General features: G+C 60.7%; 51 protein-coding genes, 1 other RNA gene and 2 pseudogenes (1 of these 54 only partly in view). 30 read left to right on the top strand and 24 right to left on the bottom strand.

The genetic code is table 11. The features are described from left to right. Both AC4PS7_RS10445 and AC4PS7_RS10440 read right to left on the bottom strand, forming a co-directional pair. A protein-coding gene (locus AC4PS7_RS10445; RefSeq protein WP_010208578.1) for a sulfotransferase family protein crosses the window boundary here: on the bottom strand, positions 1–34 show its 5' end (the start). It extends 1,670 nt beyond the left edge of the window; only the first 34 of its 1,704 coding nucleotides appear in the window; its start codon is at positions 32–34; the stop codon falls past the left edge of the window. 185 nt (positions 35–219) lie between these two features. Beyond that, positions 220–1,191, bottom strand: coding sequence for a glycosyltransferase family 2 protein (locus tag AC4PS7_RS10440; protein WP_029529069.1), 972 nt, complete (start codon positions 1,189–1,191; stop codon positions 220–222). A 595-nt stretch (positions 1,192–1,786) separates the two neighbouring features. Between AC4PS7_RS10440 and AC4PS7_RS10435 the strand changes: the two genes are divergently transcribed. Beyond that, on the top strand, positions 1,787–3,175 hold the full coding sequence (locus AC4PS7_RS10435) for an FAD/NAD(P)-binding protein (RefSeq protein ID WP_021490910.1): 1,389 nt from the start codon (positions 1,787–1,789) through the stop codon (positions 3,173–3,175). 53 nt (positions 3,176–3,228) lie between these two features. Here AC4PS7_RS10435 and AC4PS7_RS10430 read toward each other — a convergent pair whose 3' ends face one another. Continuing rightward, on the bottom strand, positions 3,229–4,089 hold the full coding sequence (locus tag AC4PS7_RS10430; protein WP_042571897.1) for a DMT family transporter: 861 nt from the start codon (positions 4,087–4,089) through the stop codon (positions 3,229–3,231). 406 nt (positions 4,090–4,495) lie between these two features. Here AC4PS7_RS10430 and AC4PS7_RS10425 point away from each other — a divergent pair, with 406 nt between their 5' ends. Both AC4PS7_RS10425 and AC4PS7_RS10420 read left to right on the top strand, forming a co-directional pair. Continuing rightward, positions 4,496–5,287, top strand: a complete 792-nt coding sequence (locus AC4PS7_RS10425) for a CPBP family intramembrane glutamic endopeptidase (protein ID WP_021490912.1) — start codon at positions 4,496–4,498, stop codon at positions 5,285–5,287. Positions 5,288–5,360: 73 nt separating this feature from the next. After that, positions 5,361–6,926 (top strand): methyl-accepting chemotaxis protein, encoded by a 1,566-nt coding sequence (locus AC4PS7_RS10420; RefSeq protein WP_010208570.1) that lies wholly within the window; start codon positions 5,361–5,363, stop codon positions 6,924–6,926. A gap of 84 nt (positions 6,927–7,010) precedes the next feature. On the opposite strand, the gene AC4PS7_RS10415 is transcribed toward AC4PS7_RS10420, so the two are convergent. Next, positions 7,011–7,703: an alpha/beta family hydrolase gene (locus tag AC4PS7_RS10415; protein ID WP_137205622.1), complete on the bottom strand. Its 693-nt coding sequence runs from the start codon at positions 7,701–7,703 to the stop codon at positions 7,011–7,013. Between the two features lie 79 nt (positions 7,704–7,782). Here AC4PS7_RS10415 and ccoN (AC4PS7_RS10410) point away from each other — a divergent pair, with 79 nt between their 5' ends. The 16 genes from ccoN (AC4PS7_RS10410) (at position 7,783) to hemN (ending at position 22,532) form a co-directional block, all read left to right on the top strand. Beyond that, entirely contained in the window at positions 7,783–9,207 is a 1,425-nt protein-coding gene (ccoN, locus tag AC4PS7_RS10410) for a cytochrome-c oxidase, cbb3-type subunit I (RefSeq protein ID WP_021490914.1), read from the top strand. A gap of 10 nt (positions 9,208–9,217) precedes the next feature. After that, positions 9,218–9,826, top strand: coding sequence for a cytochrome-c oxidase, cbb3-type subunit II (gene ccoO / locus AC4PS7_RS10405; RefSeq protein ID WP_010208565.1), 609 nt, complete (start codon positions 9,218–9,220; stop codon positions 9,824–9,826). A gap of 3 nt (positions 9,827–9,829) precedes the next feature. Further along, positions 9,830–10,030, top strand: coding sequence for a cbb3-type cytochrome oxidase subunit 3 (locus AC4PS7_RS10400; RefSeq protein WP_010208563.1), 201 nt, complete (start codon positions 9,830–9,832; stop codon positions 10,028–10,030). Next, entirely contained in the window at positions 10,027–10,974 is a 948-nt protein-coding gene (gene ccoP, locus AC4PS7_RS10395; RefSeq protein ID WP_042571900.1) for a cytochrome-c oxidase, cbb3-type subunit III, read from the top strand. The genes AC4PS7_RS10400 and ccoP (AC4PS7_RS10395) overlap by 4 nt, the downstream gene beginning before the upstream one ends. 350 nt (positions 10,975–11,324) lie before the next feature. Beyond that, positions 11,325–12,767: a cytochrome-c oxidase, cbb3-type subunit I gene (ccoN, locus tag AC4PS7_RS10390; RefSeq protein ID WP_021490916.1), complete on the top strand. Its 1,443-nt coding sequence runs from the start codon at positions 11,325–11,327 to the stop codon at positions 12,765–12,767. After that, a complete protein-coding gene (ccoO, locus tag AC4PS7_RS10385; RefSeq protein WP_003193167.1) occupies positions 12,767–13,375 on the top strand; it encodes a cytochrome-c oxidase, cbb3-type subunit II in 609 nt (202 codons plus the stop codon). The genes ccoN (AC4PS7_RS10390) and ccoO (AC4PS7_RS10385) overlap by 1 nt, the downstream gene beginning before the upstream one ends. A gap of 6 nt (positions 13,376–13,381) precedes the next feature. After that, positions 13,382–13,567, top strand: a complete 186-nt coding sequence (locus AC4PS7_RS10380) for a CcoQ/FixQ family Cbb3-type cytochrome c oxidase assembly chaperone (protein WP_003175465.1) — start codon at positions 13,382–13,384, stop codon at positions 13,565–13,567. Next, a complete protein-coding gene (ccoP, locus tag AC4PS7_RS10375) occupies positions 13,564–14,541 on the top strand; it encodes a cytochrome-c oxidase, cbb3-type subunit III (RefSeq protein WP_010208556.1) in 978 nt (325 codons plus the stop codon). The genes AC4PS7_RS10380 and ccoP (AC4PS7_RS10375) overlap by 4 nt, the downstream gene beginning before the upstream one ends. 172 nt (positions 14,542–14,713) lie before the next feature. After that, positions 14,714–14,968 (top strand): type II toxin-antitoxin system Phd/YefM family antitoxin, encoded by a 255-nt coding sequence (locus AC4PS7_RS10370; protein ID WP_010208555.1) that lies wholly within the window; start codon positions 14,714–14,716, stop codon positions 14,966–14,968. Continuing rightward, entirely contained in the window at positions 14,968–15,378 is a 411-nt protein-coding gene (locus AC4PS7_RS10365) for a type II toxin-antitoxin system VapC family toxin (RefSeq protein WP_042571902.1), read from the top strand. The genes AC4PS7_RS10370 and AC4PS7_RS10365 overlap by 1 nt, the downstream gene beginning before the upstream one ends. Before the next feature lie 207 nt (positions 15,379–15,585). Beyond that, on the top strand, positions 15,586–17,013 hold the full coding sequence (ccoG, locus tag AC4PS7_RS10360) for a cytochrome c oxidase accessory protein CcoG (protein ID WP_010208552.1): 1,428 nt from the start codon (positions 15,586–15,588) through the stop codon (positions 17,011–17,013). 16 nt (positions 17,014–17,029) lie between these two features. Then, on the top strand, positions 17,030–17,569 hold the full coding sequence (locus AC4PS7_RS10355) for a FixH family protein (RefSeq protein WP_010208551.1): 540 nt from the start codon (positions 17,030–17,032) through the stop codon (positions 17,567–17,569). Between the two features lie 115 nt (positions 17,570–17,684). Next, positions 17,685–20,135, top strand: a complete 2,451-nt coding sequence (locus tag AC4PS7_RS10350; RefSeq protein WP_044287662.1) for a heavy metal translocating P-type ATPase — start codon at positions 17,685–17,687, stop codon at positions 20,133–20,135. A gap of 22 nt (positions 20,136–20,157) precedes the next feature. Further along, positions 20,158–20,370: a cbb3-type cytochrome oxidase assembly protein CcoS gene (ccoS, locus tag AC4PS7_RS10345; protein WP_010208549.1), complete on the top strand. Its 213-nt coding sequence runs from the start codon at positions 20,158–20,160 to the stop codon at positions 20,368–20,370. After that, entirely contained in the window at positions 20,363–21,046 is a 684-nt protein-coding gene (locus AC4PS7_RS10340) for a sulfite exporter TauE/SafE family protein (RefSeq protein ID WP_010208548.1), read from the top strand. The genes ccoS and AC4PS7_RS10340 overlap by 8 nt, the downstream gene beginning before the upstream one ends. Positions 21,047–21,149: 103 nt before the next feature. Beyond that, a complete protein-coding gene (gene hemN, locus AC4PS7_RS10335) occupies positions 21,150–22,532 on the top strand; it encodes an oxygen-independent coproporphyrinogen III oxidase (RefSeq protein WP_010208547.1) in 1,383 nt (460 codons plus the stop codon). A 1-nt stretch (position 22,533) separates the two neighbouring features. Here the strand turns inward: hemN and AC4PS7_RS10330 are convergent, their stop codons facing one another. Continuing rightward, the gene (locus tag AC4PS7_RS10330; RefSeq protein ID WP_010208545.1) at positions 22,534–23,001 is read right to left on the bottom strand and encodes a FlxA-like family protein; all 468 of its coding nucleotides are present in this window, start codon (positions 22,999–23,001) and stop codon (positions 22,534–22,536) included. A 152-nt stretch (positions 23,002–23,153) separates the two neighbouring features. Here AC4PS7_RS10330 and fnr point away from each other — a divergent pair, with 152 nt between their 5' ends. Next, positions 23,154–23,888 (top strand): fumarate/nitrate reduction transcriptional regulator Fnr, encoded by a 735-nt coding sequence (gene fnr / locus AC4PS7_RS10325; RefSeq protein WP_010208544.1) that lies wholly within the window; start codon positions 23,154–23,156, stop codon positions 23,886–23,888. Positions 23,889–23,968: 80 nt separating this feature from the next. After that, positions 23,969–24,517: an adenine phosphoribosyltransferase gene (locus AC4PS7_RS10320; protein WP_010208542.1), complete on the top strand. Its 549-nt coding sequence runs from the start codon at positions 23,969–23,971 to the stop codon at positions 24,515–24,517. A 134-nt stretch (positions 24,518–24,651) separates the two neighbouring features. Here the strand turns inward: AC4PS7_RS10320 and AC4PS7_RS10315 are convergent, their stop codons facing one another. The 5 genes from AC4PS7_RS10315 to dnaX all read right to left on the bottom strand — a co-directional run bounded on the left by AC4PS7_RS10315 (position 24,652) and on the right by dnaX (position 30,183). Next, positions 24,652–25,800, bottom strand: a complete 1,149-nt coding sequence (locus tag AC4PS7_RS10315) for an acyl-CoA dehydrogenase family protein (protein WP_021490921.1) — start codon at positions 25,798–25,800, stop codon at positions 24,652–24,654. Positions 25,801–25,931: 131 nt separating this feature from the next. After that, the gene (gene recR, locus AC4PS7_RS10310; protein ID WP_010208540.1) at positions 25,932–26,534 is read right to left on the bottom strand and encodes a recombination mediator RecR; all 603 of its coding nucleotides are present in this window, start codon (positions 26,532–26,534) and stop codon (positions 25,932–25,934) included. A gap of 58 nt (positions 26,535–26,592) precedes the next feature. Next, on the bottom strand, positions 26,593–27,618 hold the full coding sequence (gene curA / locus AC4PS7_RS10305; RefSeq protein ID WP_492179395.1) for an NADPH-dependent curcumin/dihydrocurcumin reductase: 1,026 nt from the start codon (positions 27,616–27,618) through the stop codon (positions 26,593–26,595). 134 nt (positions 27,619–27,752) lie between these two features. After that, positions 27,753–28,091 carry a YbaB/EbfC family nucleoid-associated protein gene (locus AC4PS7_RS10300; protein WP_003175481.1) on the bottom strand — a complete coding sequence of 113 codons (339 nt, stop codon included), beginning with the start codon at positions 28,089–28,091 and terminating at the stop codon, positions 27,753–27,755. Positions 28,092–28,134: 43 nt separating this feature from the next. Next, positions 28,135–30,183: a DNA polymerase III subunit gamma/tau gene (dnaX, locus tag AC4PS7_RS10295; protein ID WP_492179394.1), complete on the bottom strand. Its 2,049-nt coding sequence runs from the start codon at positions 30,181–30,183 to the stop codon at positions 28,135–28,137. 196 nt (positions 30,184–30,379) lie between these two features. On the opposite strand from dnaX, the pseudogene AC4PS7_RS10290 reads away from it, so the two are divergent. Then, positions 30,380–30,466 (top strand): annotated as a pseudogene (locus AC4PS7_RS10290) (amino acid ABC transporter substrate-binding protein); the annotation flags it as partial. A gap of 54 nt (positions 30,467–30,520) precedes the next feature. Beyond that, positions 30,521–30,892 carry a VOC family protein gene (locus AC4PS7_RS10285; RefSeq protein ID WP_021490924.1) on the top strand — a complete coding sequence of 124 codons (372 nt, stop codon included), beginning with the start codon at positions 30,521–30,523 and terminating at the stop codon, positions 30,890–30,892. Here AC4PS7_RS10285 and AC4PS7_RS10280 read toward each other — a convergent pair. Next, positions 30,806–31,765, bottom strand: coding sequence for a DMT family transporter (locus tag AC4PS7_RS10280; RefSeq protein WP_069673232.1), 960 nt, complete (start codon positions 31,763–31,765; stop codon positions 30,806–30,808). The genes AC4PS7_RS10285 and AC4PS7_RS10280 overlap by 87 nt on opposite strands. Before the next feature lie 102 nt (positions 31,766–31,867). Between AC4PS7_RS10280 and AC4PS7_RS10275 the strand changes: the two genes are divergently transcribed. Next, the gene (locus AC4PS7_RS10275; protein WP_069673233.1) at positions 31,868–32,731 is read left to right on the top strand and encodes a LysR family transcriptional regulator; all 864 of its coding nucleotides are present in this window, start codon (positions 31,868–31,870) and stop codon (positions 32,729–32,731) included. Between the two features lie 56 nt (positions 32,732–32,787). Here AC4PS7_RS10275 and AC4PS7_RS10270 read toward each other — a convergent pair whose 3' ends face one another. The 11 genes and pseudogenes from AC4PS7_RS10270 to AC4PS7_RS10220 form a co-directional block, all read right to left on the bottom strand. Further along, positions 32,788–33,378 (bottom strand): hypothetical protein, encoded by a 591-nt coding sequence (locus AC4PS7_RS10270; RefSeq protein WP_045791745.1) that lies wholly within the window; start codon positions 33,376–33,378, stop codon positions 32,788–32,790. Between the two features lies 1 nt (position 33,379). Continuing rightward, positions 33,380–34,426: an N-acetylmuramidase family protein gene (locus AC4PS7_RS10265; RefSeq protein WP_010208531.1), complete on the bottom strand. Its 1,047-nt coding sequence runs from the start codon at positions 34,424–34,426 to the stop codon at positions 33,380–33,382. 157 nt (positions 34,427–34,583) lie between these two features. After that, a complete protein-coding gene (locus tag AC4PS7_RS10260; RefSeq protein WP_069673234.1) occupies positions 34,584–36,545 on the bottom strand; it encodes a DEAD/DEAH box helicase in 1,962 nt (653 codons plus the stop codon). Positions 36,546–36,565: 20 nt separating this feature from the next. After that, a complete protein-coding gene (locus AC4PS7_RS10255) occupies positions 36,566–36,997 on the bottom strand; it encodes a hypothetical protein (protein WP_069673235.1) in 432 nt (143 codons plus the stop codon). A gap of 127 nt (positions 36,998–37,124) precedes the next feature. Continuing rightward, an RNA gene (gene ffs, locus AC4PS7_RS10250) (signal recognition particle sRNA small type) lies at positions 37,125–37,221 on the bottom strand. Between the two features lie 134 nt (positions 37,222–37,355). After that, positions 37,356–37,442, bottom strand: a pseudogene (locus AC4PS7_RS10245) (outer membrane lipoprotein carrier protein LolA); the annotation flags it as partial. A gap of 8 nt (positions 37,443–37,450) precedes the next feature. Beyond that, entirely contained in the window at positions 37,451–38,614 is a 1,164-nt protein-coding gene (locus AC4PS7_RS10240) for a zinc-binding metallopeptidase family protein (RefSeq protein WP_010208528.1), read from the bottom strand. Between the two features lie 176 nt (positions 38,615–38,790). Continuing rightward, positions 38,791–41,148, bottom strand: coding sequence for an NAD-dependent DNA ligase LigA (gene ligA / locus AC4PS7_RS10235; protein ID WP_305469380.1), 2,358 nt, complete (start codon positions 41,146–41,148; stop codon positions 38,791–38,793). Positions 41,149–41,235: 87 nt separating this feature from the next. After that, entirely contained in the window at positions 41,236–42,099 is an 864-nt protein-coding gene (gene zipA / locus AC4PS7_RS10230; RefSeq protein ID WP_010208526.1) for a cell division protein ZipA, read from the bottom strand. Positions 42,100–42,358: 259 nt separating this feature from the next. Next, complete coding sequence (gene smc / locus AC4PS7_RS10225) at positions 42,359–45,847, bottom strand: chromosome segregation protein SMC (protein ID WP_010208525.1); 3,489 nt, start codon at positions 45,845–45,847, stop codon at positions 42,359–42,361. 2 nt (positions 45,848–45,849) lie between these two features. Beyond that, positions 45,850–46,509, bottom strand: a complete 660-nt coding sequence (locus AC4PS7_RS10220; protein WP_010208523.1) for a GntR family transcriptional regulator — start codon at positions 46,507–46,509, stop codon at positions 45,850–45,852. A gap of 280 nt (positions 46,510–46,789) precedes the next feature. Here AC4PS7_RS10220 and xdhA point away from each other — a divergent pair, with 280 nt between their 5' ends. From xdhA to guaD, 4 genes are all read left to right on the top strand, one after another. Next, on the top strand, positions 46,790–48,238 hold the full coding sequence (gene xdhA, locus AC4PS7_RS10215) for a xanthine dehydrogenase small subunit (RefSeq protein WP_010208521.1): 1,449 nt from the start codon (positions 46,790–46,792) through the stop codon (positions 48,236–48,238). Then, positions 48,231–50,630, top strand: a complete 2,400-nt coding sequence (xdhB, locus tag AC4PS7_RS10210) for a xanthine dehydrogenase molybdopterin binding subunit (protein ID WP_010208520.1) — start codon at positions 48,231–48,233, stop codon at positions 50,628–50,630. The genes xdhA and xdhB overlap by 8 nt, the downstream gene beginning before the upstream one ends. 123 nt (positions 50,631–50,753) lie before the next feature. After that, positions 50,754–51,593 carry a xanthine dehydrogenase accessory protein XdhC gene (gene xdhC, locus AC4PS7_RS10205; protein WP_010208519.1) on the top strand — a complete coding sequence of 280 codons (840 nt, stop codon included), beginning with the start codon at positions 50,754–50,756 and terminating at the stop codon, positions 51,591–51,593. Between the two features lie 12 nt (positions 51,594–51,605). Then, entirely contained in the window at positions 51,606–52,910 is a 1,305-nt protein-coding gene (guaD, locus tag AC4PS7_RS10200) for a guanine deaminase (RefSeq protein ID WP_010208518.1), read from the top strand. A 139-nt stretch (positions 52,911–53,049) separates the two neighbouring features. Here the strand turns inward: guaD and AC4PS7_RS10195 are convergent, their stop codons facing one another. After that, positions 53,050–53,814: a GntR family transcriptional regulator gene (locus AC4PS7_RS10195; protein ID WP_042571911.1), complete on the bottom strand. Its 765-nt coding sequence runs from the start codon at positions 53,812–53,814 to the stop codon at positions 53,050–53,052. A 226-nt stretch (positions 53,815–54,040) separates the two neighbouring features. On the opposite strand from AC4PS7_RS10195, the gene AC4PS7_RS10190 reads away from it, so the two are divergent. Next, complete coding sequence (locus AC4PS7_RS10190; protein ID WP_042571912.1) at positions 54,041–55,231, top strand: benzoate/H(+) symporter BenE family transporter; 1,191 nt, start codon at positions 54,041–54,043, stop codon at positions 55,229–55,231. Positions 55,232–55,268: 37 nt separating this feature from the next. Here the strand turns inward: AC4PS7_RS10190 and AC4PS7_RS10185 are convergent, their stop codons facing one another. Next, positions 55,269–55,613, bottom strand: a complete 345-nt coding sequence (locus AC4PS7_RS10185) for a YggL family protein (RefSeq protein WP_492179393.1) — start codon at positions 55,611–55,613, stop codon at positions 55,269–55,271. Between the two features lie 238 nt (positions 55,614–55,851). On the opposite strand from AC4PS7_RS10185, the gene dacB reads away from it, so the two are divergent. Then, the coding region (gene dacB / locus AC4PS7_RS10180) for a D-alanyl-D-alanine carboxypeptidase/D-alanyl-D-alanine endopeptidase (protein WP_492179392.1) at positions 55,852–57,303 on the top strand (1,452 nt) is incomplete at its 3' end.

The following is a 57,303-nucleotide window of genomic DNA, read 5'->3' as shown; positions in this document are numbered from 1 at the left end:
TCACTACATTTTTATTCGCGTCAACTGGATGCATTATCGAACACTCTAATATTGGCTAACTTGAAAACAGGGACCGGGACAGTTCTAGCACTCAAGTGCCTATCTATGATCGCAAAAGCAGAGCGTAGCGCCCTCGAAAATCACCGAAAATTGGCCGTCGCCAACGACGTGCTGACCAAAGCTCATCCGCTGAATGTGCGGATTTACGCTCGAGAGAATTCAGAGCTTCTTCATTATAGTTGCCAGCAGAAGCCCCAAATTCCCCAGCAGGGTTTGCCGGTAAAGTCCCGCCAACCAGACACCAGAGATTCTGCGAAAGACGGTCTGCGTCCGTGCTTGCTTGAAGCACTCAAGCGTCCCTTGATTTTGCTTGCACAAACGGTGTTGCATGGCATCGAGGGCCCGGATGTTCTGGTCATTCCATTCATGGAAACGCCCTTGAAAAACCATCCGCAATCGAACTAATCGTGCCGCCCAACCAGCATTACTACCAATCACATTCTCAGCATGCTGACGATATTTCATCTTAGGCTGCGGATCATAGTGAACACGTCCGCCTGCCCCCGAGATCAACTGATAAAGCCACCAGTCGTGAGCAGGCACACTCAGGTCGTAGCCCGCCTCGCACAACAGCGCACGAGCGGCTTTGTTGAAAACCATCGTGTTCCCCCCCGCAATACTCTGAACCAGTGCATTGCCAAAACCGGGAGCGAGTCGAAAACGCGGCGAATAGCCGAGATGCACGCCCGTTTCGCTGATCAACTGAGTACGACCGCAATAAAGCGCAGGCACATGGGTTGGCACGGTTCGCAACCACGCCAGCGCCACCTCCAGCTTGTCCTCGCTCCAGATGTCGTCTTGATCGGACCAGGCAAAGAAATCTGCATCATCCACTCGATAGGTCAACGAGAGGAAATTGGCAGCGTATCCTCTCTTAGGCCCCATCATTATTCCCAGGCGAGCATGACCCCAGCGGCGACCGTAGTCTTCCAACAGCGAAAGGGTTCCATCCTGAGAACCGTCGTCCGACACCATCAACGTCCAGTTGGAATGGGTCTGCCGTTCAAACGAGTCAAGCTGCTCTGCAAGGAATGCCTGGCCGTTGTACGTACACATCAATACGACAACTTTTGCTTCGCAAACATCGCTTGGTTGAAGACGAGAAGGACTATGCAATGTAGTAATAGACACAAATATCCCGCTGCAACGCACTTACTCGCCTGTAGGAATCTGCGGTATGTGCCCTAAGAAAGCTGGAATTATTGCAGTTATATTCAGAACGTACAATCTTGTATCACAACCAATGGTCGGGCGTAATAGTCAGGCCTGGCACGGCCCGGAAGGCTGCATGGCACACACCTTGAAGCTAGAGCGCCTGAAAGGTGAAAATCGCCGGCTTAACCCACCCAGAAATATCCATCGGGTTATTACTAAGACGTTACTCGTGAAAGAATTTTTGTGCTATGGGCTATATGACTAACTTGGCGCCAAGGAACAGTGACAGCATGGCCTGTAAGAAAGTTCACTAATTATAGCCAAGCACGTACTTAACTTTTGATCGATATGGCTCATTAACATCATTCGAGCTTCTGAGTTTTAATTCCCTATATAGCCGCACGCCCATTGACCCCTATCAATAAACGCTCGAGCCTACCCGTTGAGCACTGGAATGGTGCCGCCATCCGCGTCACTATGCGCTCATCGCTTGCAGGACCACCCGCCCTCAAAAAAAATTGGACGTCTCACGTTGTCAGGTGAGCCCCCCCCCATCCACACTGGAGCAAGGATGAAGACCCAGACCATCGCAATTATTGGTGCAGGCTTTTGCGGCTCGACGCTAGCAGTGCGTTTACTGCGTAATCCAACCGGCGCGCGACAGAAAATCCTGTTGATTAGCCGGCCTGGCGCAATTGCGCGTGGCATTGCCTATGGAACCCGCTCTTACGCGCATCTACTCAACGTCCCCGCGGGCAGAATGAACGCCCTGAGTGACGATGAAGACAGTTTCTATGCGTTCGCCAAGAACCATGATTCCAACATCACGTCCGGATCCTTTGTGCAAAGACGCCTTTACGGTGACTATTTGGAGTCATTGTTGAGCAACGCCTCGCAAAACGCAGCTAAAGGTTGCGAACTGCACAATGTCATCGGCGAGGTTGTTGAGGTGATACCCAACGCAGAGCGTGATGGGGCGCGCTTAATCATGAACAACGGCGATCATTTGGAGGTCGACAAGGTCGTCTTGAGTATCGGCAGCTGCGCCCGCCAAAAACCGTCCAGCGCAGCAGGGCACCAACTGTTTTACGCAAACCCGCGCTACATACATGACCCCTGGAAAGCCGACGCACTCAGCAATGTCGGCTCGGACGCCCCCATTTTTCTCATCGGTAGCGGACTGACGATGCTGGACGTCGTGCTTGACCTGCGTGACCGTGGGCATCAGGGAATGATTTATGCCGTATCTCGTCGAGGCCTCGCCCCACAACCTCATCGGGTGCTGAACGCACGCCCTTCTTATGATGAACACCTGTCCCGACGAATGTTAGACAACTGCACGATCCGTCACTATCTGCGCACAGTCCGTGACGCAATCATGCACCAAGCGCGTACCGGGGGGGACTGGAGGGACGTCATCGGCGGGCTCAGGTCAACCACGGCTCAACTATGGCATGCACTGCCCATTATCGAGCGACAGCGCTTTTTGCGTCATGTGCGCCCGTACTGGGATACTCATCGCCACCGTTGCGCCCCACAGCCAGGAGCACGCCTGCAGGCCGAGATCGCCAGAGGCAAACTCAAACTTTTTGCGGGACGGGTAACCGGCTACACCCCCAATGAAGATCATGTCAGTGTAAGTTTTCAACGCCGGGGCACCTGCATCCAGGAAAGCATTGAAGTCGGCGCAGTGATCAACTGTACGACACCGGCATTTGACCTGCGAGAATTGGACGACCCCTTACTGGAATCACTGCGAATCGGCGGCCTGCTGATTCCGGACGCACTTGGAACAAGCATGGCCATCGCCCCTTCCGGCGCTCTGGTAGGGTGTGACGGGACAGAATCAAGCTGGCTGTATTATGTCGGCCCCTTCCTCCAGGCACGTGACTGGGAAGCGACGGCCGTACCGGAATTACGCGAATACGTGAAATCCCTGTCCGAGACACTGAGCCAGTAGCCCCTCCGGCCCGGCCCTCCTGCGCCCACAACGACACAGGAGGGCACGCGTCCCTAACCTTTGCGAAACACAAACACCAACCCAACAATGATCAACCCCATCCCCAACACGCTCAGCATCGCGAGCCTGTTGCCAAAGATCAGGTAGTCCATCACCGCCGTCACCGCCGGTACCAGGTAAAACAGACTGGTGACGTTCACCAGGTTGCCCCGGGCGATCAGGCGGTACAGCAGTAGCGTTGCCAGCAACGATACCACCAGCCCCATCCACAGCACCGGCAGGTAAAAGCTGCTGCTGTATTCAAAGTGGAACGGCTGAAAGGGCACGAATACCGAACACAGCAGCAGCCCCGCCAGGTACTGCACCGGCAGCGTGCCCAAGGGGTTGTCGGTGATGCGCTTCTGCATGATCGAGCCGAAGGTCATGCTGGCCAGGGCCAACAGCCCGAACAGCATGCCTGCCAGGGACATGCCGGACAGACCGATGCCTTGATACACCACCATGATCAGCCCCGCCAACCCGAGGCCCAGCCCGAACACGCGGCGCAGCGAACGCTGGCGTTCCATCAGCACCACGGTGAGGATCGGCTGTACGCCCATGATGGTTGCCATCACGCCGGGGGTGACGCTCAGGTCCAGGGCCAACAGATAGAAAATCTGGTAGGCCCCCAATAACACCAACCCCGTCGCCGCTGCGTACAACAGCGGCTTGCCGGGGCGCGGCAGTTTCAGCTTGAGGATCGGTATCAGCACCACCAGGCCCGCGAGAGCGATGGCAAAGCGGATGAGCAGAAACGCGAAGGGGGACGCGTGGGCCAGGCCCCATTTGGAGAAGATCGCCCCGCTGCTCCACAGCAGGACAAACAGGCTCGTCGAGGCCGCCGCGGCCACGGATTGTTTCGAAAGAACAGACATGGTTACCACCTGTAATCAGGCAAAAAAGCCGACTCAGCAAAAGCTGAAGTTCAAGGTTTTTTCAGGCGGGCAGACGGGAACAGCAATCAGCTGATCAGCCCGAAATACCAACACCCGGCGGTGATACGACTGCGTACACCGGCGTGCTGCTGACAGGTGGGGGGTAGTGACTGATCTGCACAGGCTGCTTTTCTCCGCACGGCTCGACTGCAGCGTTGACCGCTGAATCGACTACTGCTGTGCGCTGGAGAGCTGACATGGGCTGATCTTGTGTGAAGGGATGAAGAGACTCGGACTATAACCAGCCGTTGATAGGTTTTGCAATCACCCTGAATGGCGGAGTTTTCATGTGGGCCCTGTGAGATGGCTCGCTATAATGCCGCCCAGATTTTTCCAAGGACTCCCCATGATCGCATTGCCCTGGCTGTACCTGGCGCTTCTTTCCATCGGCTATCTGCTGGCCTTGATCTACGGGCAGCTGGGGGCGCTGGCGGGCGTGTCCGTCGCCCTGCTGCTGATCGCCGCCTACGCCGTACGCCAGCAACGCACGCCGTGGGCGCGCTACCTGGGTCACGGGCTGTTTATCGTATTGGCCCTGGGCCTGGCGATGCACTGGTTGCCGGGTTTCTACAACGGACGTGGTATTGCTCCGCAACGCCTTACCGACGATGCCGTGCCCTTCTCGATGTACCTGAACCAGGACAAACCGCTGATTGGCTTCTGGCTGCTGCTGGCCTGCCCGTGGATTGTGGCGCGGCGTTCGCTGCGCTTATCGATCTGCGTGGCCGCCCTCGCCTTGACGCTCACCGCCATCGCAGCCTTGGGCGGCGCCGCCTTGCTGGGGATGATCACCTGGGCGCCGAAATGGCCGGAACAGGCCTGGTTATGGGTGCTGAATAATTTGCTGCTGGTGACTCTTGTCGAAGAAGCGCTGTTTCGTGGTTATGTCCAAGGCGGCTTGAGCAGGCGCTTCAAGCACCTGCCCTATGGAGAAAACCTCGCGTTGCTGCTGGCATCCCTGCTATTTGGCCTGGTGCACTTTGGGGCAGGCTGGCATTGGGTACTGCTGGCGAGCATTGCAGGCGTCGGTTATGGCCTCGCTTATCGCTTTGGCGGACTGGGTGCAGCCATTGCCACGCACTTTGGCCTGAATCTGCTTCACTTCGGGTTGTTTACCTACCCGATGCTGGCCAGCTGATTATTACAAAATTAAGCTAAATAAAAGCCCGCTGCGGCCGACAACCCTTGAAAGCCTTGCGGATTGAACAATCATGCGTAATAACCAACCCGTTACCCAGCGCGAACGTACCTTCCCCGCTCAGCAACGGTTGATCTCCACCACAGATGCCAAAGGCGTGATCACCTACTGCAACGACGCTTTCGTCGAGATCAGTGGGTTCTCCCGCGACGAACTGGTGCGTGCCCCGCACAACCTGGTGCGTCACCCGGATGTGCCGCCGGCGGTGTTCGCGCACATGTGGTCCACGCTCAAACAAGGCTTGCCATGGATGGGCATCGTCAAGAACCGCTGCAAGACCGGTGATCATTACTGGGTTAACGCCTACGTGACGCCCGTTTTCGAAGGCAATCAGGTGGTCGGCTACGAATCGGTGCGCATCAAGCCCACCGCCGAGCAGATCCGCCGTGCCGAAGCGCTCTACCACCGCATCAACCAGGGCAAGTCGGCGATCCCCCAACGGGACAAGTGGCTGCCGGTGTTGCAGGACTGGCTGCCGTTTATCCTGGTGAGCCAATTGAGCTTCATGATTGGTGCGTCGCTGAACTCCCACTGGGGCTTTGCCCTGGCGGCGGGGTTGTCGGTGCCGTTGGGCCTGCTGGGCCTGAGTTGGCAACAGCGCGGCCTCAAACGCTTGCTGCGCCTGGCTGAGCAGACCACGTCCGACCCGTTGATCGCGCAGATGTACACCGACAGCCGTGGCGCCCAGGCGCGTCTGGAAATGTCGATCCTCAGCCAGGAGGCACGTCTGAAGACTTGCCTGACGCGCTTGCAGGACACCGCCGAACACCTCAACGACCAAGCCGCGCAGTCCAACACCCTGGCGCATAACAGCTCCAGTGGCCTGGAACGCCAGCGCGTCGAGACCGAACAGGTGGCGACCGCAGTCAATCAGATGGCAGCCACCACGCAGGAAGTCGCCAGCCACGTGCAGCGTACCGCCGATGCGACCCAGGAGGCTAACCGCCTGACCGGTCGCGGCCGCGATATCGCCGGGGAAACCCGCGAGGCGATCCAGCGTCTGTCAGTGGCCGTGGGCGAGACCGGTGTGACCGTCACCCAACTGGCCAAGGACAGCGATGAAATCGGCGGCGTGGTCGATGTGATCAAAGGCATTGCCGACCAGACCAACCTGCTGGCACTCAACGCCGCCATCGAAGCGGCCCGTGCCGGCGAGATGGGCCGTGGTTTTGCGGTCGTCGCCGACGAAGTCCGTCAACTGGCACAGCGCACCGCTGAATCAACCGGGCAGATCCATGCCTTGATCGCCAAGCTGCAGCAGACCGCTGCCGCCGCCGTGCAAACCATGGACGCCGGGCATCGCCAGGCCGAAGAAGGCGTGGCGCGGGTGATGGAGGCCGATCAGGCGTTGGTGGGCATCAGTGAAGCGGTGGCGCATATCACCGACATGACTACCCAGATCGCGGCAGCGACCGAAGAGCAAAGCTCGGTGGCAGAAGAGATCAGCCGTAATATCAGTACGATTGCGCTGTTGGCGGACCAGACGTCGGAACAGGCGATGAACTCGGCGCAGTTGAGTGAAGAGCTGACCCATACGGCGAATACCCAGTATTCGCTGGTGGAGCGGTTTAACCGGTAGACCGCTTTCGCGAGCAAGGCCGCTCCCACATGTTGATGTGTGAATGCATTCAAATGTGGGAGCGGGCTTGCTCGCGAAGGGTCCCTAACAGGCGCCGAGAAACTCAGCGACCTTCGCCGCTGCAGCCGCCAAATGCTGCTCATGCGTAAACCCCGAGGCCTTCAACGGCTTCAAATCATGATCCCCCGCCACCAACCACATCACCTCGATGCTCGGCGATAACACATACCCCTCCACCGTCGCCCGATTCCCCAGGGCATCGCGCTCGCCCTGCACAATCAAGGTCGGCGTCTTCAACCCAGCCAGATGCTCAGTGCGTGGTTTCTCCGGTTTACCCGGCGCATAGAACGGATACCCGAGGCACACCAACCCATCGGCGCCCACTTCATCAGCCAACAAACTGGCCATGCGCCCGCCCATGGACTTGCCGCCAATGGCCAGTGTCCCAGCGACATGACGTCGCACCTCGGCCGCCACCTCGCGCCAGGCTTCCAGCAGTTTCGGTGCCGGGTTCGGCGGGCGCTTGCCGCCGTCGACACGGCGTTGAGCCATGTAGGGAAACTCGAAGCGCAACACGCTGACCCCATGCCCGGCAAGGCGTGCAGCCATGTCGTTCATGAAGGATGAGTCCATCGGTGCACCAGCGCCGTGGGCCAGGATCAGCGTCACAGGTTCACGTCCCGCAACCGTCGACGCGACATCCCACAACCAGCCGTGTTCCCGCACACACTGCGCCCATTGATCCCCGTCAATACTGGCCTTGTGCTCTTTGCCCATGCTTGCCTCGCTATTCAGTCTGCCTATAACTCCAGCCCAAGTGCCGCACTTGCTTGGGTTGAACCGTGGATGGGGAACCATGAACACTACTTTAAGTACCGCCTATAACTACAAGGTGGTCCGCCAATTCGCCATTATGACGGTGGTGTGGGGCATCGTCGGCATGGGGCTCGGGGTTTTTCTCGCCGCCCAATTGGTCTGGCCTGCACTCAACTTCGACTTGCCTTGGACCAGCTTCGGCCGCCTGCGCCCGTTGCACACCAACGCGGTGATCTTCGCCTTCGGCGGCTGCGCGCTATTCGCCAGCTCTTTCTACTCGGTGCAACGCACCTGCCAAACCCGGCTGTTCGCGCCGAAGATCGCCGCGTTCTGCTTCTGGGGCTGGCAGTTGGTCATCCTGTTGGCCGCGATCAGCTTGCCGCTGGGCTACACCAGTTCCAAGGAATACGCCGAGCTGGAATGGCCGATCGACATCCTCATCACCATCGTCTGGGTGGCCTACGCCATCGTGTTCTTCGGCACGGTGATGAAGCGCAACACCAAGCACATCTACGTCGGCAACTGGTTCTTCGGTGCGTTCATCATCACCGTGGCGATCCTGCATATCGTCAACAACCTGGAAATCCCGGTCAGCCTGACCAAGTCCTACTCCCTCTACGGCGGTGCGACGGATGCCATGGTGCAGTGGTGGTATGGGCATAACGCGGTAGGCTTTTTCCTCACCGCCGGCTTCCTCGGCATGATGTATTACTTCGTGCCCAAGCAGGCCGAGCGTCCGGTGTATTCCTATCGCTTGTCCATTGTGCACTTCTGGGCGCTGATCACCCTGTACATCTGGGCCGGCCCACACCACTTGCACTACACCGCGTTGCCTGACTGGGCACAGTCCCTGGGCATGGTGATGTCGCTGGTGCTGCTGGCACCGAGCTGGGGCGGCATGATCAACGGCATGATGACCTTGTCGGGTGCCTGGCATAAATTGCGCAGCGACCCGATCCTGCGCTTCCTTGTCGTCTCCCTGGCCTTCTACGGCATGTCGACGTTCGAAGGCCCGATGATGGCGATCAAGACCGTCAACGCCCTCTCCCACTACACCGACTGGACCATCGGCCACGTACACGCTGGCGCCCTCGGTTGGGTGGCGATGATCTCCATCGGCGCGCTGTACCACATGATCCCGAAAGTCTTCGGCCGCGAGCAGATGTACAGCCTAGGCCTGATCAACGCGCACTTCTGGCTGGCCACCATCGGCACCGTGCTCTACATCGCCTCGATGTGGGTCAACGGCATCGCCCAGGGCCTGATGTGGCGTGCAATCAACGAAGACGGCACCTTGACCTACTCCTTCGTCGAAACCCTGGTGGCCAGCCACCCTGGTTTCATCGTGCGGCTGGTGGGCGGTGCGGTGTTCCTCTGCGGCATGTTCCTGATGGCTTACAACACCTGGCGCACCGTGCGTTCGGCGCAGCCCGTCGAAGCCACCACCACTGCGCAGCTGGCCTGAGGAGTCTGTGATGAAACACGAAACGATTGAAAAGAACGTCGGCCTGCTGATGCTGCTCATGGTGCTGGCCGTGAGCATCGGCGGCCTGACCCAGATCGTCCCGCTGTTCTTCCAGGACGTCACCAATAAACCGGTGGAAGGCATGAAGCCCTACACCGCGCTGCAATTGGAAGGCCGTGACATCTACATCCGCGAAGGCTGCGTACAGTGCCACTCGCAGATGATCCGCCCGTTCCGCGCCGAGACCGAACGCTATGGCCACTACTCGGTGGCGGGCGAAAGCGTGTGGGACCACCCGTTCCTGTGGGGCTCCAAGCGCACCGGCCCGGACCTGGCACGCGTCGGCGCCCGCTACTCGGACGACTGGCACCGCGCGCACTTGTACAACCCGCGCAACGTGGTGCCCGAGTCGAAAATGCCGGCCTACCCGTGGCTGGTCACCGCCGCCGTCGACAGCAGCCACACCGAGACCAAGTTGAACGTGATGCGCACCCTCGGCGTGCCGTACACCGACGACGACATCAATGGTGCCGTGGCCAGCCTCAAGGGCAAGACTGAGATGGACGCACTGGTCTCGTACCTGCAAGTGCTCGGCACTGCCATCAAGAGCAAGAGGTGAGCCATGGGATTTGAATTCGATGCGGGCACCATCCGCGGCCTCGGCACGCTGGTGGTTGCTATCGCCTTTATCGGCCTGTCGTTGTGGGTGTTCAACAACCGGCGCAATGCGGAATTCGAGCAGGCGCGCCTGCTGCCCTTCGCCGATGAACCTTCTCCATCCGACGCTCAAGAAGAGCCTGCAATAAGGAGCACTCGGCCATGACCCTATTCTGGAGTACATGGATCTGCGTACTGACCCTCGGCAGCCTGATCGGCCTGACCTGGCTTTTGGTCGGCACCCGCAAGGGCGAGACCAAGGGCAGCGTCGACCAGACCATGGGCCACGCCTTCGACGGTATCGAGGAATACGACAACCCGCTGCCCCAGTGGTGGTTCATGCTGTTCGCCGGCACCCTGGTGTTTGCGGTCGGCTACCTGATCCTCTACCCGGGCCTGGGCAACTGGAAAGGCGTGTTGCCAGGCTATCAAGACGGCTGGACCCAGACCAAGGAATGGGACAAGGAAATGGCCAAGGCCGACGCCAAGTTCGGGCCGATCTTCGCCAAGTTCTCGGCCATGCCCGTGGAAGAAGTCGCCAAAGACCCGCAAGCGCTGAAAATGGGCGGTCGCCTGTTTGCCTCCAACTGCGCGGTGTGCCACGGCTCGGACGCCAAGGGCGCGTTTGGTTTCCCGAACCTGGCGGACAACATCTGGCGCTGGGGCGGTTCGGCCGAGGCGATCAAGACCACCATCCTGAACGGCCGTCATGCGGCGATGCCGGCCTGGGGTGACATGCTCGGCGATGAAGGTGTGAAAAACGTCGCTGCCTATGTGCGTCACGACGTGGCCAAGCTGCCCCTGCCGGCTGACAGCACTGCCGACCTGGCGGCTGGCCAAACGGCGTTCAACACCACCTGTGTTGCCTGCCACGGTCCGGAAGGCCACGGCATGGAAGCCATGGGTGCGCCCGACCTGACCAAACCGGCCGGCTACATCTATGGCACCAGCCTCGCGCAGTTGCAGCAGACCATCCGTCACGGCCGCCAAGGCCAGATGCCGGCGCAGGAAGTGCTGCAAGGCAATGACAAGGTGCACCTGTTGGCCGCCTACGTTTACAGCCTGTCCCACAACGCTGATGGCGCAACGCCAGAAAGCCAGACCGAGTAACCCCTGAACTGCCGCCCCACCATGGGGCGGCAGCTCGACTTCGCACGCGACCAAGTGTCACACCCTTCCAAAGCCCACCTTTCCCCCCCTCACTTTCGGGTCTACGCTTGTTCCCAAAGCGGACCAATCCTGGCGTACGCGACGGCATTCGTTGCGACCCCAAAATTTTCCTGTCCACTCGATCAGCTTTTGATTTCGAATTTTGTCCTTACGCCAAACATGGAAAGGGCGCAGAATCTGGCGTGGAACGCATTGATACAGGTCAGCCATTGCGTTGCAATGGCCCCTCGCTTTCTACATACTTGCGGCCGATTTTACCTATAAAAAAACCTAAACCGTGGAACCTTAGAATGAGCACAGCAATCAGTCCGACTGCTTATAACTATAAGGTAGTCCGCCAGTTCGCCATCATGACGGTGGTCTGGGGGATCCTTGGCATGGGGCTCGGGGTGTTCATCGCCTCGCAACTGGTTTGGCCGGAATTGAATTTCGGTTTGCCATGGACAACCTTTGGCCGCCTGCGCCCGCTGCACACCAACCTGGTGATCTTCGCCTTCGGCGGATGTGCATTGTTTGCCACCTCCTACTATGTCGTGCAGCGAACCTGCCAGACGCGACTGATCTCCGACAGCCTCGCGGCCTTCACCTTCTGGGGTTGGCAAGCGGTCATCGTCGGCGCCATCGTCACCCTGCCGCTGGGGTACACCACCACCAAGGAATACGCCGAGCTGGAATGGCCCATCGCCATTTTGCTCGCCATCGTGTGGGTGACCTATGCCGTGGTGTTCTTCGGCACCATCGTCAAGCGCAAGACCAAGCACATCTATGTGGGCAACTGGTTCTACGGCGCGTTCATCCTGGTGACGGCGATGCTGCACATCGTCAACCACGCCTCGTTGCCGGTCAGCCTGTTCAAGTCCTACTCGGCCTACGCTGGGGCCACGGATGCGATGATCCAGTGGTGGTACGGCCACAACGCCGTAGGTTTCTTCCTCACCACCGGTTTCCTGGGGATGATGTACTACTTCGTGCCGAAACAGGCCGAACGTCCTATTTACTCGTATCGCTTGTCCATCGTGCACTTCTGGGCGCTGATCACCCTGTACATCTGGGCCGGTCCGCACCACTTGCACTACACCGCACTGCCGGATTGGGCGCAGTCGCTGGGCATGGCGATGTCGATCATCCTGCTGGCGCCGAGCTGGGGCGGCATGATCAACGGCATGATGACCCTGTCGGGCGCGTGGCATAAATTGCGCACCGATCCGATCCTGCGCTTCCTCGTGGTATCGCTGGCCTTCTACGGCATGTCGACCTTCGAAGGGCCGATGATGGCGATCAAGACCGTCAACTCACTGTCCCACTACACCGACTGGACCATCGGCCACGTACACGCCGGCGCTCTCGGCTGGGTGGCGATGATCTCCATCGGTGCGATCTACCACATGATCCCCAGACTGTTCGGCCGCGTGCAGATGCACAGCGTCGCGCTGATCAACACCCACTTCTGGCTGGCCACCATCGGCACCGTGCTCTATATCGCCTCGATGTGGGTCAACGGCATCACCCAAGGCCTGATGTGGCGTGCGATCAACGATGACGGCACCCTCACCTACTCCTTCGTCGAAGCGCTGCAAGCCAGCCACCCGGGCTACATCGTCCGCGCCCTGGGCGGTGCGTTCTTTGCCGCCGGCATGCTGTTCATGGCCTACAACGTCTGGCGCACCGTGCGTGCCTCCGACCCTGCAGAAGCCGAAGCCGCCGCCAAGATCGCCGTTGTGGGAGCTCACTGATGAAGCATGAAGTAGTCGAGAAGAATATCGGCCTGCTGGCCTTCTTCATGGTCATCGCCGTGAGTATCGGCGGCCTGACCCAGATCGTTCCGCTGTTCTTCCAGGACGTGACCAACAAGCCGGTCGAAGGCATGAAGCCGCGCACCGCCCTTGAACTGGAAGGCCGCGACGTCTACATCGCCAACGGGTGTGTCGGCTGCCACTCGCAGATGATCCGCCCGTTCCGCGCCGAAACCGAACGCTACGGCCACTACTCGGTCGCCGGCGAAAGCGTGTGGGACCACCCGTTCCTGTGGGGTTCCAAGCGCACCGGCCCGGACCTGGCCCGTGTCGGTGGGCGTTACTCCGATGACTGGCAGCGCGCGCACTTGTACAACCCGCGCAACGTGGTGCCTGAATCGAAAATGCCGGCGTACCCGTTCCTCGTGGAAAACAAGCTCGACGGCAAGGACACCGCGAAGAAGATGGAAGTCTTGCGCACCCTGGGCGTGCCCTACACCGACGAAGACATCGCCGGTGCAGCCGCAGCCGTAAAGGGCAAGACCGAAATGGACGCACTGGTGGCCTACCTGCAAGGCCTGGGCACCATCATCAAAAGCAAACGGTGATTCTTCATGGATATCGGGATGATTCGTGGCCTGGGCACCGTTGTGGTGATGGTGGCCTTTATCGGCCTGGCGTTGTGGGTGTTCAGCCCCAAGCGCAAGTCGGAGTTTGAAGACGCGACCTTGCTGCCCTTTGCGGATGATCCCGAAGCCATCAAGCACGTCGAGCAAGCTTCTAGGAGTAACAAAGAATGACTACGTTCTGGAGTCTGTACGTCACAGTCCTCAGTCTGGGTACCATCTTCGCCCTGACCTGGCTGCTGCTGTCGACCCGCAAGGGCCAGCGCGCCGAGCAAACCGACGAGACCGTCGGCCACTCGTTCGACGGCATCGAGGAGTACGACAACCCCCTGCCCAAGTGGTGGTTCATGCTGTTCGTCGGCACCATCATCTTCGCCCTCGGCTACCTGGCGCTGTACCCCGGCCTGGGTAACTGGAAGGGCCTGCTGCCGGGCTACAGCTACCTCGACAACGACAAGCAAACCCCCTTCGCCAACGGCCAGACCGGCTGGACCGGCGTGCACGAATGGGAAAAGGAAATGGCCAAGTCGGACGCCAAGTTCGGCCCGATCTTCGCCAAATTCGCGTCGATGCCGATTGAAGAAGTCGCCAAGGACCCACAAGCCTTGAAGATGGGCGGCCGCCTGTTCGCCTCCAACTGCTCGGTGTGCCACGGTTCCGACGCCAAGGGTGCCTATGGCTTCCCCAACCTGACCGATGCCGACTGGCGCTGGGGGGGCGAGCCGGCCACCATCAAGGAAACCATCATGAAAGGCCGCCATGCGGTGATGCCGGCCTGGCTGGATATCCTCAAGGAGCAAGGCGTCAGTGATGTGGCGGCATTCGTCGTCACCAACCTCGACGGCCGCAAGCTGCCCGAAGGCGTGAAAGCCGATGTGGCCAACGGCGAGAAACTCTTCGCCGCCAACTGCGTGGCCTGCCACGGTCCTGCCGGCAAAGGCACCCCTGCCATGGGCGCGCCCGACCTGACCCATCCGGGCGCGTTCATCTACGGTTCGAGCTTTGCTCAACTGCAACAAACCATCCGCTGGGGCCGCCAGGGCCAGATGCCTGCTCAGGAGCAACTGCAAGGCAACGACAAAGTGCACTTGCTGGCAGCGTATGTGTACAGCTTGTCCCATGGGGATAAGAAGGCTGAAGAGCAGTAACCACTCGAAAAGACCAAAGCCCCGTGCAGCGCAAGCTGGCGGGGCTTTGGTCTTTCTGGCTCCCAGAAGCTGTCCAAATTGGAGCACATGACCGTTTGTAGCCTCCGACTTGCCGCCGTCGACTTCCAAGTAGTAACGTAACTACATGAAGTCTGACGGAGGGGGCCACCTCATGACCATCACAACCATTTCCAGCCGCGAATTCAACCAAGACACAAGTGGTGCCAAAAAAGCCGCCCGCCAGGGGCCGGTTTTTATCACCGATCGCGGCAAGCCTGCCCATGTACTGCTAAGTATTGAGGACTACCAGAAACTGACAGGGCTCAATGCCGATATCGTTGATCTGCTAGTGATGCCGGAAGCGGCCGATATCGACTTCGAAACCGAACGTGCCGTGATCACTCATCGACCCGTGGACCTCTCTTGATGTATCTGCTCGACACCAACGTTATCTCCGAACTGCGTAAACCCCACGCCGATGCAAAGGTGGTCGCCTGGGCCAAAAGTGTGATCGCTCCACGCATGTTTATTTCAGCGATTACGCTGAAAGAATTGGAAACCGGGGTCTTGCGTGTTGAGCGCCGAGACCCGGCACAAGGGAAGGTGCTGAGAACCTGGCTCAAGCGCCATGTAATGCCCGCTTTTGATGCCAGGATTCTGCCGGTGGATGCTGCGGTTGCACTGCGCTGTGCACATCTGCATGTTCCTGACCGGGCCAATGAAAGCGATGCACTGATCGCCGCTACTGCTCTAGTACATGGGTTAACCGTCGTTACGCGCAATGTCAGTGATTTCAAATCCAGCGGCGTTTCACTGATTAACCCATGGGACGAATGACCGCCCTACCCGCAAAAACCGTCCATACTTGCCAAGTCAATTGATCCAGATCACGTACACCATCAATTGATTTTCCCCAACGCGACCAAAGGTCGCACCCCTGACATACCCTCAGGGGCGTATCATCAGGCCACTGCAACACCCTTAATTTGACCCCGGTTGGCACGTACTGGCCGAGGCAAATCTCCACCGCCGTGGGATGCAATGATGAGCAACCAGATACCGGTACATGACGTTACCCCGCCTGCCAAACACACAAACGGTTCCGACAGTAAAACCGTCGACCTCTACGCCTCGCGAGAGAAAATCTACACCCGTGCCTTCACCGGCCTGTTCCGCAATCTGCGCATGCTCGGTGGTGCCGGTCTGTTCCTGCTCTACTTCGGCACCGTGTGGCTGAACTGGGGTGGCCACCAGGCCGTGTGGTGGAACCTGCCGGAGCGTAAGTTCTTTATTTTTGGCGCGACCTTCTGGCCCCAGGACTTCATCCTGCTCTCGGGCATTCTTATCGTCGCGGCGTTTGGCCTGTTCTTTATCACGGTGTATGCCGGTCGTGTGTGGTGCGGCTACACCTGTCCGCAAAGCGTGTGGACGTGGATCTTCATGTGGTGTGAAAAGGTCACCGAAGGCGACCGCAACCAGCGCATCAAGCTCGATAAAGCACCGATGGGTGCCAACAAATTCCTGCGCAAGTTCAGCAAACACACGCTGTGGCTGCTGATCGGTTTTGTCACCGGCATGACCTTTGTCGGCTATTTCTCGCCGATCCGCGAACTGGTGTTCGACTTCTTTACCGGCCAGGCCGATGGCTGGTCGTATTTCTGGGTGGGGTTCTTCACCCTCGCCACCTATGGCAACGCCGGCTGGCTGCGCGAACAGGTGTGCATCTACATGTGCCCGTATGCACGCTTCCAGAGCGTGATGTTCGACAAGGACACCCTGATCGTTTCCTACGATCCACGCCGTGGCGAACTGCGTGGCCCGCGCAAAAAAGGGGTCGACTACAAGGCCCAGGGCCTCGGCGATTGCATCGATTGCACGATGTGCGTGCAGGTGTGCCCCACCGGCATCGACATTCGCGACGGGCTGCAGATCGAGTGCATCGGCTGCGCCGCGTGTATCGACGCCTGCGACAACATCATGGATAAGATGGAGTACCCGCGCGGCCTGATCAGCTACACCACCGAGCACAACCTGTCGGGGCAGAAAACCCACAAGCTGCGCCCGCGCCTGATCGGTTATGCACTGGTGCTGCTGGCGATGATCAGCCTGTTGGTGGCGGCGTTCTTCATGCGCTCTTTGGTGGGTTTCGACGTGAGCAAGGACCGTGTGCTGTATCGCGAAAACGCCGAAGGCCGCATCGAAAACGTCTACAGCCTGAAGATCATGAACAAGGATCAGCGCGACCACACCTACGTGCTCGACGCCGCCGGCCTGCCGGACCTCAAGCTGCAAGGCCGCCGCGAAATCAAGGTGGCTGCCGGTGATATCGTCAGCATGCCGGTCGAGCTGTCGAGTGCGCCGGAACAATTGCCGTCGAGCACCAACGAGGTGAAATTCATCCTCACCGATGCCGATGACGCCAGCGTCCACATTGAAGCCAAGAGCCGATTCATCGGCCCGCAAGTTCGTTAATCAAGAGAACCGAACAATGTCCGTAGCAACTGCCGCAAGCCCCTGGTACAAGCACCTCTGGCCCTGGATCATCATTGCCATCCTGGCCTGCTCGGTGACGCTGACCCTATCCATGGTGACCATCGCAGTGAACAACCCGGACAACCTGGTCAACGACAACTACTACGAGGCCGGCAAAGGCATCAACCGCTCCCTGGACCGCGAACTGCTGGCCCAGACCCTGCAACTGCGCGCCAAGGTGCACCTGGATGAGCTGACCGGTGAAGTCGAGGTGAACCTCACCGGCAACAGCAACCCGACTACCCTGGAATTGAACCTGATTTCTCCGACCCAGCCGGAGAAGGATCGCAAGATCAACCTGGCCCGCAGCGCCAGCGAGCCTGGCCGCTACATCGGCCAAGTCACCGACAAGGTCGAAGGCCGTCGCTTCGTCGAGTTGCTCGGCGTGGAAGGCGACCGCACCTGGCGCATGTTCGAAGAAGAACAGGTCAGCCACGACAAGGACTTGCTGTTGGGCGATGAACCGTTGCAGGGTGCCGAAGACCTGAAGAAGTAACGAACCTGCGCTTCGCGCATCGCGGGCAAGCCCGCTCCCACATTGGATCGCGGTCCCCTGTGGGCGCCGGGCTTGCCCGCGATGAGGCCCTCACAGCCGACTAAGATCCATAACCATGACCAGCCCGATCCCCTGCTACCACTGCGCCCTGCCCGTCCCGCCCGGCAGCCGCTTCACCGCAGTGATCCTCGGCGAACGCCGCGAACTCTGCTGCCCCGGCTGCCAGGCAGTGGCCGAAGCGATTGTCGCCGGCGGCCTGGAAAGCTACTACCAGCACCGTAGCGAAGCCTCGGCCAACCCTGAGGCATTGCCGGTGCAACTGGTGGACGAGCTGGCGCTGTATGACCGCGCCGATGTGCAAAAACCTTTCGTGCGCCACGAAGGCGAACTGGCCGAAGCCACCTTGTTGATGGAAGGCATCAGCTGCGCGGCCTGCGGCTGGCTGATCGAAAAACACCTGCGCAGCCTGCCCGCCGTGGCCGAGGCGCGGTTGAACCTGTCCAACCATCGACTGCAGGTGCGCTGGGCCGACGGGCAACTGCCGCTGAGCCAGCTGCTCAGCGAATTGCGCCATATCGGCTACGCTGCCCACCCCTATCAGCCGGACCGCGCCGCCGAGCAACTGGCCAGCGAAAACCGCCTGGCCTTGCGCCAATTGGGCGTGGCGGGTCTGCTGTGGTTCCAGGCGATGATGGCAACCATGGCCACCTGGCCGGAATTCAATATAGACCTCAGCCCGGAGCTGCACGTGATCCTGCGCTGGGTGGCGATGTTTCTTACAACACCCATCGTGTTCTACAGCTGCGCACCGTTTTTCAAGGGGGCTATGCGCGACTTGCGCACCCGCCACCTGACCATGGACGTTTCGGTGTCACTGGCCATCGGCGGTGCTTATTTGGCGGGGATCTGGACCGCGATCACCGGCGTGGGTGAGTTGTACTTCGACGCGGTGGGCATGTTCGCGCTGTTTCTGCTGGCCGGTCGCTACCTTGAGCGCCGCGCCCGTGAACGCACGGCCGCGGCCACCGCGCAGTTGGTCAACTTGCTGCCCGCGTCGTGCCTGCGGCTCAAGGCCGACGGCCAGAGCGAACGCATCTTGCTGCCCGAACTGGCGCTGGGCGATCGTGTGTTGGTGCATCCGGGCGCCGTGCTGCCAGCGGATGGCGTGATTCTGGAAGGCCAATCGAGCATTGATGAATCCCTACTAACCGGCGAGTACCTGCCGCAACCCCGCCAGGCTGGCGACGCGGTCACGGCAGGCACGCTCAATGTCGAAGGCGCGCTGACCGTCGAAGTGCGCGCCTTGGGCCACGACACCCGCCTGTCCGCCATCGTGCGCCTGCTGGAACGGGCCCAGGCGGAGAAACCGCGCCTGGCGCAAATCGCCGACCGCGCCGCGCAGTGGTTCCTGTTGTGTTCGCTGATGGCCGCCGCGCTGATCGGCCTGCTGTGGTGGGAGCTGGACGCGTCGCGGGCGTTCTGGATTGTGCTGGCAATGCTGGTGGCGACCTGCCCTTGCGCACTGTCCCTGGCCACCCCCACCGCCCTCACCGCCGCCACCGGCACCTTGCACAAACTCGGCCTGCTGTTGACCCGAGGCCATGTGCTGGAAGGGTTGAACCAGATCGACACGGTGATTTTCGACAAGACCGGCACCCTGACCGAAGGGCGCCTGGCATTAAGGGCCATCCGGCCCCTCGGCCCCCTGAGCACCGACCTGTGCCTGAGCCTCGCCGCCGCCCTGGAAAACCGTTCCGAACACCCGATTGCCCGCGCCTTTGGGCGAGCGCCACTGGCCGCTGATGAGGTCATCAGTTCGCCAGGGCTGGGCCTGGAAGGGCGCGTCGGCGAGCGCGTATTGCGCATTGGCCAACCCGGTTTTGTGTGTGAACTCAGTGGTTGCCCGATTCCTGCCGAACCGCAAGTGTCGGGCCAGTGGCTACTGCTGGGCGACCGCGAAGGCGCCCTGGCCTGGTTCGTGCTCGACGACCGCCTGCGCAGCGACGCCCCTGCATTGCTGGCCGCGTGCAAGGCGCGCGGCTGGCGCACACTGTTGTTGTCCGGAGACAGCTCGCCGATGGTCGCCAGTGTCGCTGCTGAGCTGGGTATCGATGAGGCCCACGGCGGCCTGCGCCCCGATGACAAGCTGCAAGTCCTGCAACAACTGCACAAGGAAGGCCGCAAGGTGCTGATGCTCGGCGATGGGGTCAACGATGTACCGGTGCTTGCCGCCGCCGACATCAGCGTGGCAATGGGCACGGCCACCGACCTGGCCAAGACCAGCGCCGATGCCGTGCTGCTGTCCAACCGCCTGGACGCCTTGGTACAAGCCTTCACCCTGGCGCGGCGCACCCGTAGGGTGATCATTGAAAACCTGCTGTGGGCCGGGCTGTACAATGGCCTTATGCTGCCGTTTGCCGCCCTGGGTTGGATCACCCCGATCTGGGCGGCCGTGGGCATGTCCCTCAGTTCGTTGACCGTGGTGCTCAACGCCCTGCGCCTGACTCGCCTGCCGAGCGCGCCGGCGACCCGAGCCCCCTCAGTAACCCGCCCGCTGCCGGTGTGAGCCGAGCGGACATGGAGTGCAGATGCCAGCTTTATACGTGATGATTCCGGCGGCGCTGCTGTTAGTGGGCGTGGCCATCTACATCTTCTTCTGGGCGGTGGACAGCGGCCAGTACGACGACCTCGACGGCCCCGCCCATAGCGTGCTGTTCGACGATCAGGACCCGAACCACCTGGCCGGCGTCGAAGAAGCCAACCACCCCGAGCAACCGCCTAAAGACCCGCCCCATGCTTGAACTGGCGCCCCTGCTGGTCTCCGCACTGATCCTCGGCCTGCTGGGCGGCGGCCATTGCCTGGGCATGTGCGGCGGGCTGATGGGTGCGCTGACCCTGGCGATCCCCAAGGAACAGCGCGGTCGCAGGTTTCAACTGCTGCTGGCCTACAATCTGGGGCGCATTTTCAGCTATGCCGCGGCCGGGGTGTTGATCGGCCTGGCGGGTTGGGCAGTCGCCAACAGCCCGGCCGCCCTGTTCATGCGTGTATTGGCCGGGTTGTTGTTGATCTGCATGGGCTTGTACCTGGCCGGCTGGTGGAGTGGCCTCACCCGTATCGAAAGCCTCGGACGCGGCCTGTGGCGCTACATACAGCCCGTCGCCAACCGTTTGCTGCCCGTGTCCAGCGTGCCGCGCGCATTGCTGTTGGGCGCGCTGTGGGGTTGGTTGCCGTGTGGGTTGGTCTACAGCACCCTGCTGTGGGCGGCGAGCCAAGGCAATGCCTGGGACAGCGGGCTGCTGATGCTCGCATTTGGCCTGGGCACCTGGCCGGTCTTGCTGGCGACGGGGTTGGCCGCTGAACGGGTGACGGCGTTATTGCGAAAGCGCAGCGTGCGGATGGCGGGTGGTTTGCTGGTCATGCTTTTCGGTATCTGGACGTTACCCGGTCCACACCAGCACTGGCTAATGGGCCATTAAATCGCCATGTGGCATAGCGCCGCTCCCCGTTGATGCAAGTCAAGATGCCATCCCCGCCACGCCCCTAGACTCGGCCCACTAGCCTATCCGGGGGAACGCCCGCATGCTCGACGCCATTCGTTGGGACGCCAATCTGATTCACCGCTACGACTTGGCGGGACCGCGCTACACGTCCTACCCCACCGCCGTACAATTCGACAGCCAGGTCGGCACCTTCGACCTGCTCCACGCCCTGCGCGACAGCCGCAAGGCCGCGCGGCCGTTGTCGTTGTATGTGCATGTGCCATTCTGCGCGAACATCTGCTACTACTGCGCCTGCAACAAGGTCATCACCAAGGACCGGGGTCGCGCCCAGGCCTACCTGCAACGCCTGGAGCAGGAAATCCAGCTGATGGCCTGCCACCTCGACCCGAAACAGCGGGTTGAGCAACTGCACTTCGGCGGCGGCACCCCGACCTTTCTCAGTCACGACGAACTGCGCCAGGTCATGGGCTGCCTGCGCCAGCACTTCAATCTGCTGGATGACGACTCGGGCGACTACGGCATCGAAATCGACCCTCGCGAAGCCGACTGGGCCACCATGGGCCTGCTGCGTGAGCTGGGTTTCAACCGCGTGAGCATCGGCCTGCAAGACCTCGATCCCGAGGTGCAACGGGCGGTCAATCGCCTGCAAAGCCTGGAAGAAACCCGCGCGGTGATCGATGCGGCGCGCACGCTGCAATTTCGCTCGATCAATATCGACCTGATCTACGGCCTGCCCAAGCAAACGCCGATCAATTTTGCGCGTACCGTGGAAGAAGTCATCAAGCTGCAACCCGACCGGTTGTCGGTGTTCAACTACGCGCACCTGCCGGAGCGTTTCATGCCCCAGCGGCGCATCAACACCGAGGACCTGCCCTCCCCGGCCTCAAAGCTCTTGATGCTGCAAACCACTATCGAGCAACTGACCCAGGCCGGTTACCGTTACATCGGCATGGACCATTTCGCGCTGCCCGACGACGAGCTGGCCATCGCTCAGGAAGAAGGCACCCTGCAACGCAACTTCCAGGGCTACACCACCCACGGGCACTGCGACTTGATCGGGCTCGGGGTGTCGGCGATCAGCCAGATCGGCAACCTGTACTGCCAGAACAGCAGCGACCTCAACGGCTACCAGAACGCATTGGCCGGCGCACAGCTGGCTACCAGCCGTGGGCTGGTGTGCACCACGGATGATCGATTGCGGCGGGAGGTAATTCAGCAGTTGATCTGCAATTTCAGCCTGGCATTCGAAGCGATCGAGCAGGCCTTCAATATTGATTTTCGCGGGTATTTCGACGAACTATGGCCGCAGCTGGAGACGATGGCCGAGGATGGCCTGATCGAACTCGACGCCCAGGGCATTCGCGTACTGCCGGCGGGGCGCTTGTTGGTGCGCTCGGTGTGCATGGTGTTCGATGCCTATCTGGAACACCAGAACAGGCAACGATTTTCACGGGTGATCTGATTTACATCGACAGCGAGGCGGCTTTCATCGAGTCCTCGGCACTCATGCCTTTCATCGCCTTGGCCAACGAAGCCTGAGCTGACATCAGGCCCGCCTGCAGAGAGCTTATCTCGCTCTGCAAAGCACTGGTCTTGGCTCGGGCCTCTTCGGGGGAGAGGTTATTGGCCGCTGCAACGGCCGCCAGCTCGGCCTGTTTTTCGGCAATCTGTTGTTTCAACTGACGGATCATTTTCAGCACCTGCTTGACGTTGTCGTCCAGGCCACTGTCATCGATATCCGCATTGGAACTCTTGGCCGCACCTGCGGCCTTGAATGCATCGGCGGAAATAGTCACGGTCACACCTTCAACCACTTTGGTTTCAGTGGCAGCTTCAATGACCGGTGTTGTTGCCTTGGTCTCGGTAATCGGCTTTGCGTCCGGCACAGTCGGGATACGAATGGCAGGGTTGTAGGCCGCAATAACAGACATGATCCGAGCTCCGACGAATAGGTATGCCTGTTGTATCGGCCCCGATACAAAAAGCTTTATACCGCTGGCGGTTTTTTGTACACGCTGGCCTGATTGGCCCCCAGTGCGTTACCCTTACGTCTTATGTGTGTTTTCCCACAAGGATTTAAGAAATGTCCGAGCCAGTTAAACTGCGCGCTCACGGCCAGGCCCACTGCAAGGATTGCAGCCTGGCCCCCCTCTGCTTGCCACTTTCGTTGAATTTGGAAGACATGGATGCGCTGGACGACATCGTTAAACGTGGCCGCCCGTTGAAGAAAGGCGAGTTTTTGTTTCGCCAGGGCGACAAGTTCGATTCCGTTTATGCAGTACGTTCGGGTGCATTGAAGACGTTCAGCCTGAGCGACAGCGGCGAAGAGCAGATCACCGGCTTCCACCTGCCCAGCGAACTGGTCGGCTTGTCGGGCATGGACACCGAGATTCACCCGGTGTCGGCCCAGGCCCTTGAGACCACATCGGTGTGCGAAATCCCCTTCGAACGCTTGGATGAACTGGCCCTGCAATTGCCGCAACTGCGTCGCCAGTTGATGCGCGTGATGAGCCGCGAGATTCGCGACGACCAGCAAATGATGCTGCTGTTGTCCAAGAAAACTGCCGACGAGCGCATCGCCACCTTCCTGGTCAACCTGTCGGCGCGTTTCCGTGCCCGTGGTTTCTCGGCCAACCAGTTCCGACTGAGCATGTCGCGCAACGAAATCGGCAACTACCTGGGCCTCGCGGTGGAAACCGTGTCCCGTGTGTTTACGCGCTTTCAGCAGAACTCACTGCTGGCCGCCGAAGGCAAGGAAGTGCATATCCTCGACCCGATCCAGCTGTGTGCGCTGGCGGGTGGTTCGCTGGAGGGTTGATCCAGACACTTGCGGCCGCGCCAACCGGCGAGGCCGCAGGTATACTTCGAGTCCGTTTCCAGCCCCAGGACTCTTCGACGATGACCTTCGATTCGTTCGACATCAAATCCCTGATCCGCCCCGTCATCGACTTCCCCAAGCCTGGGGTGATCTTCCGTGACATTACGCCCCTGTTCCAATCGCCGCGCGCGCTGCGCCTGGTCGCGGACAGCTTTGCCCAGCGTTATGTCGAAGCCGATTTCACCCATATCGGCGCGATGGATGCCCGGGGTTTCCTGATCGGTTCGATCATCGCCTACCAGTTGAACAAGCCGCTGATCCTGTTCCGCAAGCAGGGCAAGCTGCCCGCAGACGTTTTGGCCGAGGGTTATCAAACCGAGTACGGCGAAGCGTTCCTGGAAGTGCATGCCGACAGCCTGTGCGAGGGCGATTCAGTGTTGATGTTCGATGACCTGATCGCCACCGGCGGCACCCTGATCGCGGCGGCGAACCTGGTACGACGCATGGGGGCGACGATCTTCGAAGCGGCGGCGATCATTGATCTGCCGGAGCTGGGCGGGTCGCAACGCCTGGAAGACATGGGGATTCCGACGTTTTGTTTGACGCAGTTTGCATTGACTGAACGTTAAGGTTGCCAGGGCCGGCCTCTTCGCGGGCAAGCCCGGCTCCCACATTTGATTGGGTTCACACATTCATATCTGTGAACGCTATCAGATGTGGGAGCCGGGCTTGCCCGCGATGAGGCCCACAAGAACAGCGCAGATCACAACCCCATCTGCTTGCTGATGATTTCATTCATCACCTCGCGGGTGCCACCACCGATGGACAGGATACGGTTGTCGCGATACAGCCGTTCCACCAGGCTACCGCGCATGTAACCCTGGCCCCCGAGGATCTGCACGGCGTCGTAGGTGACGCGGTCGGCGGTGTCGGTGGCGAGGTTCTTGGCCATCGAGATCTCTTTGATCACGCTGATGCCCACGGCCATCTTGGCCGCCTGGCGGTAGGTGAATTCCCGTGAAACCTCTACGGCGGTGGCCATCTCCGCCAGGCGATGCTTGATCACCTGGAATCTGCCGATGGGTTTGCCGAAGGCTTCGCGCTGAGCAGCCCATTTGAGGCTTTCCTCCAACGCCATCTGCGCCGTCATGTTGGCCATCAAGGCCAGGGCCAGGCGCTCGCTCTGGAAGTTGCCCATGATGCAGGCAAAGCCCATGTTCTCGACGCCAATCAAATTGCCTACGGGTACTCGGCAATCATCGAAAAACAATTCAGCCGTATCCGACGCCCACCAGCCCATTTTCTTCAGGGGCTGGCCGACAGTAAAACCGGGGGTGCCTTTTTCGATCAGCAGCAGGCTGATGCCGGCAAAGCCCGGCGCGCCGGTGCGCACGGCCACGGTATAGAAATCGGCGCGGATGCCGCTGGTGATGAACGTCTTGCTGCCGCTGACGCGGTAATGCTCGCCGTCGCGAATGGCACGGGTCCGCAGACTGGCCACATCGGAGCCGCCGCCCGGTTCGGTGATCGCCAGGGCGATGATCTTTTCACCCGACAGCACCTGCGGCACCACACGCTCGCGCACTTCAGGCCGCGCCCATTTGACGACGGGCGGCAAGCCGATATCCAACGACCCCAACCCCGCCACGACGCCACCGGAGCCGCAACGCATCAGTGCTTCGCTGGCTGCCACCTTGGCGAACAGATCGCCCTCGTGGCTGCCGCCCAGCGCTTCGGGGTAACCGATGCCGAGGATTCCCGCCGCGCCGGCCTTGAGGTACAGCTCACGGGGGAAGCTTTCCGCCTCCTCCCACTGCTCGATGCCCGGCAACAGCTCGCGCTCGACGAAGCGAAGCACGCTGTCGCGGACCAATTGGTGGCTGGGGTCGAAGTAGTCCTGATAGGCAGACATCGGCAAGCTCCATGGCGAGATGGAGCGAACTTACCAAGCGCTTGCTTGGTTATCAAGCAAGACAAAACACTGAACACCCTACAAAATACAGTGGGAGCTGGTTTGCTCCCCCATTTGTAGGGCGGTGTTCTTTAGAGTGCGATGGGTTTGCGGCCAGCGAAGGAATGCGCCAGCGTGCCGCCATCCACCAGCTCCAACTCGCCCCCCAGCGGCACGCCATGGGCGATGCGCGAGGTGATCAGGCCTTTATTGGTCAGCAGTTGGGCGATGTAGTGTGCGGTCGCCTCGCCTTCCACCGTCGGATTGGTGGCCAGGATCACTTCGGTAAAAGTGCCCTGTGCTTCGATGCGCGCCACCAGTTGCGGAATGCCGATGGCTTCCGGGCCCAGGCCGTCCAGCGGCGACAGATGGCCCTTGAGCACGAAGTAGCGGCCGCGGTAGCCGGTCTGCTCCACCGCGTACACATCCATCGGCCCTTCCACCACGCACAGCAGCGTGTCGTCGCGGCGCGGGTCGGCGCATTGCGGGCAGAGTTCTTCTTCGGTCAGCGTGCGGCACTGGCGGCAGTGACCCACACCGGTCATGGCCTGGCTCAGGGCCTGGGCCAACCGGGTGCCGCCGCTACGATCACGCTCCAGCAGTTGCAGCGCCATACGCTGGGCGGTTTTCTGGCCGACACCTGGCAAAGTGCGCAGGGCGTCGATCAGTTGGCGAATCAGGGGGCTGAAGCTCATGGGCGAAGGGTCCGACAAAACAACGAGACGCGGTTTATACCCGCGCCCCGGATTAGCGTCAAATGCGCACGACCAACTTGCCGAAGTTGCGTCCTTCCAGTAGACCGATAAAGGCCTCCGGCGCCTGCTCCAGGCCCTCGACCACATCCTCGCGGAACTTGATCTTGCCGTCTCGCACCCACGGCGCCATGGCGCTCAGGAACTCGGGCTGGCGATCGCCGTAGTCATCGAACACGATAAAGCCCTGGATGCGCACGCGCTTGGTCAGCAGCGTTCGCTGCAAGGCTGGCAGGCGATCAGGACCACTGGGGGCTTCATGGGCGTTGTAACCGGCGATCAACCCGCACAGTGGGATGCGCGCCTTGGGATTGAGCAGCGGCACCACGGCATCGAACACCTTGCCTCCGACGTTTTCAAAATAGATATCAACGCCCTTGAAGCACGCCAGGGCCAGGTCATTGGCAAAGGTCGCGCTCTTGTGATCGACGCAGACATCAAAGCCCAACTCATCTACCACGTAGCGGCACTTGTCTGCGCCCCCAGCGATCCCGACCACGCGCAAGCCCTTGAGCTTGGCCACCTGCCCCACCACCGAACCCACCGCGCCAGACGCTGCGGCGACTACCAGGGTTTCCCCGGCCTTGGGCTGGCCGATGTCCATCAAGCCCATGTAGGCGGTCATGCCCGGCATGCCCAGCACACCCAAGGCCATGGACGGGCTGGCCAGTCCCTTGGGCACTGGCATCAGGTTACGGCCATCGGAGATGCAGTGGCTCTGCCACCCCGTGGCACCCACCACCAGATCGCCCACTTCGAATTTCGGATTACGCGATTGTTCGATACGGCTGACAGCCCCACCGGTCATTACTTCGTCGATTTCCACCGGTGCTGCGTAGGACGGCGCGTCACTCATGCGCCCGCGCATGTAGGGGTCCAGGGACAGGTACAACGTTTTCAGCAGGACTTGGCCGTTCGCCAACTCCGGCAGATTCACGCGTTCCAAACGGAAGTTTTCCGGGGTCGGTGCGCCCTGCGGGCGTGAGACCAGGACAATGCGCTGGTTGAGGGTCGGTTCTTGAGGCATGAAAGGGCTCCTTTATCGAATCCATCGGTATAGGGTGCAGACCATGCGTGCTGTGCCAGGGTTCGATCAGATTTGGCACAAACAAAAATGCCAGGCACGAGGCCTGGCATTGTAGTCTAGCTAAAGCGACAGGATCAGAACGGCAGCTTCATGCCCGGAGGCAATTGCATGCCAGCGGTCACGCCGCCCATTTTTTCCTGGCTGTTGGCTTCGATTTTGCGCACGGCGTCGTTGACGGCCGCAGCGAACAAGGCCTCAAGCATTTCCAGATCATCTTCGCCGACGCCTGGCAGCACGCTTGGGTCGATGCTCACACGTTTGATGTCGTGACGACCGGTCATCACCACACTGACCATATCGCCACCGGCTTTACCGGTGACTTCGGCGTTGGCCAGTTCTTCCTGCATCTTGGCCATCTTTTCCTGCATCTGCTGCGCCTGCTTCATCAGGCCGGCCATGCCACCTTTCATCATGGGAATCACCTCAAAGTACGTGGATCAAATTAGTAGCCCGGTATCAGGACGCCTGAGGCACCGGAGCTTCGACAGGTTCAATAGTATCGTGACGGACGACCGCACCGAACTGTTGCATCATTTGCTGGATAAGCGGATCACCATGGATCGAGTCCTCGGCCTCACGCTGACGGTTGATGCGCCGGCGGGTCGCGGCCTGGGCCGGGGTTTCCTGCTCGGGCTTGATCAGCTCGATGGTAATGCTCAGCGTGCGCTCATGGTACTGGTTCAGCGCGTCATTCAAGCGGCGTTGCTGGGTCGCATTGAACAGGGCGCTGTGGGCCGGGTCCAGGTGCAACAACCAGTGATCGCCGTCGATGGAAATCAGGGTGCAGTTGGCGGCGATGCTGCCGGTCATGCCGGAAATCGGCAGTTTCGGAAACAATTCCAGCCATTGCAGGGCCAGGCCGGTCGCCGGTGCGGCAGCGGGTTCCGCCTCGGGCTCGGGGGCCGGCTCGGCGGTGTGTTCGCTGGCCAGGTCGTCCAGGTAGCTGTAGGCCGAATCCATGTCCGGCTCGATGTAGTCTTCGTCCAGCGGCGGCTCGTCGTCGAGGTCGATACCCGGCGTCGCCGCCTCCACCTGGGCCACGGTCGGCTCGGGAACCGGCGCGCTGACCCATTCAGGGGCATCCGGCACCACGCTGTCCGGGGTCGGCGTAGGCATCGGAGTCAACTCGGGCTGCTCGCCGGTGGTATCCAGCACGGGCTCCACGGCGGGCACTTGCTCAGCTTCGACTTCAGCGTCAACCGGATCATTCCAGGGCAGGTCGACGACAGGCTCAGGCTCGACAACCGGTTCCGGCTCGGCCACGGGTGCAGCGACCACAGGCTCTGGCACAGGTGCTACGGGCGCAGGCGCAGCAACCACTGGCACTACCACCGCCGCGCCAGCCACTGGTTTGGCGGAATCAACTGTGGCCTGGCTGATCCCCACTGGCTTTAGCGGCTGTCTCGGCGCATCGGCCGAATCGGCGGGCCGGAACGCCAGCATCCGCAGCAGCACCATTTCAAAGCCACCACGCGGGTCGGGTGCCAGGGGCAGGTCGCGGCGGCCGATCAAACCCATCTGGTAATAGAACTGCACGTCTTCGGCCGGCAACGCCTGGGCCAGGGCCAACACGCGATCGCGGTCGCCATGGCCGTTGTCGACACCCTCAGGCAGGGCCTGGGCGATGGCGACGCGGTGCAGCACATTGAGGATTTCCGAAAGCACACCGTTCCAGTCAGGGCCTTGTTCCGACAGATGGCGCACGGCTTCGAGCAGCGCCTTGGCGTCGCCTTCGATCAGCGCGTGCAGCACGTCGAAAACCTGGCCGTGGTCGAGGGTGCCGAGCATGGCGCGCACGTCGGCGGCCATGACCTTGCCTTCACCAAAGGCGATGGCCTGGTCGGTGAGGCTCATGGCGTCACGCATCGAGCCATCGGCGGCGCGGCCGAGCAGCCACAATGCGTCGTCTTCGAACGGTACGTTCTCGACACCCAGCACGTGGGTCAAATGCTCCACCACGCGCTCGGGGGTCATGTTTTTCAGGGAGAACTGCAGGCACCGCGACAGAATCGTTGCAGGAAGTTTCTGCGGGTCGGTGGTGGCCAGGATGAATTTGACGTAGGGCGGCGGCTCTTCCAGGGTTTTCAACAGAGCATTGAAGGAGTGGCTGGAGAGCATGTGCACTTCGTCGATCAGGTAAACCTTGAAGCGGCCACGGCTCGGCGCGTACTGCACGTTGTCGAGCAGCTCGCGGGTGTCTTCGACTTTGGTGCGGCTCGCGGCGTCGATTTCGATCAGGTCGACAAAACGTCCTTCGTCGATTTCCTTGCACACCGAACAAGTGCCGCAGGGCGTCGACGTGATCCCGGTTTCACAGTTCAGGCATTTGGCGATGATGCGCGCAATGGTGGTCTTGCCCACCCCCCGCGTACCGGTGAACAGGTACGCGTGGTGCAGCCGTTGGCTGTCCAAGGCATTGATCAGAGCCTTGAGCACATGGGTCTGGCCGACCATTTCGCGGAACGAGCGCGGACGCCATTTACGTGCAAGAACCTGATAACTCATCGAAAACCGTCGCAACTGGGAAACAGAAGCCGGTAATGCTAGCGGAGCAAGGGGGAAATTGCATCCGGCACGCTTGCCTATTCTGACTAAGCCCTTCTGACTGGCCCCAAAAAGGCCTGAACCCGGAGAGCTTAGGCGCACACTCCTGGGCGTTTTATGGATGATGGCCACGGGCAGCCTTGCAGCGCCCCCACCGCTGCGCACCTTGTTGCGGATGAAGATGTCGGGCGAGATCGAGCAAATCATCCAGCTCCACACCGGTGAGACTCCTGACAGGAACTGACAGCACCGCCTTATAGACTCGGCCCCTCACAACACGCGCTTCCAAGGAGCCAACATGCACACCGTCGCCCATTACTTTTTGCTGTACGTCGACAGTCCGGCCACCAGCGCCAACTTCTATAGCCGCCTGTTGGACAAGCCGCCCGTGGAACTCAACCCGACCTTCGCCCTGTTCATGCTCGACAATGGCGTGAAGCTGGGATTGTGGTCACGTCATACCGTGCAGCCGGCGGCGCAGCTCACGGGCGGCGGGGGTGAAGTGGGCCTGTCTCTGGCCGACAAGGCCGCTGTGGACGCGTTGCATGACCAGTGGGTAGCGCGCGGCGCGACGATCATCCAGTCACCGACCACCCTGGATTTCGGCTACACCTTCGTCGCCCAGGACCTCGACGGCCACCGGCTGCGCGCGTTTTGCCTGAGCGACTGAGCGCCAGCGCCCTTCCAGGCTGATGGCGGCCACGCTGGCCAACACGATCACACCGCCCTGCACCACTTGCAGGGTGATGTGTTCACCCAACAGCGTCGCCGCCATCATCATGGCCACGGGCGGGATCAGGTACATCGCCACCGAGGCACGGCTGACCTCGACATGTTTCAACACATAACCCCAGGCCAGGTACGCCAAGGCGCTGGGGAAAATCCCAAGCACCAGCACCGCAAGGTTTTCCGGCAACGGCGCTTGCACCACGGCAGACGACAGGCCCGGCAGGTTCACGCAAAGCATCAGGGTGCCGCCCCAGACCATGTAGCACGCCATCGTCAGCGGGCTGTAGCGGTGGGCGTAGTGCTTCTGGATGGCGAAGTACAGGCTCCACGACACCGCCGCCAACAGCAGCAGCAAGCCGCGCGGGTCGATATTCCCCACCCCGTGATCGCCCCAGATCACCACCAGCACACCGAGCAACCCCAGCAGCACACAGCTCCAGCGCCAGAGGCTGACCCGTTCCTTCAAGCAGAAAAACGCAATCAACACACTGAACAGCGGCGCCGATTGCGCGAGCACGCTGGACGCCCCCGCCGTCACGAATTGCTGTCCGTAATTGAGGCTGGTGTGGTGCAGGAATACCCCGAAAAAACTCAACACCAGCAGCCACGGTAGATCCCACAGGCGTGGCCGACCGATGCCCATCACCAGCGCCACACCGGCCATGAACACCGAAGCGATCAAGAACCGCAACAGCGCCAGCTGACCAGGGCCGTAGCTGTGCAGCCCCATGTGTACGCCAATCGGCGAATAGGCCCAACAAAGGATGACGCTGGCGATGACTAGCGTAAGCTTCAGGGGGGACGGGGTGTTCATCGACGGCATCCGAATATTGAGAAGGAATGCTGTCAGTCTTGGCCCGAGCAACGCGTAGGACAATTAACCGTTTCTGACTTCTGAAATCACTGGAACTGAGCAATGGAACTGGCCCAACTGAAAATGGTGCGAGCCGTGGCGCAAACCGGCAGCGTGGCCCAAGCCGCCGTGCAATTGCACTGCGTGCCGTCCAACATCACCACGCGGATCAAGCAGCTGGAGAGCGAGTTGGGCACGCCACTGTTCATCCGTGCCGGGCGCGGGTTGGCGATCAGTGCGGCGGGTGAGATTTTCCTGGAGTACTGCGAGCGTATCCTGGCCCTGGTGGACGAATCCAAACGCGCCGTGGACGCCAATGCCATTCCTCGTGGCACCCTGCGCATCGGCGCAGTGGAGTCCAGCGCCAGTGGCCGCCTGCCGCCGCTGCTGGCGGAGTATCACCGGCGCTACCCGGATGTCAGCCTGGAACTGGTGACCGGTGCCTGGGGCGAGCTGCTCGATGACCTGCAGCACCATCGCCTGGATGTGGCGCTGGTGGCCGCCGGCAACAAACGCGCAAAGCTCGAACACAGCGTGGTCTACAGCGAACGCCTGGTACTGATCGCCAGCGCCTCCAGCGAGCCGATCCGCAGCGCCGAAGACCTGGCCGGGCGCACCCTCCTGGTGTGGCCACCCGGCTGTCCCTATCGGGCGGCGCTGGAAAACTGGGTCAAGCCCCACGCCTTCAAACCGGCCATCGCCAGCTACGCCAGTTGGGGCACGATCATTGGTTGTGTGAGTGCAGGGATTGGTGTGGCGCTGGCACCGGAAGGCATCCTGGCCCGCTATGAGCAGGCCAACCAGCTGGCGTCGTACCGGTTCGAGGAACTGCAGGCGGTGGAAAACCTGCTGTTCTGGCACAAGGACACGCAGCGGCACCTGGCACGGGATGCGTTTGCCGGATTACTGCGCGAAACATTAGGTTAATGAAGATCCAACATGTGGGGACTGCCCCCACACTTAGATTGTTATCGTTGTCGAGATCAGCTCTGGGGGGCCGCTAACCGCGCGTACTGATCCTGGCTGATCCACCCCGTAAACGAGCGATCATCGGCATTGATGAACTCGACCTGGGCCCAGCCATCCTTGAATGCCAGGACACCGACCACGTCGTTCTTGACGATGTACGGGCGTTTAGCAGGCTTGGCATTTGGGTTTTTCAGCAGGTAAGCCTTGTCGGCGGAGACCTTCACCAAGCCAATCCATTTTTTGCTTGCGGTCTGGGTCAGGTCCAGGCCGGTGGCAATCTCCGGCATCAGCACGTTGAGGCAACCGGGATGCTGGCGGCCTTGCGCCACGGTCAGGGTCACGCCGTCGGAGGAAGGCGCCACGCTGCCGGGATAAGCGTCATCGAGCCAAGTGGTCAGCGCGGCGGGCTTGCCTTGCAGGTAGAAACTGCAGCTGCGGGTCACGCCCTCGCCCATTTCTTCCGAGTAGTAACCTTCCACCTGGTGCTCGGGCGTCACCGCGAGCATCAGCCCTTCGTACTTGCCGGAATGCAATGCAGGCGAGCCGGCGAAGACGGGGGCTACGGCGCACAACGACAACACACCCACTGCTAGATAACGCATCATTTTACTTTTTCCCTTCCAGTTTCTCGTAGGCTTTCTGCATAAGGACGTCATAGTTGCCGTAGTCCTCGCCGTTATAGTTACGTGCCATGCTGGTGAAATCTTTGCTTTTCATGGCCTTCATCAACGCCGGGCTCTTGCTGCAAAAACCAAGGAACGCCTTTAGTTGGTTGCCGGCATTCACTTTTAATGCCGCCGAGAATTCAAACACTGTCTTGTAACCACATGAGGCGTAATTGAAGCCCATGATCTGAAACATGCCCCAGGACGCCGACATCAACGCGGCTTCCTGATCCAGCGCAAAGGCAGTGGCCATGGTTTCCCAGGCCTTGGCCTGGTCCTTGTTATTGGTCTGCCACTGCGGCCCGGCCTTTTTCTTGTAGGGGTAGGACAGCAGCGGGTGCGCCTGGTCGTAGATGTGCTTGGTGTACTTGCGAAACAGGTGCCCTTCAAACGCGATCACCGGCAATTTGGCCGGACCGAACCCCGAACGTCCGCCGGACTCCACGGTGGCGAAGGCCTTGATGATGTTCACCGAAATACCGCCACCCAACTGCGTGGCGGCGTTCTGGAAGTCGGTCTCGCTGAGGGTCATCCCCCCGTCACACGTGGCCTGGAGCATCAATTGGCGGTTGCGTTTCTCGGCCTCGATCATCGCGCGCATGCGGTCCAGGTACACATTGACCGTGGCCTGCACCGCATCTGCCTGGTTATTGCCGAACACATTCAGGAAGGTCGGGATACGCATGCTCGGGAACGCCTTCACCGGTACCTTCACCGCTTCTTCGATGAGGCTGTTGAAGGTTTTACCGGTCGGGTCGATCACACCATCGGGGTGCGCATATTTGAGGTGACGGAACTGATACTGGCTGATGCACTGCACCAACTGACCGTCGCACTTACCGTTTTCAGCCAGTGGGAAGCCCAGTTTGGGAATGATCAGATTGAATAAATACTGAATGCACTGCACATCGGCGGGCAAGTTGCGGGCTTTACCGGGCGCGCCTACCGAAGCACTGATAAGACGGGGCAACCCTTGCAGGCTTTTCATCACAGACATCCTTGTTAGTTAAAGAAGTGATGGCACTTCAATATCAACTCCGCACCCTTGTCACACTCTGAAACAAGTGGCTGGCGGAAACTAACAAGGTGGTTTTAGGTTGTCCAGAGCGACCGCCGAAAGTTGTGAAACAGCCGAATTAATTAAATCAGTAACCGTGGAATTCACGGGTTTTCTGATAGGTGTGGAAATCAATCCACTCGACCACATCGTAAGGCAGGTAAAGCTGCATCCGCGCCCGGGAAATGGCGATGTATACCGCACACAGCCGCTGGTCGAACGCGTAGGCGTCCTTGAATTTCACGTTGGTCAGCAGTTCGGGCGTCAGCAGTACACGGTCGAACTCCATGCCGCCCGCCTCCTCCGCCAGCATCAGCAGGCAGCGTTTGCCAGGGACGCCGCTCAGGCGGTTCAAACGCGTGATATCGGCGACGTTGAAGCCTTTTTCCAGCTCGCTCTCGACCCACAGGAACGACTCGTCGTACTGGCTGGCATCGCGCACCTGTTGCCAATCGTCCATGTCACTGAAGTAAGCATGGGCGCCATTGTCGTTGTGCTCGTTGCTGTAGAACTCCGGCTTGAACAGCGCGATCACGCTGATCATGAAGCGCTGGAGATCCTGCTGCGCTGCACTGTCGAAGAAACCGAACGGGCAGTTGGCCTGCTGCAATTGAATCGCCCATTTCATGGTGTCCCAGTGGGACGCGGTCAATACCGCGCAGCCTTCCGGCGGTACGAAGCCCTGAGGGTAATGCTCAATGCCAACGTCGGCATCCCGCGCGCCTTCGAAGGGCGTCTTGCCCTTCTGCGAGTGCACGCTGATCAACGGGTTGACCAGGCGCTCGACGTTGCGGCCCGAGCGCACGGAGTAATTGATGTCGGTGTGCCGGACTTCGCGCTTGCGCCTGACCATCACACCGCTGGCCAGCTGGTACTCATCGCCGAGGGTGATCAGCACCTGGCGGCCGCGTTCGATGATCTGCAACAACGAAGGTGGAATGTCCTGGGCTTCATCGATCAGCACATGGGTGTACCGGGGCGGCACCTCGCAGCCATCGAGGCTCGCGCGCTTGATCAGCAACAGCGCTGCGAAGGCCGTCTGACCGGCCCATTGCGGGTTAGCGTCCAGATACGTCCACAACCGGCTGGAGTACTCCAGCAACGCCTGGGCATCCACGTTGGACAAGGGTTGCTTGAAATGCGGCAAGTGCCGGGCCGACAGGCTGTGATGATTGGAATGGCAATAGCTGTCGAGCACCTTCAGGCAGATATCGAGCGTCGCCGCGCCATCGTGACCGCGCCAGCCATGGATATTGAGGGTCTGCGACACTTCGTGTTTGCCGGGCAACCGGGCCGGTGAGGCCTGCACGGAGGGTCGTTGCCCCTGTAACAGCGCTTTGGCGAAGGCGGCAAAGGTCGAGCCGGTCTTGCTGTCCCTGGCCAAACCCATGCGTTCACGCAGGGTGGCGAGCTTTGCCCCGGTACGCGCCAGTATCAAGGTCTGGGCGGGCCGCAGGCACTCCATCAAGGCGCCCAGCAGGTGGCTCTTACCGATGCCGGCGTAACCTTGGACATGCAGGTCTTCGTTGAGGTTGGCGCGGAAGGTCCGCACCAGCTTGTCCTGGGCCGGGCTGAGCCAGCGCTCGCGGTGCCGGGGCGTGACCATCTGCTGGCTGAACGGATCGTTGCTGCGCAGATGACGGACCTTGTAGCCAATATCCCATTTGCCGGTGGGCAGCAGGTAATCCCGCGCTGCGACTTCTTCAGGCGAGAGCAGGCGCAGATTGACCGTTTTAAGGGCGTTGAAACCGAAGTACAGCTTGCGGGGATCGAACAACCGCTGGGCTTCGGACAACAACGTCGCGGCGCCCTCTGCCCGGTTGTCCACCGCCCAGTCGAGCAGCTTGGCCAAAATGCGCTCGGCGCCAGCGCAGGTCAGGTCTTTTTCCGCCGCCTGGGCCAGGTTCTGGATGACCAGCACGGCAGCCAGCTCAGGGTCTGTCAGGCTCATCAGCGTCTTGGCGCCGTCCGCCCCGAGCAGGCCTGTGCAGGTTTCATCCGTGACGGGCAGGAAGACAGGACTGGATAAATCAAAATGTTCCGGTTGCATAGTGCCTCGCCGCCAGGGAATCAGGCATTGCCCTGACCGCCCAGTTCAAACCGATACTCCCCCAGGGAGCCTGACATACCGCCGCAATGGGGACCCGCGTCAGCCTTAGCGGCCATCGTATTGACCTGCTGCTGGAGTTCGAAGACCGCCATATCCAGCAACCGGCGCAGGTCCTCGGCACTTTGCGCGGCCACATTCAACTGCAGCGTGTAGGCGCCCGTGAGGGGCGGCGGCACGGCCTCGGCGGGCGGTGCGGGCTCGTGGGCCGCGTCCGCAGACCGGATCATTTCCGCCTGGCTGAGGATTTCCGCGTGCTCGTCGTCCATGAGGTCCAGCACCCTCGACAATTCCAGGGTCTGTTCAGGATGCGATTGAATGCGGTCCTTGATCTCCAGGCGCCGCATCTGCCACTCCCGCAGTTTTTCGCGAGTGAGGTCGTCGACTTTTTCCACGTGTGTTGTCTCCGGATGCCAGGCACTGGAGTATGCCGCCATGGACTGCCCGATGGCAGATGGCTTGAAAGCATTTTTTTGAATTGAATTTGAGGAGATGTTGCAAGGAAGAGCGTTATGGAGGCAACCCCACCAGCCACACCCCGGCACACAATGTTCCCGCTGTGGCTGCTGCCTTCCGGCTCTGACCAGGTTCACGGGTAATCGTTGCGGGGGGACCGATGGGGTCACCATAACGACGCCTGCCTCTCGGCAAGCGGGGCCATTGTACCGATCTCATCGGAAGTTACAACCGTTGGCGGCGGATTAAAAATATTCGATGGTTCAAGCACTTGACTGGTGGATTCACATAATTCTCTGTAGGAGCGAGCTTGCTCGCGAAAAACTTGAGAGCGCCTCGATAAACCAGGAACACTGCGTCATCGTTGACGCTCTTCGCGAGCAAGCTCGCGCCTACAAAAGAACGGCTTCGTCGGCCCTGCCGCCTTCTTCCTGAATGACCAAGTGAATAAAGTGCAGTTTGGCAATCACCGCCGGTGGCAGCACGAAGGGATAGAAGTCCGGTTGGCCCATGCTGCGTGACAGTTCATTGAGCATGCCGGCCAGTTCGATCCAGGCGTTGACGAACGACAGGAAGGCCACGCCGCCGGGGTGTTCGGGGTCGTACAGGGTGGTGAGCGGGAATGGCTGGTAATCCAGGTCCATCTCACGGGCGCTCATGCCAAAGCCAAGGGCGGTGTCGACGGCGTCCATCATGTGCAGGTAGTGCGCCCAGGTTTCGGCCCAGTCTTCCCAGGGGTGCATGGTGGCGTAGGCGCTGACGCAGGTTTGCTGCCAGTCTGGGCGTGGGCCGTTTTGGTAATGCTGGTCGAGGGCGTCAGCGTAACTGGCGCGTTCGTCGCCGAACAGGTGGCGAAACGGTTCAAGCCAGTGGGTATTGGCGATCAGGCGATCCCAGTAGTAGTGGCCGACCTCATGGCGAAAGTGCCCGAGCAACGTTCGGTAGGGTTCGCGCATTTGTACGCGGACTTTCTCGCGGTGGGCGTCGTCGGCCTCCTTGATGTCCAGGGTGATCAGGCCGTTGGCGTGGCCGGTCATGGGCGCGTTGCCTTCCAGGTCGATGCCGACGAAGTCGAAGGCCAGGCCCGTGTCTTCGTCGACGCTTTTGGGAACCACTTGTAAACCCAGACTAATGAGCTGTGCTACCAGGCGGCGCTTGGCGGTTTCGACTTTGCGCCAGCGTTCGTGGTTTTGCGCGATCGACAAGTCAGGAATGGTGCGGTTCAGGCTGCACGCCACGCACAGCGGCGCGGTGCTGTGGGCCGGGATCAGCCAGTTGCAAGCGGCCGGTGTATCGAGGTTGGCGCAGCGGCGGAAGGCACCGGCGTCGAGGTTGCCGTCCTGCAGCCAGGTGCCTTCGACGGGGCCGGGTTGCAGGGAGGCGAGACGACTTTGTTGGGCTTGGTAGCCGAGCAGCGCCTGGCAGGCCAGGCATTGACTGTTGCGAAAGAACAGCGATTGGCCGCAACGGCACTGCCACACTTTGCTGTCGCGGGATGTGCCGGCTACGAACGGTGCAGCGATGCGCGAACTGAGTTGCTCGAAGTAGCGGAACATGGCGATCTCTCCCTGGGTGACTGAGACTAGATCATTTCCCGCTACCGATCGTTCAACATGGCTTCTGTGGGAGCGAGCTTGCTCGCGAAGAACGTCAACGATGACGCAGCGTTCCTGGTTTATCGAGACGCTCTCAAGTTTTTCGCGAGCAAGCTCGCTCCTACAGTGGGATCGGTTCAGACCTTGATGTTGTTCCTGGCGAGGAAGGTGACGAAAGCTTCTTCATCCAGCACCTTCAAGCCCAATTCGCTGGCCTTGGCCAGCTTGGAACCGGCGCCCGGCCCAGCCACCACGCAGTGGGTCTTCGCCGACACGGACCCCGCCACCTTGGCGCCCAGGCTTTCGAGCTTCTCCTTGGCCACGTCGCGGCTCATCAACTCCAGCGAACCGGTGAGTACCCAGGTGTGCCCGGCTTCGGGCAAGCCTTCGACCACCTTCTTCTCGCTGTCCCAATGCATACCGAAGTCTTTGAGCTGCTGCTCGATGGCCAGGGCGCGGTGGGCGTTGTCGGCATTATCGAAGAACTCGCGCACGGCCTTGGCCTGTTTCTCCGGCAGGGCCTGGCGCATGTCCAGCCAGTCGGCCTTGATTACGCCTTCGAGGGTGACGAACTTGTCCGCCAGCTTTTGCGCGGCGCCCGGGCCGACGCTCGGGACGTGCAGCTTGTCGAGCAACCCGCCCAAGGTGGTGCTGGCGGCGAATTCGGCACTCAGGTCACCCTGATCCTGCAATTGCAGGCCGCACTCTTCCGGCGACAGCAGCGCGCCGATCACGTCCTGGTTATGGCTGTCTTCAAAGAAACTGTGGATCTCATGCGCCACTTCCAGGCCCACGTCCGGCAAGTACGTCAGCACTTCGGGCAAGGCCTTCTGCACGCGCTCCAGGGAGGCCAGGGAGCGCGCCAGCACCTTGGCGGTCTCCTCGCCTACATCAGGAATGCCCAGCGCATAGATAAAGCGCGCCAGGGTCGGGGATTTGCTGTTTTCGATGGCGGTGATCAGCTTCTTGCTGGAAATGTCGGCAAAGCCTTCCAGGTCGATGATGTGTTCGTACTTGAGTTTGTAGAGGTCGGCCGGCGAGCCGATGAGGTTTTCATCCACCAGTTGTTCGATGGTTTTGTCGCCCAGGCCGTCAATGTCCATGGCGCGGCGTGAGACGAAATGGATAATCGCCTGCTTGAGCTGCGCGCCACAGGCCAGACGCCCGACGCAACGGTACACCGCGCCCTCGCTGACGGTTTCCTTGCCCTTGCTGCGTTTGACCAGTTGCGTACGCTCCACGTGGGAACCACACACCGGGCAGCTCTGCGGGATCGGCACCGCACGGGCGTTTTCCGGACGACGCTCAAGCACCACCGAGACCACCTGCGGGATCACATCCCCGGCGCGGCGGATGATCACGGTATCGCCGATCATCACGCCCAGGCGCGCCACTTCATCCATGTTGTGCAGGGTCGCGTTGGACACGGTGACACCCGCGACCTTGACCGGCTTGAGGCGTGCCACCGGCGTGACGGCGCCAGTACGACCAACCTGGAATTCCACGTCTAGCAGCTCAGTCAGCTCCTCCATGGCCGGGAATTTATGCGCGATGGCCCAGCGCGGTTCACGGGCGCGGAAGCCCAGTTCTCGCTGGGAAGCGATGCTGTTGACCTTGAACACCACGCCGTCGATCTCATATGGCAGGCTGTTACGCCGCTCGCCGATATCGCGGTAGTACTCCAGGCAATCCTGGATGCCCTTTGCCAGCTTCAACTCACGGCTGATGGGCATGCCCCATTTCTGCAACTGTTGCAGGTTGCCGATATGGGTGTCGCTGATATCAGTGGTCACACCGTAGCAGCAGAATTCCAGCGGACGGCTGGCGGTGATCTTCGAATCCAGCTGACGCAAACTACCGGCAGCGGCGTTGCGCGGGTTGGCGAAGGTCTTGCCGCCGACTTCCAGCTGCGAGGCGTTGAGCCGTTCGAAACCGGCCTTGGACATGAACACTTCACCGCGCACTTCCAGGTTCGCCGGCCAACCGCTGCCGTGCAGCTTCAACGGAATATTGCGCACGGTGCGCACGTTGACGCTGATGTCTTCGCCGGTGGTGCCGTCGCCACGGGTGGCGCCGCGAACCAGTTCGCCGTCCTGATACAGCAGGCTGACCGCCAGGCCATCCAGCTTCGGTTCGCAGCTGTACTCCACCGCCGCGCCACCGCCAAACAGATCGCCGGCCGGCAGGTCGAGGCCTTCGGTGACCCGGCGATCGAATTCCAGCATGGTGGTTTCGTCAAAGGCGTTGCCGAGGCTGAGCATGGGGATCTCATGCTTGACCTGGGTGAACGCCGACAACGCCGCACTGCCGACCCGCTGCGTCGGAGAATCGCGCGTGACCAGGTCCGGATGCTCGGCTTCCAGGGCCTTGAGCTCATGGAACAGACGGTCGTACTCGGCGTCCGGAATGCTCGGCTCGTCGAGGACGTGGTAACGGTAGTTGTGCTGATCCAGTTCAGCGCGCAGTTCGAGGATGCGGGTGTGGGCGGCGGTCATGGGTGTTCTCTCATAAAGCAAAAGAGCAGCCGAAGCTGCTCAATATGTTAGTGCACGGATTCTACAGACAACGCTTAAGATCGAACCTCAGCGTTTCTGTGTCAGGGCGCGACGCTCGAACTCGACGATGCGCTGACGGTAATGCTCGATGGTCTGGGCGGTGAGGACGCTGCGTTGGTCGTCCTTGAGTTCGCCGTTCAGTTCCTGGGACAGCTTGCGGGCTGCGGCCACCATCACGTCGAAAGCCTGTTTCGGGTGACGCGGACCTGGCAGGCCGAGGAAGAAGCTCACCGCCGGGGTGCTGAACAGGTCGATATCGTCCAGATCGAAGGTGCCTGGCTTGACCGCGTTGGCCATGGAGAACAGCACTTCGCCGTTACCCGCCATGCTTTCGTGACGGTGGAAAATATCCATCTCGCCGAAGCGCAGGCCGCTTTCCAGAATATTTTGCAACAAAGCCGGGCCCTTGAAGCCGGCGGCGTCGCGGCAGATCACGCTGATCACCAACACTTCTTCGGCGGCAGGCTGGTCGTTCACGGATTGGCGCGGGGCGTTCTTGCCAGCGTTTTCGTCCGGGAAATCATCGTCGCGGCTGCTGAAGCTCGGGCCGTCATCGACGTCCAGGTCCAAATCAGCCTGACGTGACTCTGCCACCACCGGCGCGGCGCGCTTGCCACGTTTGGAAGACGGCTCGCGCGCTTCTCGCACCGGCGCGCTCATGGACGGCAAGTCGTGCTCGTCCAACTGCGGTTCTTTATGGGTATCCAGCACACGGGGCGGCCCCAGCAGCTCGGCGCTGCCGTCGTCGTCAGGCAAGTTGGACAGGTTGCGGTCCAGACGGAATTTGAGCTTGCCCTTGCCACCGCGCATGCGGCGCCAGCCATCAAAAAGAATACCGGCAATGACAATAATGCCGATGACGATCAGCCACTCGCGCAGACCGATTTCCATGTAATCCCGTGCCTCTAATAAAAAATGCTGAAAAATAAGGGGTTTAGCAACGTGCAAACCGCTTTAAAACGTGGCGCCAACTCTATGTTCTGACTGACGTTTTGCCCACGCATACGAAAATTTGACATTAAACTAGCACGACCAAAGATAACTTTACACCGTCTGTCAAAAAGCCTTGAACAAATATGTCCATTTGCCACTTTCGCCAGACCGGTAAAGCGTCTTACCGCGCGCTATAAAAATTCTGTCCCAACAAGGATCAAGACTCCACCATCGCCATCGCTTCTTCCACATCCACCGCGACCAAACGCGAACAGCCCGGCTCGTGCATCGTTACCCCCATCAATTGGTCAGCCATCTCCATGGCGATCTTGTTGTGGGTGATATAGATGAACTGCACGGTCTGGGACATCTCTTTGACCAACCGCGCATACCGTCCAACGTTAGCGTCATCCAACGGGGCGTCAACTTCGTCGAGCATGCAGAACGGCGCCGGGTTCAACTTGAAGATGGCAAATACCAGAGCCAATGCGGTCAGGGCTTTCTCGCCGCCGGACAACAAATGGATGGTGCTGTTCTTCTTGCCCGGAGGCCGCGCCATGATCGTTACCCCTGTATCGAGTAGATCTTCGCCCGTCAGTTCCAAGTAAGCGCTGCCACCGCCGAAAACTTTTGGGAATAACGCCTGTAAACCGCTATTAATCTGATCAAAGGTATCTTTGAAGCGGTTTCGGGTCTCCTTGTCGATCTTGCGGATCACGTTTTCCAGGGTGTCCAGGGCTTCGACCAAATCAGCGTCCTGGGCATCCAGATAACGTTTACGCTCGGATTGTTGCTGGTATTCGTCGATGGCCGCCAAGTTGATCGCGCCGAGGCGTTGGATACGCGCAGCAATTCGCTCAAGCTCTTCTTCGGCTTCTTTCTCGTTGGCCTGGGCGGTCAGGGTATTGAGCACGCCGTGCAAGTCGTAGCCGTCTTCCAGCAATTGGTCTTGCAGGGTCTTGCGGCGCACGGTCAGGGCTTGCCATTCCATGCGCTGTTGTTCGAGCTGACCGCGGATCAGCTGGGATTGCTGCTCGGCCTGGGTCCGACGTTTTTCGGCGTCGCGTAATTCGCGGTCGGCGTCTTCCAGAGCGATTTGGGCGGTCTTGAGTTCTTCGTCGACGGTCATGCGCTTGTCGAGCAATTCTTCCAGCTTGAGGCGCAACTCCTCCAGCGGCGCTTCGCCCTCTTCCAGGTTGAGGCTCAGTTGCTCGCGCTTTTCAGTGAGGCGTTCGGACTGCATCTCCAGGCGTTCAAGGGCCTGGGCCGTGGACGCGTGCTGGGCCTTGAGCGAACCCAGGCGCACCGCCAACTGGTGGGCATGATCCTTGTGCTGACGGGCTTCCTGGCGCACGCGGTCGAGGCGTTCGCGCAGGCTGTCGCGCTGGGCCAGCAGCAATTCACGCTGCTCGGTGTCGAGCGCCATGCTGTCGAGGGCTTCCTGCAGGTGCAGACGCGCTTCGCCGATCTGTTCGTGTTCCAGGGCGCGCTGCTCGCCCATCTCGGCGACTTCTTCGTCGAGGCGGGTGCGGCGCAAGGTCAATTGCTCGACCTTGGCTTTGCTCGCGGAGAGTTGGGCTTTCAATTCGCCTTGCTGGCGCGCTTCGTCCTGCAACAGGCGGCGCAGGTGTTCGCGGCCGGTCTCTTGCTGACGCTGGGTGGCGCGCAGGGTTTGCAGTTCGGTTTCCAGGCTTTCGAGGGTGGCTTCGCGCTCTTCGCGTTCGGCGATCAGATTGACGATTTCCTGGCCACGGGCCAGGACGCCACTTTCGGCTTCACTGGCGCGGCGTACGCGCAGGAAATGGCGGCCGACCCAGTAGCCGTCGCGGCTGATCAGGCTTTCGCCGGCCGCCAGTTGGCCGCGCTGGGCCAGGGCCTGCTCAAGTGATTCAACCGGTTTGACCTGGCCCAGCCACGGCGACAGATCAATCGCCGCCTCAACCTTATCCAGCAAACTGCCCGGCACCCGCGTGCCATCCGCCGCAGGGCTGAGCAAACGCAAATCGCCCTGGGCAAAACCGGCCAGGTCGAAGCCGCCAAAATCATCCACCAAGACGGCTTGGAGATCGGCACCGAGGACAGTTTCAACCGCCAACTCCCAACCCGCCTCGACCTTCAAGCCTTCCGCCAGGCGCGGGCGCTCGGCCAAATGCTGGTCACGCAGCCATTCAGCGGTGCCGGTGCCGGGGTCCAAGGCGGCTTGCTGCAAGGCTTCCAGGGACGCCAGGCGGCCATTGAGCCGCTGCAAATCACCCTGGGCCTGTTGCTGTGCCTGGGTCGCCTGTTGCAGTTGCTGACGCAATTGCTCCAGGCGCTCCACTTGTTGCTCTTCACTGGCTTCCAGCTCTTCCAGCGTCATTTCGCTTTCAGCCAGCTGCTCGCTCAATTCCATGATCGCCGCGTCTTCCGGGTCGGCGGCAAGCAACACACGCTCTTCCTGCAGACGACGCTGGCGCTCGGCCAGGCGCTCCATACTGGTTTCCAGCTGCTGGATACGCGACTGCTGCACCTCGGCCTGGCGCCGTGGTTCGGCAGACTTCAGGTTGAAGGTGTCCCATTGCTCCTGCCAGCCGTGCATGGTGGTTTCGGATTCTTCCAGCGCGGCAGCGGCTTCTTCGGCGGCGGCGCTGGTGATTTCCTGTTCGGGGGTGAGCATGTCCAGCTCTTCACCGAGGGTCAGCAGCAAGGTGCGGTCGTGGCCCAGGTGCGATTCAGTTTCCAGCCGCGCGCGTTCGGCTTCCTTCAAGTCATCCTGCAACTGACGCAGGCGCTGCTGGCCGTGCTGGATGCTTTGCTCGACGCGGGCGATGTCGCCGCCCACCGAATAGAAGCGGCCCTGCACCAGATTGAAGCGTTCGGACAGGTCATGGTGGCCGTCACGCAAGCGTTCGATGCTGGCGTCGGCGTTGCGCTGCTCGGCCACCAGGGCTTCAAAGCTGATTTCCTGGGTGCCGATGATCGCTTCGCGCTGCCCCACCTGGTCATTCAACGCCTGCCAACGCAAAGCCGACAATTGCGCCTTGAGCTGGCGCTCTTCGCCCTTGTACTCCTGATACTTCTCGGCAGCCTGGGCCTGGCGGTGCAGGCGCTCCAACTGGCGCTCCAGCTCTTCGCGCAGGTCGGTCAGGCGAGCGAGGTTCTCATGGGTGCGGCGGATACGGTTTTCGGTCTCGCGGCGGCGCTCCTTGTACTTGGAGATGCCGGCCGCCTCCTCGATAAAGTTACGCAGGTCTTCGGGCTTGGCTTCGATCAGCTTGGAGATCATGCCCTGCTCGATGATCGAGTAGCTGCGCGGGCCGAGGCCGGTGCCGAGGAAAATATCCGTGATGTCGCGGCGTCGGCACTTGGTGCCGTTGAGGAAGTAGCTGTTCTGGCTGTCGCGGGTCACTTTGCGGCGGATCGAGATTTCCGCGTAGGCCGCGTACTCGCCGATCAAGGTGCCGTCGGAGTTGTCGAACACCAGTTCGATACTGGCCTGGCTCACCGGCTTGCGGCTGGTGGATCCATTGAAGATGACGTCGGTCATCGACTCGCCACGCAGGTTTTTGGCCGAGCTCTCGCCCATCACCCAGCGGACGGCGTCGATGATGTTCGACTTGCCGCAACCGTTGGGCCCGACCACCGCCGCCATGTTACTGGGGAAGTTCACCGTGGTCGGGTCGACGAAGGATTTGAACCCCGCCAGTTTGATGCACTTGAGCCGCACGCTTAGGCGTCCGCCAACGCAGCGATGACCAGCGCGCAACTGCGCTCGCCGTAGGTCGACAGCACTTGACGAATGTGCGGCAGGTCACGGGCCAGTACCGCGGCGAGCAGTTGCTCGAACAGCGCCAGGTACTCGCTCATGGACGCCTTGCGCTGATCCAGCGCCAGGTAATAGGCGCGGTTCATCGCCGGTTGCAGGTTCTCGACGGTTTCCTGCAGGTACGGGTTGTTAGCGAAAGGATAGGCGGCGCGCATTACATTGAAGCTTTCTTCAACGAAGGCGCGGATGTCCTGACGCTCGAAATTGGTGACCAGGCGCTGCTGGATCTGCACGAACGGCGCCATGTCGGCCTGCGTCTGCCAGCCTTGGGCAACCGCATTGCCGAGCAGGATGTACAGCTCGCCCATCAAGGTGCACAGGCTCTGCACCTTGTGCGCAGTGAGCTCTGTGACGTGGGCGCCACGGCGCGGCAGGATCGCGATCAGGTGGCGGCGTTCGAGAATCAGCAAGGCTTCGCGCACGGAGCCACGGCTGACATTGAGCGCCAGCGTGACCTTTTGCTCCTGGATCCGCTCTCCAGGCTTGAGATCGCCGCGAATGATGCGTTCGGCGAGGTGGTGAGCAATTTGCTCGGCGAGACTGTCCGGCGCCTTGAACGTCATGTTTTACCTTCAAAATCTTCTATCGGTACAAGCGCGGCAGTGTAGCGCATTGGCTGGCTGATGGCGCTACGCCCACCTTTCAGAATTTGGCACGGAATAAGCACAGATGAACACCCAGAAGCCCCTAAAAACGCCGGTTCCAGAAGACTGGACCATAATTGAAAGTGTTGCGACCGCATTTTCTTGACCTTCTGGTCAGAAAATCGTTGACCGAAAAGTCAGACATGACTAGATTCGGCGCAAAGCGGTTAACAACAATAATGAGTCTGCGAGGCCTTCCGTGATCCAGTTTTTACTTAACCAGGAACTCCGTAGCGAGCACGCCCTGGACCCCAACCTGACTGTGCTCAACTATTTGCGTGAGCACCTGGGCAAATCCGGTACCAAGGAAGGCTGCGCCAGCGGCGATTGCGGTGCCTGCACTGTGGTGGTGGGCGAGCTGCACACGGATGACACCGGCGCCGAGCAGATTCGTTATCGCAGTCTCAATTCGTGCCTGACCTTTGTGTCGTCGTTGCACGGCAAGCAACTGATCAGCGTCGAAGACCTCAAGCACCAGGGTCAACTGCACAGCGTCCAGAAGGCCATGGTCGAATGCCACGGTTCGCAGTGCGGCTTTTGCACCCCCGGTTTCGTGATGTCGTTGTTCGCCCTGCAAAAGAACAGCGACGCCCCCGACAACCAAAAGGCCCATGAAGCCCTGGCCGGCAACCTGTGCCGCTGCACCGGTTATCGCCCGATTCTCGCCGCCGCCGAACAGGCCTGCTGCAACAAACCCCAGGATCAGTTCGACAGCCGCCAAGCCGAGACCATCGCCCGCCTCAAGGCCATTGCGCCGACGCAAACCGGTGAACTCAACAGCGGCGACAAGCGCTGCCTGGTGCCGCTGACCGTCGCCGACCTCGCCGATCTCTACGACGCCTACCCGCAAGCCCGGCTGCTGGCCGGCGGCACCGACCTGGCGCTGGAAGTCACTCAGTTCCACCGCACGCTGCCGGTGATGATCTACGTCGGCAATATTGAAGAAATGAAGCGTATCGACGACTTCGACGACCGCCTGGAAATCGGCGCTGCCGCCGCCCTCTCCGATTGCTACACCGCGCTGCACCACGCATACCCGGACTTCGGTGAACTGCTGCACCGTTTCGCTTCCCTGCAGATCCGTAACCAGGGCACCCTGGGCGGCAACATCGGCAACGCCTCGCCGATCGGTGACTCGCCGCCGCTGCTGATTGCCCTCGGCGCGCAGATCGTACTGTGCAAGGGCGAAACCCGCCGCACCTTGGCGCTGGAGGATTACTTCATCGACTACCGCGTCACGGCGCGCCAGGACAGCGAGTTCATCGAGAAGATCATCGTTCCCAAGGGCCACGCCTTGTTCCGTGCCTACAAGGTCTCCAAGCGCCTGGACGATGATATTTCCGCCGTCTGCGCCGCGTTCAACCTGAAGATCGATAACGGTGTGATCGGCGAGGCTCGCGTCGCGTTCGGCGGTATGGCCGCCACGCCAAAACGCGCCAAGAACTGCGAGGCGGCGTTGGTCGGCGCCACCTGGAACTGCGCCACCGTGGAAAAGGCCTGCGCCGCCCTCGCCGAGGATTTCACCCCGCTGTCGGACTTCCGCGCCAGCAAGGAATACCGACTGCTCAGCGCCCAGAACCTGCTGCGCAAATACTTCATCGAACTGCAAACGCCGCACATCGAGACTCGGGTGACCGCTTATGTCTAACCATCACGCCGTCGTTAAAACCCAGGCCGAACTCGCCGAGCTGTTCGCACAGGACCTCACCTCTGGCGTGGGCCGCAGCGTCAAGCACGACAGCGCCGCCAAACATGTGTGCGGCGAAGCGCAGTACATCGATGACCGCCTGGAATTCCCCAACCAATTGCACCTGTATGCGCGCATGTCCGACCGTGCCCATGCCCGGATCATCAGCATCGACACCGCGCCCTGCTACGCCTTTGAAGGCGTGCGGATTGTCATCACCCATGAAGACGTGCCGGGCTTGAAGGACATCGGCCCATTGATGCCGGGCGATCCATTGTTGGCGATCGATACGGTGCAGTTCGTCGGCCAGGTCGTGCTGGCGGTAGCCGCCCGCGATCTCGAAACCGCGCGTAAAGCCGCGATGGCCGCCGTGATCGAATACGAAGACCTGGAACCCGTGCTGGACGTGGTCGAGGCGTTTCGCAAGAAGCATTTCGTGCTCGACAGCCACACCCATCAGCGCGGTGATTCGGCAGGCGCACTGGCGACCGCGAAAAACCGCATCCAAGGCACCCTGCATATCGGCGGCCAGGAACACTTCTACCTGGAAACCCAGATTTCTTCGGTAATGCCCACCGAAGACGGCGGCATGATCGTCTATTGCTCCACGCAGAACCCCACCGAAGTGCAGAAACTGGTGGCCGAAGTGCTGGACGTGTCGATGAACAAAATCGTCGTGGACATGCGTCGCATGGGGGGTGGTTTCGGCGGCAAGGAAACCCAGGCCGCAAGCCCGGCGTGCCTGTGCGCGGTGGTCGCGCGCCTCACCGGCCAACCGACCAAGATGCGCCTGCCGCGTGTCGAAGACATGTTGATGACCGGCAAGCGCCACCCCTTCTACATCGAATACGACGTGGGCTTCGACGACACGGGCCGCCTGCACGGAATCAACCTGGAATTGGCGGGCAACTGCGGCTGTTCGCCGGACCTGTCCAACTCGATTGTCGACCGCGCGATGTTCCACTCCGACAACTCGTATTACCTGGGCGATGCCACGGTCAACGGCCATCGCTGCAAGACCAACACGGCGTCCAACACCGCCTATCGCGGTTTCGGCGGCCCGCAAGGCATGGTCGCCATCGAGGAAGTGATGGACGCCATCGCCCGCCATCTGGGCCTCGACCCGCTGGCGGTGCGCAAGATCAATTACTACGGCAAGAACGAGCGCAACGTCACGCACTACTACCAGACCGTCGAGCACAACATGCTCGAAGAGATGACCGCCGAGCTTGAAGCCAGCAGCCAATACGCCGAGCGTCGCGAAGCGATCCGCCTGTACAACGCGCATAGCCCGATCCTGAAAAAAGGCTTGGCGCTGACCCCGGTGAAATTCGGCATTTCGTTTACGGCCAGCTTTCTCAACCAGGCCGGTGCGCTGATCCATATCTACACCGACGGCAGCATCCACCTGAACCACGGCGGCACCGAGATGGGCCAGGGCTTGAACACCAAGGTCGCGCAGGTTGTGGCCGAAGTGTTCCAAGTGGAAATCGACCGCGTTCAAATCACCGCCACCAACACCGACAAGGTACCCAACACCTCGCCGACCGCCGCTTCCAGCGGTGCCGACTTGAACGGCAAGGCTGCGCAGAATGCCGCCGAAACCATCAAGCAGCGCCTGGTGGAGTTCGCCGCACGCAAATACGACGTGAGCGAAGCGGATGTGGCGTTCCACAACGGTCATGTGCGCGTGCGCGATCAGATCCTCACCTTCGAGGCGTTGATCCAGCAGGCGTATTTCGCCCAGGTCTCGCTGTCGAGCACCGGCTTCTACAAGACCCCGAAAATCTACTACGACCGCAGCCAGTCGCGCGGTCGGCCGTTCTACTACTTCGCGTTCGGCGCGGCGTGCTGCGAAGTGATCGTCGACACCCTGACCGGCGAATACAAGATGCTGCGCACCGACATCCTGCACGACGTCGGCGCCTCGCTGAACCCGGCCATCGACATCGGCCAGGTGGAGGGCGGCTTTATCCAGGGCATGGGGTGGCTAACCATGGAAGAACTGGTGTGGAACGACAAAGGCAAGCTGGTGACCAACGGCCCGGCCAGCTACAAGATCCCGGCCGTGGCCGACATGCCGCTGGACCTGCGGGTGAAGCTGGTGGAAAACCGCAAGAACCCGGAAGACACGGTGTTCCATTCCAAGGCCGTGGGCGAACCGCCGTTCATGCTCGGCATCGCGTCGTGGTGCGCGATCAAGGATGCGGTGGCGAGCCTGGGTGACTATCGCCATCAGCCCAAGATCGATGCGCCGGCGACACCGGAGCGGGTGTTGTGGGGGTGTGAGCAGATGCGGCAGTTGAATGCGGCCAGGGCCGTTGAGATTGAAACCGAGATGGCTTCGCTCTAGACCGAGGCGCTGCCATCGCGGGCAAGCCCGGCGCCCACATTTTGATGTGTGAACCCCATCAAATGTGGGAGCTGGCGTGCCTGCGAAGACGGCCGAACTGACAACAGAAAGGTTGAGGTAGACATGAACAACTGGATCAGCGCCCTCGCCGACCTGCAAAACAGGGGCGAACCCTGCGTCCTGGTAACCATCATCGAAGAGCTCGGCTCCACGCCACGCAATGCCGGTTCCAAAATGGTGATCAGCGCCGCGCAGAGTTTCGACACCATCGGTGGCGGGCACTTGGAATACAAGGCAATGCAGATCGCCCGCGACATGCTCGTACGCGGTCAGCAGAACACTCATCTGGAGCGCTTCAGCCTGGGCGCCAGCCTGGGTCAGTGCTGCGGTGGCGTGACCGTGCTGCTCTTCGAACCCATGGGCCAAGTGCAGGCGCAGATCGCGGTATTTGGCGCTGGCCATGTCGGCCGTGCACTGGTGCCGTTGCTGGCCAGCCTGCCGTGCCGGGTGCGCTGGATCGATTCCCGTGACCAGGAGTTTCCGGCACATATACCCCAGGGCGTGCGTAAAATCGTCAGCGAAGAGCCGGTCGACGAAATTGCTGACCTGCCAGTGGGCAGTTACTGCATCGTCATGACCCACAATCATGCGCTGGACTTGGAACTCACCGCCGCCCTGCTCAAACGCAATGACTTTGCCTACTTCGGCCTGATCGGTTCGAAGACCAAACGCGTCAAGTTCGAACACCGCCTGCGAGATCGCGGCTTCGACACCGCGCACTTGCAACGGATGCGCTGCCCCATGGGCCTCACCGAGGTGAAGGGCAAGTTGCCGGTGGAAATCGCCATCTCCATCGCCGGCGAAATCATCGCCACCTATAACGCCAATTTCGGCCAGCACACCGCCAGCGCCGAACCTATTGCCAAACTGCTGCCGGCTTCACGCCGCAGCCAAGCCATTTGAATTGAGATCGCCATGCCTTTAACGCGTAAAGCCTACCGTGCCGCCCTCCTGCACAGCATCGCCGACCCTGCTGAAGTGGGGATCGAAGCCTCCTATGAGTATTTCGAAGACGGCCTGCTGGTGATCGAAAACGGCCAGATCAGCGCTGTCGGCCATGCCAGCGACTTGCTGCCGACCCTGCCTGCCGATATCGACATCACCCACTACCAGGACGCGCTGATCACCCCCGGCCTGATCGACACCCACATCCACCTGCCGCAAACCGGCATGGTCGGCGCCTATGGCGAGCAGTTGCTGGATTGGCTCAACACCTACACCTTCCCGTGCGAAAGCCAGTTCGCCGACAAGGCCCACGCCGAAGAAGTCGCGGATATTTTCATCAAGGAACTGCTGCGCAACGGCACCACCACCGCGCTGGTGTTTGGCAGCGTGCATCCGCAATCGGTGAACGCGTTCTTTGAAGCCGCTGAGAAACTCGATCTGCGCATGATCGCCGGCAAGGTGATGATGGATCGCAACGCGCCGGACTACCTGACCGACACCGCCGAATCCGGCTACCAGGAAAGCAAGGCGCTGATCGAGCGCTGGCACGGCAAGGGCCGCCTGCATTACGCGGTGACGCCGCGCTTTGCGCCGACCAGCACGCCGGAACAACTGGCACTGGCCGGGCAACTGCTGGGCGAATACCCAGACCTGTACATGCAGACGCACATCAGCGAGAACAAGCAGGAAGTGGAATGGGTGAAGGAACTGTTCCCGGAGCGCAACGGTTACCTGGATGTGTACGACCACTACAAATTGCTCGGCGAACGCTCGGTGTTTGCCCATGGCGTGCACCTGTGCGATGACGAGTGCGCGCGGTTGGCGGAGACCGGCTCGGCGGTCGCATTCTGCCCGACCTCGAACTTCTTCCTCGGCAGCGGCTTGTTCAACCTGCCGATGGCCGAGAAGCACAAACTGAATGTGGGCCTGGGCACCGACGTGGGCGGCGGCACCAGCTTCTCGCTGCTGCAGACCCTGAACGAAGCCTACAAGGTCATGCAACTGCAGGGTGCGCGCTTGAGCCCGTTCAAGTCGCTGTACCTGGCCACCCTGGGCGGTGCGCGGGCGCTGCGGTTGGAAGACAAGATCGGCACGCTGCAACCGGGCACTGATGCGGACTTCCTGGTGCTGGATTACAACGCGACACCGCTGCTGAGCTATCGCTTGAAGCAGGCGAAGACCATTGCCGAGACGTTGTTCGTGCTGATGACGCTGGGGGATGATCGGACGGTGTTGCAGACCTATGCGGCCGGCCAGTTGGTGCATCAGCGCTGATCTGAAGCACGCCGGAACCAAATGTGGGAGCGGGCTTGCTCGCGAATGCGCTGGATCAGTCAATACATCGGGTGACTGACACTCAGCATTCGCGAGCAAGCCCGCTCCCACATTTTTAGTCCCAGGTGAACCAGGGTAACTACAGTTTTACCGAGGAGCGCCCTGGCTTCTTGGTCTGCAACAGGTGCGAGAACACCGCATGCAGATCATCCGACGCGCTCTCTTCGTCAAGGTTGAGCTTGCTGTCGATATGATCCATGTGATGCATCATCAAGTTCACCGCCAACGCCGCGTCCCGCGCTTCGATCGCGTCGATCAACTGGGTGTGCTCATCGTAGGAACAGTGAGAGCGGTTGCCGCTTTCGTACTGGGCGATAATCAATGAAGTCTGGGACACCAGGCTACGCTGGAAACTGATCAGCGGCGCGTTCTTCGCCGCTTCGGCCAGCTTGAGGTGGAATTCACCGGAGAGGCGGATACCCGCGCCGCGATCGCCACGGGAAAAGCTGTCGCGCTCGTCGTTGACCATCTGACGCAACTCGGCCAATTGGTCGGCCGTGGCGTGCTGGACTGCCAACTCGGTAATTGCCCGCTCCACCAGACGCCGCGCGAGAAATACCTGGCGTGCTTCCTCGACGCTCGGGCTGGCCACGACCGCGCCGCGATTGGGCCGCAGCAGCACCACACCTTCATGGGCCAGGCGCGACAGGGCGCGGCGGATGATGGTGCGGCTGACGCCGAAGATTTCGCCCAGTGCCTCTTCACTCAATTTGGTACCGGGTGCCAGGCGTTGTTCGAGGATCGCTTCGAAGATATGCGCGTAGACGATATCGTCCTGGGTTCCGCTGCGACCGGCCTTGCCGGCTCGCGGTTGTTTCTTGAGAGGTTGCAACTGTTCGTTCATGGGCACTCGGGTTTGGAGAACGGCGGCGAATTAACGGTAATACGGCAACAGCGGGTCGCTGGCAAGTATCACCTAAAAACAGGGCACATTGTACACAACCCAGTGCGCCAACACACTGTACGGCTGTTTGCGCCGTCGGCTGTATTGCAATGAGTCGTTACGTTTGAGTTTAGGCTTGAATCCGCGCCGTCACCGGCTAAAACCCAGGTAAAAGGAACACCTCTTCATGAACGACGCCACCCAAGCGCCTTTGCGCCCGCTGGCCGACACGTCTGCGTCGGCCGTTGTCGCTGGCTTCATCGCCATGATGACCGGCTACACCAGCTCCCTGGTCCTGATGTTCCAGGCCGGGCAAGCCGCCGGTTTGACCACGGCGCAGATTTCGTCATGGATCTGGGCGATTTCCATCGGCATGGCAGTGTGCAGCATCGGCCTGTCGCTACGCTATCGCACCCCTATCACCATTGCCTGGTCGACACCGGGTGCCGCGCTGCTGATCACCAGCCTGGGCGGTGTGAGTTATGGCGAGGCCATCGGTGCCTATATCACCTGCGCCGTGCTGGTGACGATTTGCGGGATGACCGGCAGCTTTGAAAAATTGGTCAAGCGCATCCCGGCATCGTTGGCGGCCGCCTTGCTGGCAGGGATTCTGTTCAAAATCGGCAGCGAGATCTTCGTCGCCGCGCAGCATCGCACCGGGCTGGTGCTGGGGATGTTCTTCACGTATCTGGTGATCAAGCGCCTGTCGCCCCGTTATGCGGTGCTGGCCGCGCTGCTGATCGGCACCGCATTGTCGGGGTTGATGGAGCTGCTGGACTTCAGCGGTTTTCACCTGGAAGTCGCAACGCCCGTGTGGACAACGCCGCACTTCTCGTTGGCGGCGACCATCAGCATCGGCATTCCGCTGTTCGTGGTCGCGATGACCTCGCAGAACATGCCCGGCGTCGCCGTGCTCAGGGCCGACGGTTACAACGTGCCCGCCTCCCCCTTGATCACCGCCACCGGCCTGGCGTCCCTGGTGCTGGCGCCGTTCGGCTCCCACGGCATCAACCTGGCAGCGATCAGTGCGGCCATCTGCACCGGGCCGCATGCCCATGAAGACCGTAACAAGCGCTACACAGCAGCGGTGTGGTGTGGGGTGTTCTACGGGATTGCCGGGGTGTTCGGCGCGACCTTGGCGGCGTTGTTCGCAGCCTTGCCCAAGGAGCTGGTGCTGTCGATTGCGGCCCTGGCGTTGTTTGGCTCGATCATCAATGGGCTGAGCATCGCCATGAATGAGCCGAAGGAACGGGAAGCGGCGCTGATCACCTTTATGGTCACGGCGTCTGGCTTGACACTGTTTTCCATCGGGTCGGCGTTCTGGGGGATTGTGGCGGGGGTGTTGACGCTGCTGATTCTGAATTGGCGCAAGGCATAAAAAAACGGCGACCCTCAGGTCGCCGTTTTATTTAGTATCACTTAGCCACGTTGATCGGCTTTTCCGGATACCACACGTCCAGCAGCGGGCTGACTTCAGCCTTGGTCAGCTCGGAACGGGTTTTCAGCCAGGCTTCAACAGCAGCACGTTGCTCTTCGGAGACCGAGCCACGCTTCTGCAGGCAGACCAGACCGTAGTCATCACCGCCAACATAGCCCAGGCCGTTGGCTTCCATGGCTTCTTTGATGAATGCTTCGAGGAAAGCGTCGATAGCTTCTTCACTCAGGCCTTCTTTGAAGTCCAGGTTCAGTTCGAAACCCAGCTCTTGAAATTCATCAACGCACAGTTTTTTGCGCAGACGCTGGGAACGGTTAGTCGCCATTGGAACAATCCTCATAAGTAATAACGGGCGGCACTTTAGCAGTTTAAGGCGACGATTGCCCGACTCTCTGGGACAGGCGGCACAATGCCTGTAAAAAAAACGCCGAATACCCGCTATGGTTCAGCTACAAGTGACTCTACCTTGGGGCATAATGCCGACACTTTCATGACCATTGAGGGATTTTTCTTATTTCCCCCTCAACTTTTTCACCCTCCTCAGCAGTAGGGTTTTACTTCTTATGATCAAATCGTTGCGTTCAATCTTTTTTGCCGGCCTTATTCTGCCAGTGGCCTTTTCCGTCTCCGCTGCCCCCGTCAACACCACCCTGCCGCCGAGTGTTCAACAGGCGCTGACCAAAGCCAAAATGCAAAACACAGCGCTGTCCCTGGTGATGATCCCCCTGAACGGTCCGGGTACGCCTACCGTCTTCAATGCCGACGTCTCGGTGAATCCCGCCTCTACCATGAAGCTGGTCACCACCTACGCGGCCCTGGAAATGCTCGGCCCCAACCACCAATGGAAAACCGAGTTCTATACCGACGGCACCCTCAGCGGTGGCGTGCTGCACGGCAACCTGTACCTCAAGGGCGGCGGCGACCCCAAGCTGAACATGGAAAAACTCTGGCTGCTGATGCGCGACCTGCGCGCCAACGGCGTGCAGCAAGTTACCGGCGACCTGGTGCTGGACCGCAGTTTCTTCAACCAGCCGCTGTTGCCGGAATTCAATGACGACGGCAACGATGAGAACAAACCGTTCCTGGTCAAGCCGGACGCGCTGCTGGTCAACCTCAAAGCCCTGCGTTTTGTGACCCGCAATGATTCCGGCCGGGTGCTGGTGTCGGTCGAGCCGCCGATTGCCAGCATCCGCATCGACAACCAGGTCAAGGTCTCCAACGCCAAGCAGTGCACCGGCGACGTGCGCTACAACCCGGTCACCGCCGCCGATGGCAGCGTGACGGTCACGGTCAGCGGCCAATTGGCCGATGGCTGCAGTTCGCAGACCTACTTGTCGCTGCTGGACCACGCCACCTACACCGCTGGCGCCGTGCGCGCGATCTGGAAGGAATTGGGCGGCACCATCCAGGGCCGGGATATCCAGGCGCCAGTGCCCAAGGATGCCAAGGTGCTGGCCCGGGCGTTCTCGCCGGACCTGGCTGAAATCATCCGCGACATCAATAAATACAGTAACAACACCATGGCCCAGCAGTTGTTCCTGAGCCTGGGTGCGCAGTTCCGCAACGATGCCGATGGCGACGATGCCAAGGCTGCACAACGCGTCGTGCGCCAGTGGCTGGCGAAGAAAGGCATCACCGCGCCGCACCTGGTGATGGAGAACGGTTCCGGCCTGTCCCGTGCCGAACGCGTCAGCGCCCGCGAAATGGCGACCATGCTGCAAGCCGCGTGGAAAAGCCCTTACGCCGCGGAATACATCAGCTCGATGCCGATCACCGGCACCGACGGCACCATGCGCAAACGCCTGAAAACCACCGCCATGCGCGGCGAAGCCCACGTCAAAACAGGTACGTTGAACACCGTACGTGCCATCGCCGGGTTCAGCCGTGACAACAATGGCAATACCTGGGCCGTGGTGGCGATCCTCAACGATCCAAAGCCATGGGGCGCTTCGTCGGTGCTGGATCAGGTGCTGCTGGATTTGTATCGCCAGCCTAAGGCAGTGGCGGCCGCTCCC

Source organism: Pseudomonas sp. DW-iso3, assembly GCF_058725305.1.
Note: the sequence above shows the minus strand (reverse complement) of the source record. Positions and strands in the feature narration are given on the sequence as shown.

Excerpts from the sequence above, each read along its gene's own strand:
- AC4PS7_RS10435 (WP_021490910.1), top strand. The coding sequence starts at position 1,787 with ATGAAGACCCAGACCATCGCAATTATTGGTGCAGGCTTTTGCGGCTCG.
- AC4PS7_RS10430 (WP_042571897.1), bottom strand. The coding sequence starts at position 4,089 with ATGTCTGTTCTTTCGAAACAATCCGTGGCCGCGGCGGCCTCGACGAGC.
- AC4PS7_RS10425 (WP_021490912.1), top strand. The coding sequence starts at position 4,496 with ATGATCGCATTGCCCTGGCTGTACCTGGCGCTTCTTTCCATCGGCTAT.
- AC4PS7_RS10420 (WP_010208570.1), top strand. The coding sequence starts at position 5,361 with ATGCGTAATAACCAACCCGTTACCCAGCGCGAACGTACCTTCCCCGCT.
- AC4PS7_RS10415 (WP_137205622.1), bottom strand. The coding sequence starts at position 7,703 with ATGGGCAAAGAGCACAAGGCCAGTATTGACGGGGATCAATGGGCGCAG.
- ccoN (WP_021490914.1), top strand. The coding sequence starts at position 7,783 with ATGAACACTACTTTAAGTACCGCCTATAACTACAAGGTGGTCCGCCAA.
- ccoO (WP_010208565.1), top strand. The coding sequence starts at position 9,218 with ATGAAACACGAAACGATTGAAAAGAACGTCGGCCTGCTGATGCTGCTC.
- AC4PS7_RS10400 (WP_010208563.1), top strand. The coding sequence starts at position 9,830 with ATGGGATTTGAATTCGATGCGGGCACCATCCGCGGCCTCGGCACGCTG.
- ccoP (WP_042571900.1), top strand. The coding sequence starts at position 10,027 with ATGACCCTATTCTGGAGTACATGGATCTGCGTACTGACCCTCGGCAGC.
- ccoN (WP_021490916.1), top strand. The coding sequence starts at position 11,325 with ATGAGCACAGCAATCAGTCCGACTGCTTATAACTATAAGGTAGTCCGC.
- ccoO (WP_003193167.1), top strand. The coding sequence starts at position 12,767 with ATGAAGCATGAAGTAGTCGAGAAGAATATCGGCCTGCTGGCCTTCTTC.
- AC4PS7_RS10380 (WP_003175465.1), top strand. The coding sequence starts at position 13,382 with ATGGATATCGGGATGATTCGTGGCCTGGGCACCGTTGTGGTGATGGTG.
- ccoP (WP_010208556.1), top strand. The coding sequence starts at position 13,564 with ATGACTACGTTCTGGAGTCTGTACGTCACAGTCCTCAGTCTGGGTACC.
- AC4PS7_RS10370 (WP_010208555.1), top strand. The coding sequence starts at position 14,714 with ATGACCATCACAACCATTTCCAGCCGCGAATTCAACCAAGACACAAGT.
- AC4PS7_RS10365 (WP_042571902.1), top strand. The coding sequence starts at position 14,968 with ATGTATCTGCTCGACACCAACGTTATCTCCGAACTGCGTAAACCCCAC.
- ccoG (WP_010208552.1), top strand. The coding sequence starts at position 15,586 with ATGAGCAACCAGATACCGGTACATGACGTTACCCCGCCTGCCAAACAC.
- AC4PS7_RS10355 (WP_010208551.1), top strand. The coding sequence starts at position 17,030 with ATGTCCGTAGCAACTGCCGCAAGCCCCTGGTACAAGCACCTCTGGCCC.
- AC4PS7_RS10350 (WP_044287662.1), top strand. The coding sequence starts at position 17,685 with ATGACCAGCCCGATCCCCTGCTACCACTGCGCCCTGCCCGTCCCGCCC.
- ccoS (WP_010208549.1), top strand. The coding sequence starts at position 20,158 with ATGCCAGCTTTATACGTGATGATTCCGGCGGCGCTGCTGTTAGTGGGC.
- AC4PS7_RS10340 (WP_010208548.1), top strand. The coding sequence starts at position 20,363 with ATGCTTGAACTGGCGCCCCTGCTGGTCTCCGCACTGATCCTCGGCCTG.
- hemN (WP_010208547.1), top strand. The coding sequence starts at position 21,150 with ATGCTCGACGCCATTCGTTGGGACGCCAATCTGATTCACCGCTACGAC.
- AC4PS7_RS10330 (WP_010208545.1), bottom strand. The coding sequence starts at position 23,001 with ATGTCTGTTATTGCGGCCTACAACCCTGCCATTCGTATCCCGACTGTG.
- fnr (WP_010208544.1), top strand. The coding sequence starts at position 23,154 with ATGTCCGAGCCAGTTAAACTGCGCGCTCACGGCCAGGCCCACTGCAAG.
- AC4PS7_RS10320 (WP_010208542.1), top strand. The coding sequence starts at position 23,969 with ATGACCTTCGATTCGTTCGACATCAAATCCCTGATCCGCCCCGTCATC.
- AC4PS7_RS10315 (WP_021490921.1), bottom strand. The coding sequence starts at position 25,800 with ATGTCTGCCTATCAGGACTACTTCGACCCCAGCCACCAATTGGTCCGC.
- recR (WP_010208540.1), bottom strand. The coding sequence starts at position 26,534 with ATGAGCTTCAGCCCCCTGATTCGCCAACTGATCGACGCCCTGCGCACT.
- curA (WP_492179395.1), bottom strand. The coding sequence starts at position 27,618 with ATGCCTCAAGAACCGACCCTCAACCAGCGCATTGTCCTGGTCTCACGC.
- AC4PS7_RS10300 (WP_003175481.1), bottom strand. The coding sequence starts at position 28,091 with ATGATGAAAGGTGGCATGGCCGGCCTGATGAAGCAGGCGCAGCAGATG.
- dnaX (WP_492179394.1), bottom strand. The coding sequence starts at position 30,183 with ATGAGTTATCAGGTTCTTGCACGTAAATGGCGTCCGCGCTCGTTCCGC.
- AC4PS7_RS10285 (WP_021490924.1), top strand. The coding sequence starts at position 30,521 with ATGCACACCGTCGCCCATTACTTTTTGCTGTACGTCGACAGTCCGGCC.
- AC4PS7_RS10280 (WP_069673232.1), bottom strand. The coding sequence starts at position 31,765 with ATGAACACCCCGTCCCCCCTGAAGCTTACGCTAGTCATCGCCAGCGTC.
- AC4PS7_RS10275 (WP_069673233.1), top strand. The coding sequence starts at position 31,868 with ATGGAACTGGCCCAACTGAAAATGGTGCGAGCCGTGGCGCAAACCGGC.
- AC4PS7_RS10270 (WP_045791745.1), bottom strand. The coding sequence starts at position 33,378 with ATGATGCGTTATCTAGCAGTGGGTGTGTTGTCGTTGTGCGCCGTAGCC.
- AC4PS7_RS10265 (WP_010208531.1), bottom strand. The coding sequence starts at position 34,426 with ATGAAAAGCCTGCAAGGGTTGCCCCGTCTTATCAGTGCTTCGGTAGGC.
- AC4PS7_RS10260 (WP_069673234.1), bottom strand. The coding sequence starts at position 36,545 with ATGCAACCGGAACATTTTGATTTATCCAGTCCTGTCTTCCTGCCCGTC.
- AC4PS7_RS10240 (WP_010208528.1), bottom strand. The coding sequence starts at position 38,614 with ATGTTCCGCTACTTCGAGCAACTCAGTTCGCGCATCGCTGCACCGTTC.
- ligA (WP_305469380.1), bottom strand. The coding sequence starts at position 41,148 with ATGACCGCCGCCCACACCCGCATCCTCGAACTGCGCGCTGAACTGGAT.
- zipA (WP_010208526.1), bottom strand. The coding sequence starts at position 42,099 with ATGGAAATCGGTCTGCGCGAGTGGCTGATCGTCATCGGCATTATTGTC.
- AC4PS7_RS10220 (WP_010208523.1), bottom strand. The coding sequence starts at position 46,509 with ATGACGTTCAAGGCGCCGGACAGTCTCGCCGAGCAAATTGCTCACCAC.
- xdhB (WP_010208520.1), top strand. The coding sequence starts at position 48,231 with ATGTCTAACCATCACGCCGTCGTTAAAACCCAGGCCGAACTCGCCGAG.
- xdhC (WP_010208519.1), top strand. The coding sequence starts at position 50,754 with ATGAACAACTGGATCAGCGCCCTCGCCGACCTGCAAAACAGGGGCGAA.
- guaD (WP_010208518.1), top strand. The coding sequence starts at position 51,606 with ATGCCTTTAACGCGTAAAGCCTACCGTGCCGCCCTCCTGCACAGCATC.
- AC4PS7_RS10195 (WP_042571911.1), bottom strand. The coding sequence starts at position 53,814 with ATGAACGAACAGTTGCAACCTCTCAAGAAACAACCGCGAGCCGGCAAG.
- AC4PS7_RS10190 (WP_042571912.1), top strand. The coding sequence starts at position 54,041 with ATGAACGACGCCACCCAAGCGCCTTTGCGCCCGCTGGCCGACACGTCT.
- AC4PS7_RS10185 (WP_492179393.1), bottom strand. The coding sequence starts at position 55,613 with ATGGCGACTAACCGTTCCCAGCGTCTGCGCAAAAAACTGTGCGTTGAT.